This window comes from Chloroflexota bacterium (assembly GCA_016235055.1).
Lineage (GTDB): Bacteria > Chloroflexota > Anaerolineae > JACRMK01 > JACRMK01 > JACRMK01.
In genome coordinates this window covers 1-53,251 of sequence record JACRMK010000002.1, presented here as the reverse complement: position 1 = coordinate 53,251, position 53,251 = coordinate 1, and the positions used below count along the sequence as shown (strand labels likewise).

Here is a 53,251-nt window from a genome sequence, read left to right as displayed (position 1 = left end):
CACTCATAGCCATCCGCCGCCAGCGGCACGTGCGCTTCCAACAGCCGCCGGGCTTCGTCCAGCACTTTATCTGCACTGAGTTTCGGGGTATCATTCGCCATGGCTTGCTCTCCTTGGATTGTTGGGTGGTACTAACAATCATACAGGGTTTGAGCAAGCCGCTTTACTTTCTTCCGATTTCAGCCAATTCTGGATCTACTGAGACTCTCTTGGATCAGTGCAGAAGCAGTCGCATAATCCCCTCGACGCGCAGCATCGCCACTCAATTGACGCAACGCTTGAGTGCTGTATGCTGAATCCCCGATTTGTCTGAATATTTCCAGCGCTTCGTGCCGTAGTTGTTCTCCGAGGTCAAAATGCTGTTGTTCAGTGGCAATTGCAGCAAGCAGCATCTTGCCACCGCCAATCCAATATGGGCGCGGCAATGTCTTTGCAAGCTCGATACTCTGTTCGGCAAGTGCCTGTGCTTCCGCGTATCGCTTCTGGCCGAACATAACTCGCCCTAGATGTTGCAGAACCAGCGCCTTCGACCATGTGTCATGGGTGCAACTCTGTCATTGTGAGCACACGCGTTCTAGTTTACAGACCAATTTGCTTGCACTGCTTCCGTGCCACCCAGCATACTGACCAACCCGGTTGCGCAAACACGCCGCCTACAAGGGAATCGACGTTGTCGTCGCTGACGCCGAACAAATGTGCTCACAGTTTCAGAGTTGCACCCATGTGTCATTGCTTTGTTCCGCAATCTCCAATCCTCGGCGTCCCAATGTCTCTGCAACATTCAGGTCTCCAACCAGATACTCGATGACCGTAAGCCGGCCCAGTGCCCTGGCATGACTGGCAAGCGATAGATCTGCCGAACCAAGCGCAAGGGCTTGCTGGGTGCGCAGTCTCCACTCCGCCGAGTGGTTACGGGGAAAGCTGAATTGACTGGTTGCATTCAGTATTTGCAGGGCAGATTCGGCATCCCTGCGATCCATCGCCCAGTCAATGGCTGCGCGCATGTTGTCGAGTTCTTCCTCGCAGCGCTGTATCCATACAACTTGCTCGGACGTTTCTAGCCGCGGCTCCGCCGTTCTGGCAAATTCAAGGAAACACGCTTTGTGCGCCCCGTGAGTGACCCCGGCCTCGCCGGAGTCCAGCAGTCTTTCGCGCGTATACTGGCGCACGGTTTCGAGCATACGGTAGCGCGCAGCGTCTTCAGCCAGGTCGGTCGTGACAAGTGACTTGTCGACCAGATGCTCCAGCAGGTCGAGGATGTCAGCTTGGTCGAAGGAATTATTGGCGCACACGGCCTCGGCGGCGTCGAGCGTCCAGCCGCCGGCGAATACGGACAGACGCCGCAACAGCGTCTTCTCTGGCTCGGTCAGCAGGCTGTACGACCAGTCTATGGCAGCACGCAGTGTCTGCTGTCGTGGCAAAGTGGTGCGGCTGCCGCCGGTGAGCAAGCGGAAACGATCATCTAGCCGCGCGACGATCTGCTCTGGGGACAGGGCCTTGACGCGCGCGGCGGCCAGTTCGATGGCCAGCGGGACACCGTCGAGGCGGCGGCAGATCTGTGTGATGGCGGTGGCGTTGGCGGTGGTCAGCGCAAAGCGCGGCTGGGCGAAGGTCGCGCGCTCTACGAACAGGCGCACGGATTCGTACTGCGCGGCAAAATCCGAAGAGTTTTCAAGCCCCTTCGGTCTGGAGTTGCCGGCGGCAGCGACAGTGAGGGTACGCGATAGGCCAGTTCGCCGCCGATGCCGAGCGCCTCGCGGCTGGTGGCGATGATCTTGACATCTGGCGCGGCGCGCAGTAGCGAGTCGCAGACCTGTGCGGCGTCCGCAATCAGGTGCTCGCAGTTGTCGAGCATGATCAACGCGGTTTTCGCGTGGAAGTGGTCACCGAGCGTATCCAGCATCGGGCGGTTCGGCTCCTCGCGCACACCGACCGCCGAGGCGATGGTGTTGGGGATCAGTGCCGGGTCGGCCAGCGGCGCCAACTCGGCGAACCAGACGCCGTCAGAAAACGCGCCGAGTTCTTCTGTTGCAACTTGTAGGGCCAGGCGCGTCTTGCCGACGCCACCGGCGCCCATCAGGGTCAGCAGGCGCGTGCCGCCGAGCAAGCGGCGCACCTCGGCGATCTCGGCTTCGCGCCCGATAAAAGAGGTCAGTTGGGTGCGCAGATTGGTGTGGGTTGGCGCGGCGGCTGGAACGGGAACGCGAGGCGGTTCGACCCATTGTGCGCCGCGCGCTCCGGTCACAAACGCCTCGCGTTCGGTGGCGGGGATTTGCAGCGCCTGTGCGAGCAGTTCGGCCAACTGCTTCGAGGGGCGCATGTCGCCACTTTCGAGCTTGTGAATGGTGACACGCGCGCAACCGACCCGTTTGGCCAGTTCGGCCTGGGTCCGGTCGAGCCGTCGGCGCTGGGAGCGGAGCACGTCGCCGAAAGAAGGCGGCGCAGGATGATCAGTCATGCGGCACCTCCAACGCATAGGCGAGCGCTTCATCATAGGACATAGCTTGCCCGACGGTCCACTCGGCATCATATTCTGACGGTGCCATCGCGGAGTGAAGCCTAGCCAGGACCTGCTCATGTTCCAGCCGATCGAGTCTTTGTAGGCTAACGTGTGTCAATTCGGACAACTTGGCACAAGCGCCGGCCAATCGTGCGGCGCGCTTGTATTGTTGCTCGGCAGTAGCGAGCGCAGAGAAGTTGGCAAATCCTGCGGCAACCGACCACGTCAATCCAAGTTCCACTACGATCTTCATGTGCTTGCGGAAACGCATATCGGCTTGCGCTATGGCGCCGCGATGCAGTTCGAGGAAGCCAAGCCGTGAATGAAGCTGGCCCTGATTTACTAAATCCCCGGTCGTTTCACTTTGGACGAGGCTTTCAGCGTAAATTCGCTCGGCACGATCCATGTCGTTCTGCACTCGATACTGGTGGCCGAGGAATGTGCCCGACCATGCCATCAAGTCGGGACTATTGAGTGCGCGGGCAATTTGAAGCGCCTTTTCCAACTGTTCGCGCGCGTCGTCGTAGTATCCGAGATTGGATATGACCAATCCAAGATTCCGGCGCGCCTCGCATTCAAGGCGCGCATCGCCGGTCTCCATTGCGATATGAACGAGCTCCTCGAAGCGTGGACGTGCATCTGCAAAGCGCCCCTGTAGATTCCAGAGCAGGTTGCCTAAGCAAAGTAGAGCCGCTACGCGCTCGGGTGCTGTGCGCTGAAGCCGGTTTCGCTCATCAGCCGATGCGATGAGAACCGACAATCGCTCAAGGATCTCCGATTTGCCTCGTGTAAACCAGTAGCGGTGGAGGGCAGCAGCAAGCCTCAGCGTCTTCTCGATCAGGTCGCTTTCGGTTCCCCAGTCTAGCGCCGTCCGCACATTGTCGACATCTAAATCCAGACGCTGAAGCCATCGCGCCTGAGTCGCACTTCGCAAATACTTTTCCGCTTCCTGGGCCATCGAGAAGAAATACAGGAGATGCTGATTCCGAAGCCGAGCGACCTCCCCCGAGTCCATCAACTTCTCGCGCGCATACTGGCGTACAGTCTCCAGTAACTGATAGCGGTTCATGTCGCCAGCGGTTTCGGCCGCAATCAGCGATTTCTCAACCAAATGTGTCAGCAGATCAAGAATATCTTCAATTGCGAGACCATCTCCGCTGCACACGGGTTCTGCCGCTTCGAGTGTCCAGCCGCCGGCGAACACGGACAGGCGGCGCAGGAGGATACGTTCTGACTCGGTCAGCAGACTGTACGACCAATCGATGGCCGCGCGCAGCGTTTGCTGACGTGGCAAGGCGGTACGACTGCCACCGGTGAGCAAGCGGAAACGATCGTCCAGGCGTGTGACGATCTGCTCCGGTGACAAGGTCCTGATGCGCGCGGCGGCCAGTTCGATGGCGAGCGGGATGCCGTCGAGACGGCGGCAAATCTGTGCGACGGCGGTGGCGTTGGCGGTGGACAACGAGAAGTCGCCGCGCGCGGCGCGGGCGCGCTCGGTGAAGAGCTGCACTGATGCAACGTGCGAGAGCGCATCGAGCGTCATCGAATCTGTTGGGATGCCAAGGGATGGCACACGGTACGCCGTCTCGCCTGCAATGCCCAGTGCCTCGCGGCTGGTGGCGATGATCTTGAGGTGTGGCGCGGCGTGCAGGAGCGTGTCGCAAACCTGTGCGGCGTCGGCAATCAGGTGTTCGCAGTTGTCCAGCACGACGAGAGCGGTCTTTCCACGGAAATAGTCGCCCAGCTGTCCCAGAATCGGGCGATTCGGCTCCTCGCGCACACCGACCGCGGAGGCGATAGTGCTGGCAATTAGGGTTGGATCAGCCAGCGGCGCCAGTTCGGCAAACCACACGCCGTCCGGGAAGGCGGCGAGTTCTTCGGCGGCGACCTGCAAGGCCAGCCGCGTCTTGCCCACGCCACCGGCGCCCATGAGAGTCAGCAGGCGCGTGCCGCCCAGCAGTCGGCGCACCTCCGCGACTTCCGCATCGCGCCCGATGAACGACGTCAGTTGCGTCGGTAGATTGTTCGGATGATCGGCGGTCTTGAGCGGCGGGAAGTTCGTTGGAAGACCCTGCGCGACAACCTGGAATAGATGCTCTGGGGCAGTGAGGTCTTTGAGCCGGTGCGTGCCGAGGTCGAGCAAGCTAACGCCCGCTGGCAGGTCTCGCCCAACCAGATCGGCCACGTCTTGCGACATGAGCACCTGGCCACCATACGCGCCCGACATGATGCGCTGCACCCGCACCAGTGTCAGGTAGCCCTCATAGTCGCCATCGGCTCGGGCGGTTGCTGCCCCGGTATGTAAGCCCATGCGCACGCGCACGATTGCATCGCCCCACAGTTCAGCGTTCAGAGCGTGCTGGGCATCGAGCGCCGCCGCCAGCGCATCGAGCGCGGTATGGAACGCCGCGCAGAACGCGTCGCCGATGACTTGAAAGACGTACCCGCCGTGCGACTCGATAGCGTTCTGGAGGATGGCGTGGTGGCGCGCCTGGGCCGCCGGCCATGCAGCGGGGTGTTGCTGCGCGAGGCGCGTGCTGCCCTCGATGTCCGTGAAGAGAAATGTGACGGTGCCGGTCGGACGATCAAGCATCGCTGCCCTCCAGCGCGTAGGCGACCACTTCGTCGTAGGACATGGCGCGGCCACCAGACCAGGCTAGGTCGAATCTTTTCGGTTCCATCTGGGCGCGTAGCTCGGCAAAAACACGTTCCTTCAATATGCGGCTCATCGGATTCAGTTCGGCTTCCATTGTCTCGGAAAGCTGCATACATGCGCCCAGCAGCCGCGCCGACCGTTCGTATTGTCGATGAGCCAAAGCGAGTGCGGCAAAGTGTACAGCGCTGATCGGGACACGCCAGCGCATGCCGATCAGCACGATTTGCTGCAGGCAGCGTCGGAAGCGCTCCTCGGCTTGCTTGAGTTCCCCGTGCTCGAGCGCAAAGCGGCCAAGGTAGCCGTCCAGCCCGGAGCAGAGCAGAAGATCTCCCGATTCTTCCGCATAACTGACGCTTTCGGTCATTGCCTGCTCCGCAAGATGCAAATTGCCCTGCAGCAGATGCAACTCCCCAAGGAAATCTAGTGTCCATCCAATATCATATGCACTGGTCAGCACGTGCGCCAAGCGGAGGTTCTCCTCTAACTGTGCGTGTGCTTCATCGTGTTCGCCAAGAATCGCCAAAACCCTGCCCAACTGCGCGCGTGCCGAAAGGATAAGAGCGTGATCGTCCAATTTCGTCGCAATGGCCACCGCCTCAGCGAGAACCGGTCGCGCGTCTGAGTAGCGCCCCTGCAAGCCCCAGAGCAGGAGGCCTAACCAGCGGAGAGCTCTGCCTCGCGCCAGCAGGTCGGGTGGCAACGGCCCGGCAGTTTCAGCCGAGGCGATGCCTCTCCGCAACCGCTCAATTCCATCGCTGTATCCGCGTGCCAACCAGAATCTGCCCAGGGTAGTCACCAACTGTAGTGCAGTCAGTGCCTCTCCTCCCTCGCGTCCCCAGTCAATAGCGCTTCGCAAGTTGTCGACGTCCATGTCGAGGCGGCAAAGCCATGCGCCTTGCTCGGCACCGTTCAAATGCGGCTCGGCCGATTGCGCCAGCGACCGGAAATAGTTCAGATGTTGCTTGCGCAGTTGCGCGCCTTCGCCGGAATCGAACAGTTTTTCGCGCGCGTACTGGCGCACCGTCTCTAGCATGCGGTAGCGAACCGCATCTTCCGTCGTCTCGACTACCACCAACGACTTGTCCGCCAGGTGCATTAGTAGGTCGAGTACGTCGTCTGACTGAAGCCCATCATCAGCACACACCGCCTCCGCCGCCTCCAGCGTCCAGCCACCCGCAAATACCGCCAGCCGTCGCATGAGGGTGCGCTCCGGTTCGCTCAACAGGCTGTACGACCAGTCTACTGCCGCGCGCAGAGTCTGTTGGCGCGGCATCGCCGTGCGGCTACCGCCAGTCAACAGGCGAAAGCGGTCGTCCAGTCGCGCGGCGATCTGTTCGGGCGACAGTGCCTTGATGCGCGCCGCCGCGAGTTCGATGGCGAGCGGGATGCCGTCGAGACGGCGGCAGATCTGGGCGACCGCCGGCGCATTGGTGCTCGTAAGCGCGAAATCTGTTTTCGCGGCGCGCGCACGTTCGCTGAACAACTGCACCGAAGCGACGTGCGAAAGTGCATCGACTGGCATTGTCGCGGCAGGAATACCCAACGACGGTACACGGTAGGCGCGTTCGCCCGCGATCCCGAGTGCTTCGCGACTGGTGGCGATCATCGTGAGGTGCGGGGCGGCGTGCAGCAGCGTGTCGCAGACCTGCGCGGCATCCGCGATCAGATGTTCGCAGTTGTCCAGCACGATGAGGGCGGTCTTGGCGCGGAAGTGGTCGCCCAGCGTCGCGAGCATCGGGCGCCTCGGTTCCTCGCGCACACCGACCGCTGAGGCGATGGTGCTGGGTACGAGGGCGGGATCCGCCAGCGGCGCCAGTTCGACAAACCAGACGCCGTCGGGGAACGCGACAAGTTCCTCGGCGGCAACCTGCAGAGCGAGGCGCGTCTTACCGACGCCACCCGCGCCCATCAGGGTTAGCAGGCGTGTGGTGTCAAGCAAGTGGCGCACCTCCGCGACTTCGGCCTCGCGCCCGATGAACGAGGTCAGTTGCGTCGGCAAGTTGTTGGGATGGTCGGCCGTCTTGAGCGGCGGGAAGTCGGCAGGCAAGCCGGGCATGATGAGTTGGTGCAGATGCTCCGGCGCGCCGAGATCTTTGAGGCGGTGTGTGCCGAGGTCGCGCAGTCCGACTCCATCACGTTGTGCATCGCCCACCAGTTCAGCGGTAGATTGTGATAACAGCACCTGCCCGCCGTACGCGCCGGACATGATGCGCTGCACGCGCACGAGCGTCAGGTACCCCTCGTAGTCGCCGTCAGGCCGGGCTGTGGCAGCGCCGGTATGGACGCCTACCCGGATGCGGACGACCGCATCTCCCCAGGGCTCCGCGTACAGGGCACGCTGGGCGTCAAGTGCTGTCGCTATCGCGTCGGGCGCGGTGTGGAACGCGGCGCAAAAGGCGTCGCCGATAACTTGGAAGACATAGCCGCCGCGCGATTCAATGGCGCTTTTGAGGATGGCATGATGGCGCGCCCGGGCGCCGGGCCACGCAGCGGGAAACTGCTGGGCGAGGCGCGTGCTGCCCTCGATGTCGGTGAAGAGGAACGTAACGGTGCCGGTCGGCGGGATCGGCATGGCTCCCTCCTGCGGCCAGTGATGCTGCGGTTCGTCTCTTTGCCGCGGATTATACCTATTCGGCCAGCACGGTGCAACCACTGGCGGCCCGAATTGCACGGGGACCTGGCACCAAATCGGGGAGGCGAACAGAGGAACAAAAAGAGAGGGCAACCGCGATTGCGGTTGCCCTCGCCCAACATATTTGCTATTCTGTAATTGCCAATACAGTTGGGGACATGCCCGATCTTTCAAGATCCAACAAACACACGGGCAATCTCCCTCTGCACCCGTATTGTTGCGAAAACACCGGCGACAATACGGTCTCCGGAACGCTCAACTACGAGCCTTGCCGTGAGCACCAGCGGCGGTGTTACATTGTGATTACTTGATGAGGGCGATGTTTGCATTTGCACAAGCCGTTGCTTTGCCTTCAGTCATTCCGTTCGTTCCATTGTGGTATGGTATCGCGGCGAGTTTACCATGCCCTGATACGAGGTCAAAATGCCAGCGTGCCCGATCAGCAATTCTCATTTTGGAGCCAGCCGCCAGGTTGCCCCCTCATCCCCTGGCCCCTGCTCCCCCGCGCGCGGGGGAAAAGCTAACGGGGCGGTGCGCGGCGGCGCAGCCGCCGCGCACCTCCCCTTAGAATCTCGCCCCCTCCCAACGAAGTTGGGAGGGGGTCGGGGGGAGGGCAACGCCGCTTACTTGTCGAGCCAGCTTGCGTGACAAGCACCAGGGGGGCCAGTTCATAGCAAGTCGGCATTGGAAAGTACCCGCCCAAAGCCCAAATGAGAATTGCTGGCGCCCGATTGCTTGCACGTCTTCGTAGCCGTTCCGGTATGATGCGTGCCAGGACTGCTGACTGGTCGCCCGCCTTTGCATCGCTCCCTCGCTCGCGCGGGGCCTACACAATCCACGCCCGGTAACGCGCCCGCAGCGCCGCGCAGTATTTCGCGAACTGCTCCTCGCTGGCGTGTTCGTACGGCGGCAGCAGCCGCAGCGGGAACTGCGACAGACGTATTTTCGAGAAGACTTTGTCGTACGCGCCATCGATCAGCGAAGTGCCCATCGCCCCGTACAACTCGTCGAGCATGCCCATCAGTTCCTGCCGCATCGCCATCAGCTTCGGCATGTCTCCTGCGACGCCAAGCTCAAAGTAGTGGCGCGCCAGCGGCGGATTGCTCGTCGCGATCGAAACCAGCAGCCCCGGCTCGCCGAGCATGCAGCCGAGCGGGTACGAACCGTCGCCAAGGAAAAGCCGGAGCTCCGGCGCGAGCCGCAGGATGCCGCTGATGACGGTCAGGTCGGCGCCGCCGTACTTGATGGCGACGAGATTCGGGTGCAGCCTGACGAGTCTGGCGTACTCCTCCGGCATGACGAGCCGCTTCGTGCGCGGCAGGTTGTAGTGCAGGAACTGCGAATCGGGGAAGCGCCCGCACGTCTCCTTGAAGAACGTTAGCATCTCGCGCTCGTTCAGCGCCCCCCACGACGGCAGGGAGATCTGGAACTGGCGGACGCCGAGCGCGTTGGCGCGCTCGATCCGCTCGATGATCGTGCGCAGCGAGAGGCTGATCACGCCGACCATCGGCTCGGAGCCACCGGCGCGCATCTCCTCGGCGAAGATGCGCGTGATCGTGTCGAACTGCGCTTCCGTCACGGCGTAGCCTTCGCCGGCGGTGCCGAAGATGTATTGGTCGGGGATGCCGCGTGTGATCTGGTCGTGGATGCTGGCGCGGAACGTTTCCTCCGCCAGCGAGCCGTCTGCGTTCCATGGCACACAGCAGGTGCCGAGGATGGTTCGCTTGTAGGGGGCCATGAGTTCTCCTTGAAATGCTTCATGTCATGCTGAGAATGACCATACCGTGGGCGGTATGCGATGCGGCAGAAACTGGTATGCCGGGCTTCCAATCCGTCATGCCGGCGAAAGCCGGCATCCAGGCGGGCGCAACACGGGCCTGTACGCACGCCAGATGTTGACGTGGATGCCGGCTAACTTGCATCCTGTGCCGCGCCGCGCAGCGGCGCCGACGCGCCTTCGGCGGGTGGCACAGGACATTGCTGGCATGACGAGTTGGAGCGTGCAACGATGCCAGTAGTGGCGATGTTTCTAGTCAGCGCGAAGGCAAGGCACACCTGAACGGCTTGCCATGCGCGAAACATCTCGGCTACCGCGCATCACTTATTGGCTTCGGCTTCTTCCTTCGCCAACTGTTTGGCCGCCACGTCGGTCAGGATCTTCACGATCTTGGCGAGATCCGCATCGTTGGGCAGATTGCGCGTTGTCAGCTTTGCCACTTTATTCTCCAATTGTGGCAGGAGCCAGATCGGAATCTCTGATCCCTCCAGATTGGATATCGGCTGTGGCTCGGCCAGCACGATCGCCGTATCGATCCAGCGCTTGATGCCCTGGCGTTGGAGGAAGTCGTTCAAGCGTGTCGCGTTGCGGGCGACCTGGTCGGACGGATTCTCTTCGAGCGTTCTCCATCCGCGCTTGGTCTGCCGCTCCCAGCGGCGGCCATCGACGCGCAGGGTGCCGCGATACGCTTTGACTTCTAGCAGCCATACACCGCTTGGACCAACAAGAATCAGATCACAATCGCTTTGGTGGCCGGGTACGTGCAGGCTGCGGAAGATTGTCCAGCGGTTATCCAAGGCGGCTCGCAGTATTTCAAGCGCAGCTTCTTCACCTTTGCGTCCGGCGCGGAAGCTGCGAAAGGCGAGTGCGTTTCTCCGCATGCGCCTGTAGAGCTCCAACGCGACGCCGCCGAATACCACAAGTACCGCAACCAGTTCAAGGGCAAGAACTGCATTGGGCTGCCCACTTATCACGCTGATGATGAACAAGGCGATCAGTGGCAACCCAAATGCACAGCCGCCAATTGCGACAACGCCATAGCCAAACCCTGCATAGAATGCAAACTGAGTCAGGTTATCGGTCTCTTGTTCCTCAAGATAATGGCTCCCGATAATCACTTCGGGCCCGAATCGTTCCGTCTCCTTCTCAGTTGCAGGTTTTCCAATCCAGAGCGCAAGGAGCGTCCGTGCTGCCGCACGCACTTGCGGATTGTACGCGTGTCCGATTGCCCATGCGAGATCGTTACTATCGAGTTGTTTTGAGTCCAGCATCCTCCCCATCGGTTCGCGAGGGCCGCGCCCCTGCCATAGCGTTGCACGCGCCTCGGCCTCGGACATCGTCAGGTCAATGGAGACTCTCGTCGGCGTGCCTGCATCTTTTGGCTGCGTCATGCTACTTCGCCCCCACCGCCAAAAACCGCCCGTCGCCCGGCTGGCCGGTGATCTGGCCGTCGTCCATCATCGTGCGGCCACGCACCAGCGTCATCACCGGCGCGCCAGTGTACGGCATGCCCTCGAATAGCTTGGCCGTCTCGCGCCCCTTGGTCTGCATCGTCTGGCTGTCGAACTTGCCCTTGCGCTGCGGGTCAATCAGTATGATGTCTGCGTCGGCGCCAACCTGCAAGATGCCCTTGCGCGGGTAGAGGCCGTACAGTCGCGCCACATTCTCCGCGCATAGTCGCGTCACGTCGTTGTAGGTCAGCTTGCCTTCGTGCGCGGCGGTCAGCATCAGCGGCAGCGTCGTCTCCAGCCCCGGATGCCCGGCGGGCGCGGCGAAGATGTCGCCCCACGCCTTCTCCTTCGCGTCTTTCGAGTGCGGCGCGTGGTCGCTGCCGATCGTCTCCACCAGCCCCGCCTTCAGACCGCGCCAGAGCGACGCCTGCTCTTCCGCGCTGCGGATCGGTGGGTTGATCTTGCCGTATGGACCAACCACGCGCAGGCGCTCGGCGGTCAGGAACAGATACTGCGGGCAGGTCTCGGCGGTGATCTGCGTGTGACCCTGCGCGCGCGCAGCGCCGACGGCGTCCACGATTGTGCCGCCGCTGCAGTGCGGAAAGTTCAGCCGCACACCGGCGGCCAGTGCGATCTCGATGGCATGGCGCACTGCGATCAACTCGGCCTCGATCGGGCGCGACGGCTCGTGCAGTTCCGGGCCGCGGCTCGGTAGGCTCAACAGGCGCGCCATCGCGGCGTCCACGGTCGGCTTGTCCTCGGCGTGGACGTTCAGTACCTTGCCAGTCTTCGCAACCATGCCGAAGACGACCGTCATCTCGTTCGCGCCGAGCGTGGTGATGCCGTCGAACTCGTCCTTGCGATCGGGATATGGCCAGAGGAACGTCTTGAACGCGCAGACGCCCGCTTTCACCAGCGCCTCGACGTCCGCCATCTGGGGCGGCGTCCGCTCGCCGCTCTCGCGGTCGTCGAAGAAGCCGATGCCGCCGTACAGGCCGAAGTCGACACACGACTGCGCCTCCGCGACGCCCTTCTTGTACTGGAAGTGCTGGAGGTTTGTGACCGGGGGCACCGAGTTTGGATGCTCCAGCACGCACGTCACGCCGCCGGCCACCGCCGCGCGCGAGCCGTGGAACCAGTCTTCGCGCTCCGTGTGGCCGGGGTCGCGCATGTGCACGTGCGGGTCGATCAGCCCGGCCATCACGAGCAGGCCGCCGGCATCGATCGTCCGCGTGGCCGGGGGCAGGTGCGCCGGGTCGCCGATCAGCACAATGCGCCCTTTGTGAATGCCGATCGACGCGCCGAACGTGTGCGCCGAGGTGACGAGAGTGCCGTTATCGATTCGCAGATCAATGGTCATGGTGGTTTCCGGGGTAAACAGGCCAGGGTGGTCTGCGGCGCGCTCGCCGCTTTTGGCGAGTGTAGCACGCGCCAAACGGCGTGTCAACACGATTGCCTTGATGATTACCCATATCTGAGCGGATGGCGCGCATCAAGACCTCGCGGGTTTTGAAAACCCGCGAGGTCTGGTCGATCTGGGTAATCACCGTGATTGCCCCTCAAAGCGCGCACCGGAAACCTGTCGGGACTCACAAGCGCGTCATGCCGGCATGTAGCAAGCCGGCATCCACTCTGACCACGATCCCCGTTGCCGGACAGTGCATCGTCATGCGTGGATTCCGGCGCTGATCGGCGGCCGAATCGTCGTGCCGCACCCGCGCCTACTGCGGGAAAGCAGGTGATGATGCTATAATGCCGCTATGTACCTGCGCACCACCGCGCGTCCGAAGCGCCGCAAGCTGCTCGGCGTGCTTATCGCGTTAGTTGCGGCGTACGTGGCGGTCGGCACGCTCTACCTGGCCCGGGAACAGGGCGCCGCGCCCGCTCTGATGCCGCCGACGCCGACGCCGTCCGAAAGCCTGGAACAGCGCATCGCCAAAGGCGACAAGGCGTTTGCCTCCGGCAACCTGCTGCAAGCGGAGGAAGCGTTCCAGCGTGCCGTCCTGGCCGCGCCAAACAGCGACCTGGCGTTGTCGCGCTATGCGATGGTGCTCACCTACCGGCGCAAATTCGACGAGGCGGTCAAGCATGCGCGCCGCGCCGTCGACGCCGACCCGCGCAGCGCGCAGAACTACGCCGTGCTGACGCTGGCGCTCGACTGGAGCAACAAGGCGGACGAAGCGATCACGGCCGGCGAAACGGCGATCCAATTGGGCCCGGAGTACGCCGATGCCTATGCTTATCTGTCTGAAGCGTATGCTGACAAGAACCGGCCCGACCGCGCGCTGGAACTGGCACGCAAAGCGGTCGAACTCAGCGGCGAATCATGGTTGGCGCACCGGAACCTGGGCTACGCTTACGAGAGCCTGGGGCGTTATAAGAACGCGATTGAAGAGTATCGCCGCGCCATCGATCTATTCCCCAACTTCTCCCTGCTGTACCTGCGGTTGGCGCTCAACCTGCGGCTGACGCGCGCCTACGCCGAAGCGGATGCGATGCTGACGAAGGCATCCGAGCTTGACCCATACAACGCGGAGATTCACGACACGATCGGGCGGGCGTTCTATGACCAGGCGAAGTATGGCGAAGCGGCCAAACGATTCCGCCGCGCGATTGAGGTGGACCCGACGTATGCGCTCGGATACGCCCATCTCGGCTGGACGTATTACGCCCAGCGGCAGTACGAGGAAGCGATTCCCAACTTCGAAGAGGCAATCAAGCGCGGGGTAACGACAACCGAGTTCTACTACGAACTGGGGTTGTCGTATGCTTTCCTCGACCAGTGCGACAAAGCCCGGCCATGGCTGGACAAGGCGCTGGCGCAGGAGCCGGACTCGGAACCGGCGTTGCAGGGCAAGATTCTGTGCGAGGGCAAGTAGAGCGCTTTGCTCTTGATGGTCGAGCAGAATGCCCGTTTCCGCCCGCCGCGCCCCTACCGGCTTATGCCGCGTCCGTGTAGAGGCGGGCGCCTGGCGGCTTCGAGCGGCTCAACCGGCGACCATACGTCCGCACCCACGTAGCGGCGGCAGCCGATGGACTTTCGTTCGCACCCCTACGGGCCATATGTCTTGCTGGTGTCTGACCCGCGGTGCATCGGCAGCCAACGGCCTGTCCCTGTGCTGGGTAATGTTGCGGTGTCGTATTGTGCTGCGCATCCTCCGAAATAGAAACGGCCCCCGGACATATAGTGTCCGGGGGCCGTTCGTCACGCTGCGGCAGGAGGGAAAAAGGACCGCAGCGATGACAGCTGGTGAACCTACTTAGGTTGGTGGCATGTCAAGCACGCTGAGTCCACCCGGCCGGCATGGCTGGTCGGCAGCTTCTTCGCGCCCAACACACCCTCCGCGTGGCAGGCCAGACAGACCGAGCGGCCCGCATGCGAAGCCGGCAATGCCGGGAAGCCGACGTTCTTCGGCAGGTTCGGATTGAGCTTCAAGGCGTGACAGGTCAAGCAGTTGCTGTTCGTGAACTTGAAGTCCAGGTGGAACTTGGGCACCTGGGGAGTCTTCGCGCCGCCGCCGTTGTGGCAGCCGAGGCACTCGGCGCGCCCCGCCAGATCGTGCGGCACGGTCGGCGGCCCGGTAACCGTGACTTCACTGGCCGGCGGCGGGAACGACGGCTTGTGGCAGTCCAGGCACAGGGCGATATCGATCGTCGCATGCGATGTCGGCGCCGGTCGTGACGTGCTCTTCTGACCGTGGCAGATCAGACAGTCCGGCTTGCCGCCAATCGGGTGCGGGATGTTGGGCGGCGTGGCGTTCGGGTTGGCGACGCGCGGCGCGGCCGCCGGGAAGACTTTGGCCAACCCGGGCGCGTTCAGTCCGGCGTAGGTCCATTTGACGCCGTGGCAGGCCACATTCGAACAGAACGACGAATTGTCCTTGCTGCCCGGGTTGCGCGTGTCGTGACACTGCTGGCATGTCTCGTTGAACACCGCGCGGTGCTCGATCAGCCAGGTCGTCTTGGCGTGCGATTCCGGCTCCAGACCTTTCGCCAGCGTGACCGACGGCTTGCTTTCTACACTGGTGTACACCTGCGGCAAGGTGTGGCAGATGTTGCATTCCAGGCGGATCGCCTTGCTGTTGTCTTGCGTAAAGTGCTTGCCATCGTGGCAGCGGAAGCAGCCCGATGAGTTTTTGTGCCCGATGTTGTCCGGGTGCGTCGTCCAGCTAATTTCCTCCGACGGGAACACCAGCGTCTCGTAGCTCGTTTTCAGGAACGCAATGGCGTTCTGCACTGTCTTGGTGTTCCTGGCGTAGTAGTCGGCGTACTCTTTCTTGTAGAAGCCATCCAACCCTTCGATCGCCTGCTTTGCTTCGTCGGCCGACTTGTACGGCGTCGACAGGACTTCCACGCTCTTCCTGGCAATGGCCGGCATATTGACATCGAGCCGCTTGCTCGAGAGCGCCTGGTCGATGACTTGCTCGGGCGAGCGGAAGGTGTGTGAGATGCGGTTGTGACAGGTGATGCAGCTCATTTCCTTCTTTTCGGCCTTGGCGATCTGGTCCGGTGTCAGCGGCTTTTCGACATCGGCGTACACCGTGACCTTGCCCGTTTCGTCCTTCACCTGCACCCACGGGATATTTTGATCGAGCTCGTCAGTGGCGACATAGGTGATTTCGTTCTCGATGTGCCAGTGAATGCCCAACCCGCGGCCTTCGCGCGTGGTGCCGCCGCCGGTCTTCATGGTCAGCAGCGTCGTCGCCAGGCTGTTCTGCTCATCCGCCGCGTAGTGATTGATCAGCTTCACCTTGTCGTCGGCGAATTTCTGCGGCCAGTGACACTTCTCACACGACTCGCTGGCCGGCTGCATGCCCTTGGCGTAGATCGGCACCTCGTAATTCGCCGACAGCATGCGTACCACGTGCATCATGTCGCCGGCCTTGCGTGTGAACGCGTTGCCGATGAAGGTGCGCCCGATGTGACACTCCACGCACGAGACGCGCGCATGAGGCGACACCAGATAAGCGGTATACTCCGGTGGCATGGTGTGGCAGGTCGTGCCGCAGAACGGCGGGGAGTTGGTATAGTCCCAGCCGACGAGGATGCCCGCCAGCAGCACGACGGACACCACAGTGCCGATGCCGGTGAAGGCCCAGGCACGCCGGCTGATGCTCCTGAATCGATCCCACAATCTTCTGAACATCTGAGCTTTCCCTCCTGGAAAGTGAATCCGCCACGCGGGACCTGCCGCGCCGTGGGGGGCGTTGCCCTCCTACGGCCCCTTGTGGCAGTCCTTGCAGCTTGCGTCAAGCCGGCCCGCATGATCGGCCGGGTTCTTCGGCGCGCCGCCCACGCCGCTGACGTGACACGCCTGACAGATATTGCGCCCGGCATGGCTGGCCGGCAGCAATTTGGCCGCGCTGCCGGCGGGCGTCGCGCCCGGCGCGGCCGGTGTGCCGGCGGGTTTAATGGCCGGCGTCGCGGTTGGCAGCCGCGTGGGCGTGGCCGTCGGCGGGCGCGGCACGAAGACCTGGTTGCGCGAGACCGGCGGCGGCACGGTGCTGACGGCGGTCGTTTCCGCCGAGATGAACAGGTAGACCCCGTACAGCAGCGCAATCGACAGCAGAATCGACACCGGCAGGAACAGGCTGCGACGCGCGCGAATGGTCTCGGCGGGCGGCAGCAGTTCATGTTCGCCGCGATCCATGCGCTCCATCTCGTCCGCATGCTCTTCTTCCATCTCGTGCGCAGACATGCGGCTCGTGAACATCGCCTTGTTGAAGGCTTTGATGTGCACGTTGTAGAAGTGCCATGTCACCACGGCCAGCACAGCCAGGATCGCCTCGCCGCCGTGCGCGGCCTTCGCCGTCGGGATCAGGTCGCCGGAGAAGATACGCGAGGCGATGATCGGGTTCCAGAGCATGAAGCCGGTCAGCGCCATGATCAGCGTGCCCCACACCAGCGCCCAGTACTCGAACTTCTCGCCGAAGTTGTAGCGGCCGCAGCGCGGCGCCTGCCTGGTCAGGCCGATGTTGTACTTGATCGCCTGCACGGCATCCTGCGCATCCTGCAACTGCGGGAACATCGACCAGCGCACGCGCAGGACGATGATTTTGTACGCCACGACGATGACGTGATAGATCGATTCCAGCAGCATGACAATCGCAGACAGATGATGGGCGAAGCGCACCGTTTCGATGCCGCCCATCACGGCGATCAGCGCCTCGGCCCAGCCGTTGCCGGTGAACTTCTGCGGGATGCCGGTCACGGCCAGCACGGTGAACGACGCCACCATGAACCAGTGCTCGATCAGCTGGATCGCCGCGAAGCGCTTGTATTCTTTGATCGTGATCACTTGAACGGCCATACGATCTCCCGGATTAAACGATGAATGCGCGGGTTAGTGCGCCAGCCGCCCGCGAACGCGCCGGTAAACATCCAGCGCGATATACAGCAGCATCGCGCCAATCGTGCCGGGCACCAGAATGATGTAGAACAGATTGACGTAATACACGAGCGGGTATTTGTCGGCGCTGGCGTTGTAGTGGCTCATCCACGCCGCGGTGAACGAATCGGCCGTCGCATCCGGATGACAGCGCTGGCAGGTCTTGAGCAGGTTGCCCTTGCGGAAGACCGTCGATTCCGGGTCGTCCACCTTCTTGATGTTGTGGATGCCATGGCAGTCGAAACAGACCGGCTTGTTGGTGGCGGCATCGGGCGACTGCTTCTCGAATAGCTCGACGGTCGTGCCGTGAAAGTCGGCGACGTAGGTGTTCAGCACGTTCGTCGAAATTTTGTACTTCCACATGATCTTGTCGTCGGTATGGCACCGGGCGCATAACTCCGGCGACTTCAAGCGAAACGCCACCGTGGTCGGGTCGTTGATGTTGTGAATGCCGTGGCAGTCCACGCAGGTCGGCACGTCCGGGTTGCTGTCGTCCAGCAGCGCCGCGCCATGCACGGTCTTGGCGTAGTCGTCGTAGATCGTGCTGTGGCACTGCGCGCACGTCTGCGGGATGCGCGCGCGCGGCTGGTTCGGCTTCGTCACTTCGTGCGCGCCGTGGCAGTCGGTACAGACGGCCGCCTGCTGGTCGCCGGCCGCGATCGCCTTGGAGTGCACGCCGTCCAGCGATTTGCTGTAGTTCCCTTCGTGGCATTTGCGACACTGCGTGTATTTGAGCAGCGTCACATCGCGGCGGGTGCGCGAGTACATCGGTGGATGCGGAAACGAGGTGATGTCGGTGTGGCAGTCCACGCATTTGACGGACTTCTGGCCGTGCACCGACTGCGCGAACTTCGGGCCGTTGACGAACAGCGAGAGCGGCTCGCCGCTGGGCAGCGTAACAGAGGCATCCTGGTTGCCGTGACAACCCAGGCACTCCGTGTCGGTCAAGGGCTTCGGCCCCTGCGCCTCCACGCCGAACGGAGCCGCAAGGGTGATGACGAAGCCGATCACCAGCAATGACACGGATACTACAATAGCTTTGACGAGCGATTGTGCACGCACTTATCACCTCAAACAACATAAGGTAGTCGATCGCACAGCGCTCGTCACTGTACATGTCGTTCACGCGCCATCGTCAGCACGCAGACATTTTCTCCCACTAAGGAATATAGATGTACCAAGTCAAAATTGAGTTAGTGTCACGTCCAAAGGTGGTCAAAACCTTCAGGCAGATGAGTTATGTCAAGTGAATTGTGAAACTTGAAACTAATATGGCACCTAAAAAGGACTGATTTTTGACTATGCGGGGGTACCCTGAGACCATGAGAGGCCTTGCCTATGGCAGACGAGTGCTTCGCGGTGCTAATTAACACCAGGATGTTCGTGATGAAAGCGGACACGACGGTTCGATCGGCTATCGAGCTGATGATGTGGTTTGCCTAGCATATGCCGCCCAAGGAGGTGAATTTTTCCAAGGGCTCTAGCGAGCCCGGCGCGGCGTGCACTTGAACTTCTCTTTCCTTGTAAGGAGGAGGTAAACCACAATGAGTGTCAAGCGAATGCTGTTTGTGCTGTTGGTCGTTGCCTTGTTTGTCGTGGCTTGCGATGCCTCGACACCGGCCCCAACGACCGCTCCCGTCCAACCGCCTGCAGCGGCAACCAATACACCGGTCCCGCCGCCGCCCACTGCGGTTCCGCCGGCCCCGACTGCGACGCCGGTGCCGCCCACACCCACGCTCGTACCGCCTACAGTCACTCCATCGGCGAGCGCGCAGTGTCTAGCCTGCCACGGCAACAAAGACCTGGCAATGAAAGTGGGCACCGAGAGTGTTCCGCTCTTCGTTGACGCGACCGCGTTTGCGGCAGGCAAGCACGTCAAAGTCGAATGTACCGCGTGTCACACCGGCATGAATCCGACGACGCCGCACAATGCAAAGCGCACCTATGGCAGTTGGGCGCGCTTTAGCGCCAAGGACACTGACACGACCAAGACACGCAACTACTACGTCGTGGACGGCAACGCGTGTCTCGCGTGTCACAAGGACGCGCGCTATACGGCGTTCATGAAGAGCGAGCATGCGACGATCAAGGACATGAAGTTCGAGGCAGACGGCAAGCCGCGCGTCGAGGTCAAAGTCAAAGGGACGGACGGCAAAGAGTACGCCATCGACGAAGACTTTGTCGCGAACGATTGCGAGCGCTGCCACGTCAACACCAACTGCGGCACCTGCCACTGGAAGGCGCAGATCAAGCAAAAACTGGCGGGCAACGTGCTCGACTTGTGGACCAAGTACGACACGGACAGCGATACCGCCAAGGGCGCGATGACCGAGTACTCGATGGACTGGACGCTCAACGTCGCCTCGCATGAATTCGTCGGCAAGGCGACGCTGACCAAGTCGAACGACGTCTGCAGTGCGTGCCATGTCGGCTACTACCAGGGCGACAAGTCGGTGCCAGCCATCGGCGTTCTTGGCATTGGCGTCCGCCGCCATCCGGAGGTGCAGGAACTGCTCCTATCCGCCAAACGCGGGGTGCACGAGACCAAGCAACTCTGCACGGATTGCCACACCGAACTGCACGACCTTGCGCTCCAGAACACCGAGCACGGCGCGCGGCTCGGCGGCAAGACGCAGTGTGTGAATTGCCATGCTGACAAAGCGCTCAAGGCGGTCCACGCCGACATCACCTGCACGGCGTGCCACGACGCTGAACTCAACGTCCAGCGCGACGCCGAGGCGAAGATGGTTGTCGCCATGGCGGTCAAGCACAGTCTGGCCGAATCGTGGCCCTCGCACAATTTGACGAAAGAGGTCAAGTGCGAAAAATGCCACGTTGCCGGCAACAAGGTTGGAGCGACGGAGAAAGTCGCGCCGGGCAAGATTCACTAACTGAGGCTGCACAAGCGTTCTGAGCGGAGCGCCGCCGGGGTCGAAGAACAATGGCACGGCACACAACAAGCCCAAAGGGCCCTAGAGAGTGCGCGTGCGGCGTCCTTCGACTCCGTTCCGCTCAGGATGCCTTGACTGTGCGCAGTCACTAAAGCATATAGTTACAATCGGGCGGGGATTTCGATTCTCATGAGGTAGTACCGGATCCGATAGTCTGAAGCGTGGAGAGTTACGGCTGATGACGGCCGTATCGCTCGGATGCGTTTCTGCACCCACTTGTCCGTCACGATCGCGGACACGACGGCCCGATCGGCTATCGGGCTGATGATGTGGTTTGCCAAACCGTTATGCCGCGCAAGGAGGTGATTGGTTGAGCCGGGTTCTCTGAACTCGGTGCGGCGTGATCTTGCTCATCTCGCTCCCTAAGGAGGAGGTAAACCACAATGAGTTTCACGAGAATACTGTTTACGCTGTTGGTCGTTGCCCTGTTCGTCGTGGCTTGCGATGCCTCGACACCCGCCCCAACGACCGCTCCCGTTCAACCGCCTGCAGCGGCAACCAATACACCAGTTCCGCCGCCGCCTACCGCAGTTCCGCCGGCGCCGACGCCGGTACCGTCCACCCCAACTCCGGCCCCCAAGCCGCTGCCGCCCACGGCCGTCCTGAAGATCGTGCCGGTGGCCGCCAACAAGGGTAGTGGCATTGACAAGGGCGACCCGAATGTCATGACCACGACGATCAAGATGATGACGGACACGGTCGCCGGTCCGTACAACACCGTGATCGCACTGGGCGACAGCGGGTTGACCAATCACTCGCTAGGCGTACCGGTACATCTGTCGGCCGCGCCAGCCGTGATTGATGCCAAGTTCCCAGTAACCAAAACGGCCTGGACGCTGACCGCGCCTCCAGGCTCCAAGGCCGCACTGAAGGATCCGGCGGCGGCGAACACCGAGTTCACACCGGACGTGGTTGGCATATACCGCGTCAACGTCACACTGACGAACGCGGGCGGCGCCAGCCCGGTCGCGTCGGTGCAGATTCACGCGGATATGTACATCGGTGTCGAGAAGGGCAACTGCAAGCAGTGCCACCCGGACAAGGTCGCCGAGTGGGCGAAGACGGGCCATGCCAAGATCCTGACCGAGGAAATCGATTTGAAGCCGACCCACTATTCCGAGTCGTGCATTCGCTGCCATTCGACCGGCTATTTCCCGGGCGTGAACAACGGCGGCTTCGCCGATGTGCAGGCGAAACTCGGCTACCAGTTCCCGACTTTCAAGCAGATCGAAGCGGGTGGCAACTGGGCGAAGATGCCCGCCGACTTGAAGAACGTCAGCAATATCCAGTGCGAGGCGTGCCACGGCCCGGCCGCCGAACACGCCACCAAGGGCGTTGCCCGGATGGAAGCCACGCAGGATGAGGGCGTTTGCAACGTCTGCCACAACGGCGGCGGCAACCATCTGAAGGGCACCGACCTCAAGTCGGCCAAGCATTCCGAAGAAGCGTCCGCGGCGTGGAACGAGCCGACCGGCCCGAGCCGCCAGGACTGCGTACGCTGCCACTCCGGCGACGGCTACGCGTCGTTCCTGAAGAACCCAACGAACCCGGCCGCGTGGGACACCAACAAGCAGACCGTCGTCTGCGCGACCTGCCATGATAGCCACAGCGATGCCAACGCGTTCCAGTTGCGCATCGTGGGCAAGGCGATCGCCCTGCCGTACGAGAGCAAGAAGGACTGGGGCCTGGCGGCAACGTGTATCGAGTGTCATAACTCGCGCACCCTGCCGGCCAACGCGATCAAGGGCACGTTCCCGCATTACAGCAGCATCGCCGAGATGATGGACGGCGTGGCGGGCGTGGACTACGGCCAGAAGGTCGCCAACTCGCCGCACGGCGATCTGGTCGGCGCGGCGCCGGTTCTGAACCCGGCGTATGCGAAGGATCCGACCGTCAACAAGTATATGTTTAGCGCGATTGGCGATGAGAAGGGCAACACGCCAGGCCCGTGCGTGGTTTGCCACATGTGGCCGACGATCACCGACCAGAAGGATCCCAACTGGCACAAGGTTGGCAGCCACTCGTTCAACACCGTCAGCCCGGATGGCAAGTTCGCCTACACCGAGTCGTGCAAGGCGTGCCATCCGAACGTCAAAGACAGCTTCAACATCACGGCGAAGGCCGACTATGACGGCAACGGCAAGGTCGAAGGCGTGCAGACCGAGGTCAAGGGCTTGCTGGACGTGCTGTACAAGGAAATCCTGGCCAAGGGCGTGACGAAAAACCAGGCCGGCTATCCGTACTTCAACGTGCCGGCGACGGCCGACGACAAGGTCAAGAACGCGATCTACAACTTCCGCACCGTCTATGGCGTCATGTGGGGCGCCGCAACCGGTGAGGGCAACCAAGGCAAGGCGCAGGCCATGCACAACTTCAAGCGCGCGGTCCAGCTCCTGCAGATGTCGTACAAGGATCTGACCGGCAAGGACGTGCCCGGCGCGACGCTGATGACGCCATAAGGCAACGTCCACTTCATAAGTTCAACGATGCCGAACGCCGGCTGGAGAGCATCCAGCCGGCGTTCTGATTTCTTCCGAAAGACCCTTCGGGTTTGTGAAACCCAAAGGGTTCGCTGCGTTCAGCCGTTGTGATCTTCGATGTCGATCAAACCTTTGCGGATGGCGTATTTCACCAGATCGGTGCGGCTGTGGAGGTTGAGCTTGGCGAAGATGTTGGCGCGGTGCCGCTCCACGGTCTTCACGCTGATCGTCAGCCGCTGGCCGACCTCGGCATTGGACAGCCCGTCGGCGATCAGTTTCACCACCTCAAGCTCGCGCTCCGTCAGACCGTCGGATGGCGGCTTCGATTCGCCGCTGTCGGCGTGCTTCAGGTAGTCCTGCACCAGCGTGCGCGCCAGCGACGGGTACAGGTACATGCCGCCCTGCGCGACAGCGCGAATCGCGTTCAGCAATTCATCGGGCGCGGCGCGCTTGGGCACATAGCCGGACGCCCCGGCGTTCACCATCTCGAAGAAGTACTGCTCGCTCTCGTGCATGGTCAGCGCCAGGATCGCCGCTTGCGGCGCCAGCTTGCGGATCGCGCGCGTCGCTTCGAAGCCGAGCATATCCGGCAGCGTGATGTCCATCAATACCACGTCGGGCTGCAGTTCCTGCGCGCGACGGATGGCCTCGCCGCCGTTCTCGCATTCGCCGACAATCGCGAAGTCGCTCTGCGATTCCAGCAGCATGCGCAGGCCGGCGCGCATCAGCGCGTGGTCGTCAACGATCAGCAATCGGGTTGTCATCGTCGTCGGTGATGATTGTCTCATACGGCACACAGGCGGTCAAGCGGGCGCCGACGCCCGGCGCCGCCTGCACCGCGAGCGTGCCGTTCACTAACTGGGCGCGCTCCTGCATGCCAAGCAGGCCCCAGGCGCGGCGCTTGCCGGTTGCGGTCATCAGCGCGGCCGGCGCGAAGCCGACGCCGTCATCGCTGACCGTTAGTGTGACGGCGCTAGTCTGGAAGTCCAGTGTCAATGATGCGTGCGCCGCCTGTGCATGCCGTACGGTATTATTCAGCGCTTCCTGTGCAATGCGGTACAGCACCGTCTCCGCCTCGGGCCGCAGCCGCCGCCGCGCGCCGTTGATCTGCACGCTGACTGCCAGGCCGTGGCGCACTTCGATCTGTCGCGCCATTTCGCGCAGCGCGGCGGCCAGGCCGAGGTCGTCCAGCAGCGCCGGCCGCAGGTCGGCAATGAACTGCCGCAGATCCGTCACCGCGCTCGTGCTCATCGCTTTCAGGTTGTCGAGCCGGCGAAGCGCGGCCGGCGGATCGACCTCGATCAGGTTGGACAGCGACGTCAGACCCAGCCCCAGCGCGGTGAGCGTCTGCCCGGTCTGGTCGTGCAGATCGCGCGCCAGACGCTTGCGCTCCGCTTCTTGCGCGGTGACCACCCGCTCCAGCAACTGCCCGCGCAGCCTCTCCTTGTCCTGCACCTGGGCGTACAGTCGCGCATTGTCAATCGCAATAACCAGTTGGCCAGCCAATGTTTGCATGATCGCCAGATTGTCGAATGAGCCGGCATGCACAAGACAGAGCGCGCCGATATTGCCGTTCTGCGAGCGCAGCGGCAGGGCGACCACACCGAGCCCGCCGTCGATGTTACGGTAAGCGATCTCGCCCGACTCCACGGCGGTCTGGGCCGCAATCGTCTCTTGCGCGACATGGTCGGCGGTGTCGGCATCGCCGCGCCAGTGTGCAGCGCGCAGGACGAGCGTGCCGGCCTGCGGGTCGCGCAGAAAGATCGCGCCGGCGCGCACCGGATCGACGAGCATGACGATCCGCGCGATCGCTTCGTTCAGCAGGCGATTGAGGTCCAGCGTCGTGCCGAAAATGCGCGTCGTCTCGTATAGCACACTCAACTCGCGCGCTGCCTCCTGCTGCGTATCGAAGCGCGCGCGGTCCAGCTCGTCGAGCCGGCGGCCGTATTCGATTTCGAAGACGCGCATGACGCGGATGATGAAGACCGCCAGCATCACGACGACGCCGGCCTGCACAAACTGCGCCGGCACGCCGGTCAGGGCCAGAAACGTGCCGGTATTGAGTACCGAAGCGGGGAAGTACGGCGCCGGCGGCACGATAAACATGAGGAACGCATACCAGGCGAAGCCGAGCGCCGCGCCCAGCAGGTCGCCGCCCAACTGGGCGTAACCCTCGCGTTGGAACGCCCGCCGCTGCGCGAACATCGCAGCGCAGGCCAGCGCCGCGCCGAACACGCCGAGCAGGTAACGCGCCACAATGTCGGCCACAGTCCAGAAGAGCGGCTCGTCGCCGCTGAACGCGAACAGGCGGTAGAACGCCACGGCTACGGCGTAGCCGGCGAGGAAGACCGGCGTAACGCGCGCCCACGCCGAGCCCCGATCGGGCTCCAGCAGACCGACCAACTGCGCCGCAAACTCCAGCAGACAGGCCAGCGATCCAACCAGCAGAGCGATGCTGATGGCTTCGATGGCCGTGTATAACGGTGCTGACGGTCCCGCGCCGCCGATGAGCTGGAACATCTCGATCCACTCGTGCAGGCCGTGGGTCAGGCCGAAGGCAGCCAGAAACGGCAGCGCGCGCGACAGGGCGAGGTTGCTAGCGCGGCCGCTTTCCAGCGCGACGACGACGCCCGTGACGACGAACGCCAACCCGTAGATGCCGAAGATCAGCGGCAGGTTAGACTGGCAGAATGCGTTAAGGCCTTCCATTTTGCTCGCTGTGCAGAGACAGCTTTCCTTATTACATCATTACATATGAAGGTATCCGTCAGGTCAGATGAAGGTATCCGTCAGGTCAGAATTAACACTGTTTCAATTTGATCATGTCCCCATACCTGGTGGTAGGTGCGGTTGTCACCCCCTCATCCCCTGGCCCCTTCTCCCCCGCGCGCGGGGGAGAAGGGGAAAAGCTGATTGGGGATTGGTGCGGCGGCTTTGCCGCCGCGCCAATCCCCTTTGGCTCACTCCCCCTCCCAGCTTGGCTGGGAGGGGGCCGGGGGGAGGGCGGCGATTGCTATACAGTGCTGGCACATACAACAATCGCTTGGGGACATACTCATCACAAAATAGTATAAATCAAAAAGCGGTTGCAGACAGAAAAGCCGTGGAGGGCGGCTCTGTCGCTCTCCACGGCGCAAGGCGCTGCGTGCCTGCGGCGGCTTGTCGGCGAGCTATGCGTGTATCCCCTCATGCTCGCTCGGCAGCACCGGCAGGAACTTGATGGCCGCGACGTACACCGCGACGCCGAAGGTCACAATCGCCAGCGTCACGATCCACTCGGCCAGCGACGGCCAGTACACCACGCCCAGGGTCATTGTGTACTCGTAGAACCCGAAGACCGCCACGTTCATCCGGTTCAGCATGACACCGGCCACCACCAGCACCGCCGTCCAGAAGCGGGCGTCGGAGTTGACGCGGGTCAGCCGGCTGGCGAACAGCGCCAGCGGCACGGCAATGCCCGCGATCAATTCGAGCCAGACCAGCACGCTCGAGAAGTCGGGCGTCAGCAGGCGGGCGAGTTGGCCGCGCGCGCCCAGATCGCCGATCTTCAGCACGAGGTAAATGCCGAGCACGATCGCGGCCGGCTTCGTCAGCGCCGCCAGCAGATCGCTCTCCGGCTTGTGTCCGAACGCCTTGGCGCTCAACGAGCTTTCCACGATCACCATCGCGATGCCGACCGCCAGCGCCGACACGAAGAACAGGATCGGTAGGATCGGCGTGTACCAGAGCGCGCTCAACTTGGTCGGGAAGATCAGGTACAGCGAGCCGAGCGACGACTGGTGCAGGGTCGAGAGAATCACACCCAGCACGACCAGCGGGATGATGATGCGGTGCAGCAATTTCTGCGCCCAGACGATGTGCAGGCGCTCCCAGATGGCGGGGCTGAACTCCAGGAACAGCACGGTCAGGTAGAGGATGACGCACCACGCGACCTCGAACATGATCGAGTGCGGGTTCCACATGATGAACACGTGCCAGATGTTGTACCAGCGCCCGAGGTCCACCAGCAGCGCGAGCACGACGATCGTGTAGCCGAGCAGCGCGGTCAGGATCGCCGGTCGCAGGATCGGGCGGAAGCGCTCCAGGCGGAAGACATACACGGTCGCGGCGATTGAGAAGCCGCCGGCAGCCAGCGCGACGCCGGTCATCACGTCGAAGCCGATCCACAGACCCCAGGGTACCGTGTCGCTCAGAGCCGTGACCGTGCCGAGGCCCCAAAAGAAGCGCGCCAGCATGATGCCCGCCGCGGTGATCCACAGCAAGAGCGTGACGAGCGTCGTCATCGTCATGCGCGCCGAGAGTTCCGGCACGCGCAACCCAACGGGCACGCGCAGATGCAGGGCGAACTGCCGGAACGAGATGCGGCGGCGCACCGCTTCAGACGGCGCGAACCAGTGCCAGAGCGCCCAGCCCACGACATACAGGCCAGCCATCGGCAGCACAACGCGCAAGAGCAGCAGCAGCAGCAAAGCGGGGAAGTCGTTCCACAGTGAGTTGATATCCATAGGGCCTCCTCAAAGGCAGGTCTGCGCAGGCGTTGTGCGGCCTACGCCTCGGTTTCTGCGTTGTCGTGAGTTTCAGCGGGTGCTGCACCGCGCCGGTGGGTCAGCCACGAGATTGAGCCCATCAGCAGGCCGACGCCGACGGCAACCGCCGGGATCTTCTCCATGACCTGCCAGGTCAGATCGGGCAGGGCGGACTTGGGCAGCCTGGTGTTGAAGCCGAGCTTCTCAAACGGCACGCTGGACAGGTACATCACCGAGGTGCCGCCCACCTCGTCCAAGCCATAAATAGTCGGCACGTACTTGTCCGGCGCGTCCTTCACGCGCTTCTGTGCCTCGGCCACCAGCTCGGCGCGCGTGCCGAACATCAGCGCCCCGGTCGGGCACGCTTCGACGCACGCCGGCTGCTTGCCCTGCTCGACCCGGTCGTTGCACATCTCGCACTTGCGGATACGCGGGTTGGCCGAGTCCCACTCAAACTTCGGGATGCCGAACGGGCAGGCCGCCATGCAGTAGCGGCAGCCCATGCACTTGTCGGCATCATACAGCACCGGGCCGCGCGTCGTTTTCGTGATCGCGCCAACCGGGCAGACCGATGCGCACGCCGGCTCCAGGCAGTGCATGCACTGCTTCTTGACCGTGGCGAAGACCGGTTTCGCCTCGCTGCCGCCGGTACGGTGGAACTCGACCAGCGTGAACGTCGTATCCGAGAGCGCCTCCGGGAAAGTACGGTTGGCGGGCAATTTGGCGGCGTCGGGCGGCAGGCCGTTCTTCTGCTTGCAGGCCAACTGGCAGGCGCGACAGCCGACGCAGCGGGTGACGTCGATCAGGATGCCGACCTGCGCGGCGCCGACGCTGTCCAGGCTGCGTGCGATGGCCGCCTTATCAAACAGCGGCGTCGCCGAGAGCGCCAGCACACCGGCGCCGGCAGCTTTGAGAAACGTTCGTCGCGAGATATTCATATCATGGCCTCCGGTCTTCAGTGTTGGCTCGCCTGCCGCACCACCGCCGGCACGCCGTGCAGGTGCCGGCCTGTGTTCGTGTATAGCGGACAGGTGTAACATTCATGTTTCAGACCGTGCCCGCTGATCTGGAGGGCCAGCCAGCACGGCACGGCGGGTTGATGGCTATCGACGGCTCCCATGCCGAGCGCGCAGTTCGGATCGGTCAGCGCTGCGGCCGCGGAGTCGGCCGATCGGGATTCGGATTCACGCAGAACCTTTTGCAGCCACTGGCCCAGCATCCAGGTGAGCAGAATCGGCACGCCGACGCGCACGAAGAGCATGTAGCCAATGACCAGCACGTCCCGCGCTGTGCCCAGCCAGTCGAACATAGGCTTTGCCTCCGGGATAGCATCTGGTGCGGGCATTACGCCTGCGGCTGATGGGCGACCGGCGGGACGGTACGCGGCTCAGTCGCCGGCTTCGGCTCCAACACCTTGCGCAGCCATGCACCGCCCAACGTGGTGATCAACAGCGGGACGCCGATCCGCAATATAACCAGATAAGCGAGCACCAGCAGATCACGCAGAATGGCGATCAAGTCGAATGTCATAGGATTTGCCTCCTCGTTCCACGCCTGCCCCGGCGGATGGTCTGGCCGGTTCGTTTACTTCTACTATCTTTATATCGTACATGGCACTACAGGTTCAATCGAGTGTTTACTGCATCTTCGGGGAATGGAAAGGGCGCTGATGGGGTGCCGAGTGGGGTAAACGCTGTAGGGACGCCTACATGATCATGGTCATCAATTGCCCCAGCGAGGGACCGGCCGGGCGCCCGCAACCCCCCAAAGGGGGCGAGCAAGTCGGGGGCGCCTGCGCGATGAGCGCGTTGACCGCCTGCCTGATCTGATCGGCGGAACCGGGAAGGTGCGCTCATACTGAATCTTCACGAAGTCCATGCCGATCGCGCGGAAGTGCTCGATGTGCTTGTCGACCGCAGTCTGCCCGGCGTGAAACTGCGTGGGGAAGTGCAGGAAGAAGGCGACGGGTATGTACGGCTGCGGCCCGCGCGCGCCGGCGAAGTTTCTGGACAACTCCGCACGAAACCAGTGACATAGACTGTTTATTTCTCAAAATAAATACAATATATTCCTTGACAAGAATATTCCTATTGTGGTATACTAGCATCAATGAACGTAACGACATTAACTGCCCTAGCCGAGCCTAACAGGCTACGCATTATTGAACTGTTGCGCGACAAGCCCTGTTCTGTGGGTGAAATCGCCAACCGGCTTTCGCTTCGCCAGCCACAAGCGTCCAAGCATCTCCGGGTGTTGAGCAACGCCGGACTCGTCAAGGCCCGGCCAGTCACCCAACAGCGCATTTATCAACTGCAGCCCAAGCCGTTTGAGGAACTGGACGGCTGGCTGGAAACGTTCAGACGCATCTGGGATACGCGCTTCAACAAACTGGACGAGATTCTGCAGGATCTGCAGGAAGAGCAGAAACGGGATAGCAGCCAGGTCGACCAACGGCCATAGCACGCATGCCGATACTATTCACTCTAACCAAAATTGCTTTACAACCAATAATCAACAAGACGTAGAATTGTGACAAAACCGAAAGGGGACATCAATGCAAATGCCGACACCAGATTCTGCACTCAAGCGTCTAGATATACTAGTTGGAACATGGAAAATATCCGGTGACGCAAAGGGACAGATAGAATATAGATGGGCCGATGGCGGTTTTTTCCTTATCCAAGATGTTGACCTGGAGTACAATGGAAAACAGATAAGTGGTATTGAGATGATTGGACACCTTCAGAAAATAGGAGAGGAACCAAGTCGAGACATATGGTCCCGATTTTATCATTTCAAGGAAGGTTTGACACTTGATTACGTCTACGAGTTGGTTGATAACACGCTTACCATCTGGTTTGGTAAGAAAGGTTCAAACAACTTTTATAGTGGAACATTTAATGAAGACGGCAGCTCATTTAAGGGTGCCTGGCAATGGCCTGGTGGTGGATATAACATGGTCGCCAAAAAAGTAAAATGGGATAAGGCGGCAAAACACAACCAGTTGGTGAAGTAGCATTCTGAAGTGAGAGAATTTTCCGCGCCCGCCTGCACCCTCCGCAGTGGAACTCCCCGCCGCTTGCGGCGGGTTTTCATGACTGTTTCCAAGAGCGCTATGTAGAAGCGGGACCTCGCGGTTACCCGCGTTTTCGACGCGCCGGTCGAGTTGGTATCGAAAGCCTGGATCGATCCCCAGCTCGTGATGCGCTGGTGGGGGCCCAAGGGCTGTACGTCGCCCAGCGCCGTGATCGATTTTCGTGAGGGCAGCACATCGCTGGTCTGCATGCGTGCGTCCAGGGAGTTCGGCGGCCAGGACAGGTACAACACCTGGTCTTACAAGAAGATCGTACCAATGCAGCGCATCGAATTCATCCAGAACCTGGCCGACCAGGACGGCCATCTGGCTGTCCCTGTTAAGCTGGGTCTGCGCGCGGACTTCCCGCGGGACACACGCACGGTCGTGACCTTCAAGGCCATGGGCGACAAGACGGAAATGACCGTCACGGAATGCGACTGGACGCCGAGCCAGATGTTCGAGTACGCCGAGATCGGCTTGTACCAGTCGCTCGACAAGATGGTTGCGAGTCCAACCCCACGAGGAGGGGAAAGCATGAAACAGACCAAGATTACCGCAGCGCCAGACCAACTCACGGTCTTTATCACGCGGGAGTTTGCTGCACCGCGCGAGCTCGTGTTTCGGGCCTTCACCGAACCGCAGCTTTACACCCAGTGGCTCGGACCGCGCGGGTTCACGATGACTCTCGAGACATTCGAACCGAGAAACGGCGGCCGCTGGCGATACACCCACAAAGATGGTGACGGCCGCGAGCACGGTTTTCACGGGGTCTACCATGAGGTCACAGCGCCCGAGCGCATCATCCAGACATTCGAGTATGAAGGGTTGCCCGAACGAGGACATGCCGTGCTCGATGTGGCGCGATTTGAAGCGCTGCCGGGCAGCCGGACGAGGGTCACGATGCAGTCGGTCTTCCAGTCCATGGCGGACCGTGACGGCATGCTCCAATCCGGCATGGAGCGGGGCGTCAACGAGGGATTCGAGCGGCTCGACGAACTGCTCGCGAAGACCAAGCCGTAGTCTATCCGGCGACGGGATCGGTCACTTCGCGCCACCGCTGTCATAGCGATCCGGCGTCGGCTGGATCCGGGTGCTGATGCAAGCCACGGGCCGGATGATCACTCATCCGGCCCGTGGCTCTGTACCTGACATCGTGGATGACGGGCGGGTTCCGCAATCGCCGGCCAGCAACTCGCGACTAGCAGCTAGTGCATCTTTAACGAGGGCCTTGTGTGACAAATCGTCGTGCAGCGGCACATTTTCGTCGCGAATTAGCGCAAGCGGTCACACGACCAGGCCGCTAACGATGCACTAGCGACTAGCTGAATGCGCGGCATCAATCGCTGTCTTGAGATTCTCCCATGGCGTGTGATCAAGCACGGTGCAGTCGGCGCCCAGGATGAAGCGCTCCGGGGCTTGTGCGATAACGGCGTTGACCGCCTGCCGGATCTGATCGGGCGTGCCGTTCAGGATCACGCCTTTGCGCTCCAACCCGCCCATGTACGGGCGCTTGAACAACTCCGACACATCCTTCGGCGACAACTCGCGCCCACCCGCCTTGAGCGGCGTGTTGACGACGGTGCCCGGGTAGTCCAGGAACGGCGCAAAGTCGGCGTAGTCGAGGTGATAGTCGCAGACGTGCAGGATGTTGAACGGGCAGGTGCGGTCGATCTCGTTCATCATCGCCAGGTCGTACGGCCGGATCGTGCTGATGAACGTGCCGGGATTGGTCAGCCGCCCGGTCTCGCCGCCCTGCGTCGAGGTGTAGAAGCCGTCCACGCCGAGCCGCACGCACTCGCGCACGAAGCCGAGCAGGCTGTCGGCAATGATCTCCAGGCCCTTGCGCACCTGCGCCGGCTCGCGATTCAGATGGTCCACCAGGCGCGCTGGGGTCGCCGTCTGCCCGGCCAGCATGAACGGCGAGTAGAGCGTCATCACGACGGCCGCTTCACCATGCAGCGCCTGCACGATGCCTTTCACCGCTTCAAGCTGTCCGGCGTAGAAGTCGAGCCCGTAGCGCGGCATCTGCGCCCAGTCGGACGGCGACTCGATCTGCGGCAGAACCGGGAATGTGCGCTCGTACTGGATCTTCACGAAGTCCATGCCGGTCGCGCGGAAGTACTCGACGTGCTTGTCGACCGCGGCCTGCCCGGCGTGAAACTGCGCGGGGAAGTGCAGGAAGAAGGCGGCGGGGATGTACGGCTGCGGCCCGCGCGCGCCGGCGAAGTTCAGGATCGTTTCGCGTTTGTTCATTGGGTGTCCTTTGTTGTGGGTTACGTCGCGCCGGTTTGCATTAACTGTTGTACCGCCCGTGGTCGTCGCGCCGTTCCAGCGCCGGCGGCTCCTCGCGCCGCAGGTACGACGTCTTCTTCGGAGCGTGCGCAATGAACACGTTGATCTTCGGGCTTTCGGTCATATTGCCCGCCGCGTCGAACGCCTTGACGTACACCTGGTGCGTCTCAGTGTAGCCGAACGTGTCGGAGATGACCGTCATGCCGGTATTGAAGCGCTTGAGGTAGCGGCCGTTGGCCTGCGTGATCGTCTCGCTGACGGTCACTTCCACCTCGCTGCGCGTGCCGTCCGTGTTCGTGATCGTGTCGACGCGCTTCACGACCGGCTCGCCGGGCACCGGCCGTTTGTCCTGCATGGTGATTATCCAGCGGCGCGTGAACGGCGCGACGGTGCTGAAGCCGACTTGCTGGTCGTCGATGTAGAACTCGACGCGCTCCATGCTCAGGTTGTCGCGCGCGTCGGCCTGCAAGTTGATCCACTCTTTGTCTTCCATCAAGTAGATTTCATTGTTATTCGGGTTGAGCATGCGCACGGTCGGCGGCTTGTTGTCCACCTGCACCTGCACGCTGCTCTGCCTGCGCGTACCGTTGCCGTCCACCACGATCAGGTTCAGCGTGTACAGGCCGTCCAGATTGGACGTATCCCATGACTCCAATTGGCCGTTGTTGACCAGGTTGTTGTGGTTGCCGCCGATCTGGATCCACGACGTCGGGTCGAGCCCCGCGCCATATTCCAGGCGGTACAACTGGAACTCGCCGGACTTGGCGTTGCCCATGATCGGCACCATGCCGTGCACGTAGCCGTACGTCTTCGGCGCGATGATCGCGACGTCGCCGACCGTCTGGCCGGGGCCGTAGGTCGTATCGTAATCGGTGGGCGGCTGCGCGATGTTGTTCTCGCGCACCCAGTCGGCCGCTTCGGGCGGGTAGATCGCGAAGACCTTGGTTTCGACCTGGTCGGCCGGGCAGTAGACCGTCGCCAGCTTGCCGGTCGGCTTGCAGACGCGGTACGCCTGCCAGATATTGTCGGGCGTCTTGGGCTCGGTGCCCTGGATGAACAACTCCTTGACCTTGTTCGGGCAGTATGGCGTCGGCAGCAGGCCCGAGGTGGCGCACACTTCCACCGGCGCAATGCCTTGCGGCTGCTTGAACTGCTCGACCGGCATGTCCTTGAGCGCAAACTCCATGAAATCGTGCCAGATCGGCCCCGCGCCGGTCAGGCCGGTGGAGCGCTCCATCGACGAGTTGTCGCTGTTGCCGGCCCAGACGCCGATCACCAGTTGCGGGGTGAACCCGAGCGTCCAGTTGTCCTTGAAGTCGTTGGTCGTGCCGGTCTTGGCCGCCGCCGGGCGCGATAGCTTCAGCGCCGAGTTGGCCCCGAATGCCGCCGTGCGCGCCTGGTTATCCGACAGGATATCGCTCATCAGGTAGGTGATGCGCGGGTCAAGCACCTCTTTGATTTCCGGCTTCTTGTACTCGTACAGCAGTTCGCCGTTCGGGTCTTCGACGCGCAGGATCGACACCGGGTTGACTTCGCGATAGCCGGGCCGGCGGTCGGTCGACGGCACGGGCTGGCCCGCCATCGCGCCGGAGTTCGCCACCACGCCGTAAGCGTACGTCAGGTCGAGCAGAGACACCTCGCCGCCGCCCAGCGTCAGCGCCAGGCCGTACTGCTGTTTGTCGGTATCCAGCGTGTTGATGCCCATGCTGTGCGCCAGCGTGACGACCGGCTTGACGCCGACCAGCGAAAGCGTTTTGACGGCCGGCACATTGTATGAGCGCGCGATCGCCTGGCGCAGGCTCTGCGGGCCGTGGAACGTGCGGTCGTAGTTTTCCGGGACGTAGGGCGGGTTCGGCGGGTCGGGGAACGACTGCCGCACATCCATCAGCAGGGTCGCCGGCGTGTAGCCCTTTTGCAGCGCGGCGAGGTAGGTGAACAGCTTGAACGACGAGCCGGGCTGGCGGTTGGCCAGCGCAATGTTGACCTGCCCGTCGATCTGCCGATTGAAGTAGTCGATGCTGCCGACCATGGTCTTGATTTCGCCGGTGCGCGGGTCGATCGCGACGACGGCGGCGTTGGTGACGTTCTTCTTCTCCGCGGTCAGCTTGACGACCTGCTCGCGCGCCAGGCGCTCGGCCTCGTTCTGCCAATCCATGTCGAGCGTCGTCGTAACCTTGAGGCCGCCCTGGTACACGCGCTGCGCCCCGAACTGCTCTTCCAACTGCTTGCGCACGTAGAAGACGAAGTGCGGCGCGCTGATGTCGAAGACCTGCTCGTAGCACTTGATCGGCGTGAACTTGGCCTCGACCGCCTGCGTCTCGCTGATGTACCCCTCGCGCAGCATGGCGTCGACCGCCAGTTCGCGTTTGCGCTGCGCGTCGGCGCGCTGGGGGTTGTCGTCGCACGGGCTATTGGCCGCCGGGAACTGCGGCACGAGCGCCAGAGACACCGACTCCGCCAGCGTCAACTCCTCAACATGCTTGCCAAAATACGCCTGCGCCGCCGCTTCGACGCCGAAGGCCAGTCGCCCGTACGGAATCGTGTTCAGGTACATCTCCAGGATTTCGTCTTTGCTGAAGCGGCGGTTGGTCTCGATTGCCAGCACGGCTTCCTTGAGCTTGCGCTCGATGCTGACCTGGTAGCGCTCATCCGGCGCCATGACGACGTTGCGCACCAGTTGCTGGGTAATGCCGGACGCGCCCTGCACCTGCTCCCCGGTGAGCGTGCTGCGCGCGGCGCGCGCCAGGCCGATCGGGTCGATGCCGAAGAACGTGCCGCTGTCGTCGTAGAAACGCCGGTCCTCGTTGGCGACGACGGCATCGCGGAAATACTTGGGGATGCGGTTGAGCGGCACCCAGGTGCGGTTGCCGCCCTGCGGGTCGAACACTTCGTAGAGCAGCACCGTTCCGGTACGGTCATAAATGCGCGTGGTCTTGAATGCCTGCTGCGCCTGCCGGCCGATTTCGGATGCTGGCGGCAGCGTCGCGGCGTAGTTGGTGTACACGGCAAGCGTGGTGGTCACGCCCGCGCCGAGCAGCCCGAGGAAACTGACCAACAGGGCCACGGCCAGGATGAGAAACACGCGCACCCAGATCATGTTGCGGCCGGCCGGGCGGTGGCGCCGGCGCTGGCGCGACTGAATAAAGCGGATCTTGTTCGAATCCAAACGCAATTCCTTCCCGCGCACAGCGCGTGGATACGCGGCATGACCACAGCCGCGCAACAACTTCCGATTCTAGCACCGTAACCTGAGCCGGAGAAATATGCTGCCGATGCGGCGCAGGACTGTTTATCGGAGCGCGCCAACCTGCCGGGAATATGTATCCAGCCGGTGTAACGTTACCGCAATTTGAGACGTTATCTATTCTGAGCGCGGTGTCGTTGTTCTGCCTCGTCTGCCGTCTCCGCCGATTGATGTCTCCAAGCATGGGTGGCGCGTGCACTGTGCTCACAGGCGCCGGCAGCGCGCGTCTCTTGCAAGACCAGCGCGGCCGCGACAGCCAGTCTCCGCTCGGCCATCGCGCCGGGACTCGGTCTGGCGCCCATTCTTCCCGGAGGTATGTGTCATAGTGAAACACCATTTTGGTTTTGCCGTGTTAGTGGCTGCCGTCGCGGCGGTGATTCTGGTGATCACGCAGCCGGCGCCGGCCGTCCAGGCGCTGCCCGGCTACCAGTCGGACTGTTCATCGTGCCACGGCAGCGCCGGCAGCTACCCCGATACCGTCGGTGCGGTGCCCAGCGCCGCCGTCGTAGCGCCCGGCGCTCCATACAATGTCGCCATTTCCATGAGCCCGGCGATCAACGGCGCGAGCGGCACCGGTTACTGGATCGCCAACTCCACGGCGGGCGGCTCGGTGGGCGCGTCGACCGGCACGTTCGCCGGCGGCATGAATATGGGCGCGACGGGCAAGTGGAATGCGGCGATGACGGCGCCCACGACACCCGGTACCTATTACTACATCGTCTTCGGTCAGAGCGGCCCGTTCGGCGCTAGCGGTTCGACCGGCTACGCGCTGTACAGCATCGTCGTCGGCGCGGCAGCGACCAGCACGCCGACCAACACTCCGCTGCCGCCGACCGCAACGAGCACAAACACCCCGCTGCCGCCGACCGCAACGAGCACAAACACCCCGCTGCCGCCCAACTCGACGGCCACGGCCACCAACACGCCCGTCCCGCCGAGCGCGACGAGCACAAACACAGCGGTGCCGCCCAACTCGACAGCCACGGCGACCAACACGAGCGTGCCACCCAGCGCAACGCCGACGGCCACGGCGACCCGCGGAACGGCGACTGCTCAGCCGACCAAAACGCCGACCCCTGCTAAGACCCCGCCTCCACCAATCGGCGGCCGTGCGCTCTTCAGCACGCTTTGCGCGGCGTGCCACCTGCCGTCGTCGCCTGCCTATGTGGGCAAGGAAGTGTGTGACGCCTCGGCTTCCGATATCCGGGAGGCGATCAACGAGGTGCCGACGATGCAATTCCTAAAGGGCAAGTTATCGAAGGCCGGATTGAGCGCGCTCGCGTCGTATCTGAAGACGCTGCCATGCGGCGATGACGACACGCCGGAAACCCATCCGACCAAGACGCCGACGCCTGTCAAGCGCGTGGAGCCGACCAGGACGCCGACGCCTGTCAAGCGCGCAGAGCCGACCAAGACGCCGACGCCTGTCAAGCGCGCAGAGCCGACCAGGACGCCGACGTCCGTTAAGCCCGCGGAGCCAACCAGGACACCGGTTCCGTCCAGGACCGCGGTCCCGACGAGCACGCCGCCTCCGACCATCGGCGGCCGCGCGCTCTTCGACACCTTCTGCGCCACCTGCCACACGCCGGGATCGCCCGCCTTTGTGGGCAAGACGGTGTGCGGCGATTCGGCTTCCGACATTCAGGAAGCGATCAACGAAGTGCCGACGATGCAGTTCCTTAAGGGCAAGTTGTCAAGCGCCGGCATCTACGCCATCGCGTCGTATCTGAAGACGCAGACATGCGCGTCGTCGACCCGGTAATCATGCTGTAGTTTTGCCCGGCCGTTGCGGGCGCTGAAACAGAAAACCGACCAATCCCCACGGATGGCCGGTTTTCTGTGTTCCGCTATACGCGGCAAGCGCGACAGATCAGGCCGCCAGTTTCTCCAGGACGAGAAGGTGCGAGAGGCCGAAGATGCGCAGCGGGGTCGCCTCGAGCGCGTAGGTCACGTCGCGCAACGCGCGCCCGAGCGCGGGCCGCCGCGCCGCCAGGTTGTCGTAGCCGGGATAGACCTGCGTATGGGCGGCGACGCGCGCCGGCAACCCGTCCGCCAGCCGGCGAATCGAGCGGACGGTGTAGGTACGCACGTGCGGGGCCAGCCGGCTGCGCAGCAGATCCGGCAGATAGGGCACGAGCGGGATGTTGCCGAAGTGGTAGCGCCCGCGCCAGAAGATGCCGTGTGTCTCGAACGGCCAGCCGCGATTCGGCGCGAAGATGATGACGCGCCCGCCCGGCCGGACGACGCGCAGCGCCTCGGAGACCGTCAGCCGGTCGTCCTGCACGTGCTCGATCACCTCGTGCAGGAGCGCCATGTCGAATGTGCCGGATGCGAACGGCAGCGCTTCCGAGACGGACTGCGCCAGGGCGGGTGCGAGGCCCGCCCCGATGGGATGGCGTACGCGGTCGAACTCCACATCCACGCCGAACGCGCGCGCGCCGCGCGACGCAAACTGTGTGACATAGGCGCCAATGCCGCAGCCGATATCCAGCACGCGCGCGCCCGTCAGCGGCGCGTGGCGCTGGATCATCGCCAGCCGGCGGTCCTGCCCGGCGCGCCAGACGTAGCTGGGGTGGCCGCGCCGGATTGCGGGATCGTCGTTCATCAAGCGGGCTCGCGGGCGGGCCGCGTTACGCGACGGGCGCCAGCGCGTCGGCGGACGGCGGAAAGAGCTTGCGGCAGATCTGCCCGAGCAGATGCGCCTGCATAAACATTAGCCACGGCGCACCCACGAGAAAGCCGAGGCCGCAGGTGATGATGCCGATCAGCACCACGGCGAGATTCGCGACGAGCGTCGCCAGCCAGACCATAATGAAGTCACCCAGATGCTGCCGCACCAGCGCCCAGACTTCGCGCACGCGGAATGCACTGCTCAACTCGCCGGTGTTCAGATAGATCAGCGTCGCGGCGTTGGACAGCAGCCCGGCGATAACGCCGTACGCGGCCGCCACGCAGCCGAGGCAAATGAAGATGACCGGCAGCAGCGCCACGAACCCGGTTGCCGCGCCCGGGTCGCCTTTGGGCGACGACGCCGCGCTGGCGCCCGCGCCGATCGCCGTCGCGAACGCAAAGCCGCCCGCGCAGGCAGCCATCACGGCCACCGGCAGCATGTAGACGAAGCCGATCACCAGGGCGATGGCGCCGTGCTTGAGCTTGGTTTCCATGTCGTCCCAGCGCGGCAGTGGCAGCGCCTCGCCGCGCGCGACGTTGCGCGTCAACTCCAGCGTGTAGCCCATGACCAGCAGCAGCGGCAAGATCGGGATGATGCCGCTGGCGAACACCAGCAGCGCCGCAATCGCCAGCTTGGTGACCCACTCGGTGTCCTCGGTCAGGAATGTGAACGCCTTGCCGTATTCCATGCGGCCTCCATGATGATGAGGGTAAAAACAGACCGGAGCCGGCAAGGGTGCGCGCCGCTTGCCGGCTCCGGCATTCATGCGCTACGGCTTACTTCTTAACGACGAGGCTATAGATTGCACCGCCAATCGCTGCCAGGATGGCGCTAACGATCGCGGAGACGATGCCACCGATTACAATTCCAATAGCGGTTGCCACCAGAGCTCCGCCGACATCGCCGTTGATCGCCGTGGAGAGGCCGGTCATTATAGCGCTAACGACCGCAGAGACTGCGCCTGTAATCGCTCCTGCAATGGCACCATCGACGGCATCTTGTGCTGTGTTACCTGCTGGACGGCCTGCCTGACGGCCCAGCATCACCGAGTAGGCGCCAATGGCGAATGGCAGCAAGAACCCCACCAATCCAGTGATCGGGCCCACCAGACAGATCAATGGCGCCAGAAGTAGGAGTATAAGCCCGTTGACGAACCCCAAAATCGCCCCAACAACGGCACCTGTTATGCCGGCCTTGGTCGTTGAGGGAACTAGCTCGAATTTCATCGAATTCATCGTGTCCTCCATGCTGAACTTGAGATAGGATGGTATCCAACCGCACGGCAGATGGCCGCCACCGCGAACCCGGGCGCGCGCGGGGCCGAACGGCAACCATACGCAATGCGGCACAGCAGGGACCGCCGGCAGGCCGCCCGTCGCGGGGCAATCCTGTCGAAACGCGCGGAACTAATTAGGAGACGCCGCGCAAACTGTCGCCATTATACCGCAAGCGCGAACGCGCTTCAATCGCCCGATTCTGGTGATTACCCACAGCGACCAGACCTCGCGGGTTTTCAAAACCCGCGAGGTCTACCCGAAACGGGTAATCATCAGCCCGCCTGCGCCGGGGCGCGCATTCGCGCCTGGCAATCGGGAAACTGCCCGGCGCACAGGTCAGAGACCTGTCCCTACGGCATGGGGCCACAGGCGCACAACCTTGACCGGTGGAAGCGCGTGGTCGACTGGTTTGTGAAGCGGCTGATCGAGAGCCAGAAAAAGCGATCCGCGAATAACACGAATCTTCGCGAATAGGGCATCTATTCGTGTCGATTCGCGTTATTCGCGGATTTGTCCTTTGCAGTTCCGCCCGATTGTGGCGCGTCCCTACCTTCCCACCTCCGACACCAGCACCGCTTTGGCCCCCGCCGCCGTGAGCGCCGCCTGCACGGCGGCCTGCGTCGCCGCATCGACCAGCGCGATCATGCAGCCGCCGCGCCCGCCGCCGGACAGCTTCGCGCCGGACGCGCCTGCGCCTTTCGCCGCCGCGATCAACCGCTCCAGTTCCGGCGATGAAACGCCGATCTCCCGCAGGTGCGCCTGGTTGGCGTCCATCAGCGGTCCGAGGCGTTCGAGGCGCCCGTACTCGATCGCGTCGCGTGCCTGCTCGACCAGTTTGCCAATCGCGTCGAAGATCGCCTCATAGCGCGCCGGTTCGGCCTGCCACGCCGCGCGCACATCGCCCACCGCCACCTTCGTCTCGCTCGGCACGCCGGTATCGACGATGACCAGTCTGAACGGCCGCGCCACCCGCAGCCGCTGCGGCGGCTGCCCGCGCACGAAGTAGACCGGCGCTTCGTACGCGATGATCGTGTTATCCACGCCGCTCGGCGTGCCGTGATACAGCTTCTCCGTCTCGAACACCAGCGCCGATACCTGGGCCGCGTTCAGCGTGTGCCCGTAGTGCGCGGCCAGCGCGCGCACGATCGCCGTTGACACGGCTGTGCCGCTGCCAAGCCCGCGCGCAATCGGGATCGTCGAGCGGATCGTCAGCAGGAAGTTCGGCGGCGCCTCTTCGCCGAGCTTCGCCAGCGTCGTGTGGACGATGTGTGCGATGGCGTGGCCGTCGCCCAGCTCGTCGAGCGTCCAGACGGCGTCGAGATCTTCCGCGACGATCGTCGCGCCGCCGGTGCCTTCGCGGATTTCGGCTGTAGCCGCGATCTGCGCCAGCGGCACGCCGAGCGCCGGACGCCCGTAGACGACGGCATGTTCGCCGGCGAGGATCGCCTTGCCGCACGCGCGGCCAGTGTGGAATCGCATAGCGCAAGTATAGCACAGCGGCGCGCCGCCGAATGGCAGCGGCCAGACCCGAAGGGTCTTATACGTTTCATCCACGATTGCTGCTAACCCATCCAAAACCCTTCGGGTCTATGCCGCTCTGGTATAATTCGTTCTGTGGATACTGTCATCGTACGCCTGCTTGGCGTGCTCTTCTTGCTGCTGATGAACGGATTCTTCGTCGCCGTCGAGTTTGCGGCGGTCAGCGCGCGCCGCTCGCGCATCGATCAACAGGCGGAATCCGGCGCGGTCGGCGCCAGGCGCGCCCAGCGCATGTTGGGCGACACCGACCGGGTGCTGGCGGCCTCACAGCTTGGCATCACGATGGCCAGCCTGGCGCTCGGCTGGGTGGGCGAGCCGTTCGTCGCCGATCTGATCGAGCCGCCCCTGAGCGGATTGCCGATTGGCCAGTGGGTCAGCGTCAAGGACGTGGCGCACGCCGCCAGCGCGGTGATCGCGTTTACGGCGATTACGGCGCTGCACATTGTCATCGGTGAGCAGGCGCCGAAGGTCTGGGCGATCCGCAACGCCGAGCGCGTCATCACGATGGCCTCCGTGCCGATGATCGCCTTCGACCGGCTGTTCCGCCCGTTCATCTATGTGCTCGATCACGCGACGGAGTGGGTGCTCAAGCTGTTCGGCACGCAACCGATCAGCGGCCACCGCGTCTATCACTCGGTCGAGGAGTTGAAGCAACTGGTCAGCGACAGCCAGGAAGGCGGCGTGCTCGAAGCGAGCGAAGAAGAGATGATTCACAACGTCTTCGAGTTCGCCGACCGCCAGGTGAGCGAGGCGATGGTGCCGCGCCCGGACATCGCCGGGCTGGAGGCGACGGCGACGCTCAATGAATTCCTGACCCTGTTCTCGGAGTCGCACTTCAGCCGCTACCCGCTCTACGAGGGCGACCTCGACAACATCATCGGCTTCGTCACGATCAAGGACGTGCTGAACTTCCTCGCCTCGGAAGGCCCGGCCGCGCGCCAGCAGCCGGCTGTGCAGTTGATGCGCCCGGCCATGCATGTGCCGGAGTTCAAGCAGGTCGGCGACCTGTTTGAGGAAATGAAGACGCAAGGCATCTCGCTGGCGGTCATCGTGGACGAGTACGGCGGCACAGCCGGCATCGTGACACAGGGCGGCATCCTCGAAGTGCTGGTCGGGCGGCTGCGCGACGAAGCGGAGGACGACGAGCCGGAGGTCAGCCAACTCGACGAGTTGACCGCCGAGGTGGACGCCCAGTTGCGCATCGAGGAAGTCAACGAGGAACTCAAGACCGACCTGCCGGAGCACGACGCCTACGAAACACTGGCCGGGCTGATCCTGTTTCAGCTGCAGCGCATCCCCGCCAGCGGCGAGCGGCTAACCATCGGCGCTGTGCAGTTGACGATCAAAGAGATGCAGGGCGCCAAGATCGAAAAGGTCGAGGTCAAGCGCACTGACCCGGCGCCGGCGGCGAAGACAGGCGACGAGCAGGTCGTGGCCAGCCGTCTGACGCGGGAGTCATAGCTAGGCATGCCAAGACCCTCCCTGAAGGTCGGCACAGCCTGGAACCTTGTGGTCATCGGTTCGGCGCTCGTTTCGTACTGGGCTATCACAGCGCTGATCGTCGCTCGTGCCATGGACGCCACGGGGGGTCGCCTTGTATACCCCCTGGACGACACCTACACTCACATGGCAATCGCCCGGCACGCCGCCGAAAATGGTGTATGGGGCGTGACCGTGCATGAGTTCTCGTCGTCATCGTCATCGCCGCTTTGGGTTTTTCTGCTCTTTGGCATATACCGGGTTGCTGGTACGGGCGATGTCTGGCCTCTTGCGCTCAACCTGGTGTTCGGAACGTCGTTGCTGGTGTCTGTTGGGTGGGCGTTGGGTCACAGTTGCCCCGTTGTTGGCCGTGCCGTAACCTTGGGCGCTGTGCTGCTGGCCGTTCCACTGCCGCTCCTCACCTTCGAGGCGATGGAGCACGTCCTGCATGCGTTTCTCTTGCTTCTGTTTGTATACCTGGTTTCAGGACGGCTGGTGAGCGATGCCATGCCGGAGTTCAAAACGGACATCGCCATTCTGGTGATTGCCGCACTGTCTTCTGCCGCGCGCTATGAAAGCCTCTTCGCCATCGGCATCGCGGTCGTCTTGCTGGTTGCCCGTGGCCGCTGGCGCTATGCCATGGCGCTTGCCGCGTCTGCGGTGACCTTGATCGGCATTTATGGCCTATGGTCTGTTTCAAATGGATGGCCCCTGCTCCCGACTTCGGCTTTGCTGAAGGGGTATCGGCCGGAGCTATCCATAACGGGGATCTCAACAACACTCCTGGGCTCGCGCGCGCTGATCAATCTGGCCAACAACCCGGTGGCATGGACTGTGCTTTTGGCCGGCATCATCGTGCTGGTTTGCTCCCGTCATCCCCGGCCATGGAAGCGGGGCCGCTATGCATTGGTGCTGGCGTGCGGCACGGTCATTCTCCACGCTGAGTTCGCTATCCTCGGATGGTTTTTCCGCTACGAGGCCTATCTCGTCTGTCTGGTCATCATAGGCATTGCGCTGGTGCTCAGAGAAGAGCCCCGGCTGGCATTTTCCTTCCCGGCTACGCGGCAGGCGCGGCTGCGTGCCGGTATCATCATGGCGGTCGTGCTGGTGCTGTCTGTTCCGTTTGGATATCGTGTGCGCAACGCGCTGCGCGACGGCCCGCCGGCCTCCCGCGAGATCTACCAGCAGCAATGGCAGATGAGCGCCTTCCTTGACGAGTATTATCGTGACCAGACGGTGGCCATCAACGACATTGGCGTCATTGGATACAGAACCCCGGTGAAGTACATTGACCTGTTCGGTCTGGCCAGCCGGGATGTGGCGCTGTTGAAATTGGCCGAGCGCTATGATCGCCAGAACATGGCGGAGATCGTCGCGCGCGAGCATGTTTCCGTCGCGCTAATCTATGACCCGTGGTTTGCAAGTCTGAACTCCGGGGGTACGGTGCTCGGCTGGGCGCGCGTGGGGCAGTGGCGTTTGCCGACGCAGGTTGTCGTCGGCAATAGTACTGTCTCGATATATGCCGTGGATCCGACGCGGCGGCAGGAACTCGTTCGAAACCTGCGCGCGTTTATGTTCAGGTTGCCGCCCGAAGTCGCCCAGAGCGGCGAGTACACGCTGGCGTCATCCAATTGATTGCTCTGGGTCGGCAAATGGCGCCCGGTCTTCTCTGCATCATCGCCACGCGCAGTTCAACACTCCACCTATGAACGTGTTTCGCAAAGACTGGCTCGACTCGGTCCCGCCCGACGCATTGCGGCTCTGCCTGTCGACCTTCCTGACCTCGCTGCCGATCGGCTATTTGACGATTGTCTTGCCGATCTACTTTAACAAGATTGGCATCAATCCTGCTGACATCGGCGGGCTGTATACTGTCAGCAGTATCGTCAGCGCGATCCTGCTGATCGTATTCGGTGTTGTCGCCGACCGCCTGGGCCGCAAGCCGTTTGTCATCATCGGGCTGGCGCTGCCTATGATCTCGTATGTGCTGTTCCTGGTGACAACCGATGTGACCGTTCTGACATTGGCGGCCGGCATCGGTGGCGTCGGGCTGGCGAACGGCGTGGCTGGCGCGCTTTCCGGCGCGGGCTTTAACGCGTTGCTGGCCGAGAAGACGACCGAGGCCAACCGCACCTACGTCTTCAGTCTGGGCAGCGCCGCGTGGACGGTTGCGTTGATGGTCGGGTCGCTGCTGGCGGGACTGCCGGAGTTCTTGCAGGCCAACTTCGGCTGGGCGGTCGCCGCCTCGTACCATCCGCTGTTCTGGATATCGCTCGGCGTGACCGCATTCGGCGTGCTTGCCGTCGCGCCGGTCAGCGAGGCGCACAAGCCGAGCGCCGGGCAAGGCTGGCGCGCATTGGCGCCGCACCGCTCGGCCGGTAACATCGCTAAATTGTCGCTATTCATGGGGCTGATCGGTCTTGGCCTCGGATTCAGCATCCAGCTCATGTCGCTCTGGTTCTACCTGCGCTTCGGCGTCAGCGGCGACTTCCTCGGCCCGTTCTATGCACTGGGCGAGGGGCTGTCGGTCACGGCGGTGTATATTGTCCCGCGCCTCACGCGCGCGCTCGGCACGGCGAAGACGCTGATCCTGACGCAGGGCATCGCCTCGTTGGTGCTGGCCGGCATGGTCATCGCGCCGACGCCGGCGTTTGCCGCCCTCCTGTACCTCATGCGACAGTACTTGATGAATCTCGCATGGCCGGCGCAGCAGTCGTACATCATGGGCGCGGTCGATCCGGCCGAACGCGCCACCGCCAGCAGCCTGACGTTCGGCGCATGGAGCTTCGCGAACGCGGCCAGCCCGCGCCTGGCCGGTGAATGGCTCAGCCAGGGGCGGCTCGAGTTGCCGATCCTGGCGGGTGTGGCGTCGTATCTGCTGTCCGTCGGCAGCTTCTGGCTGTTCTTCCGCCGCACGCACCTGCCGGTTGACGCAGAACCCGCGCCGGTATCCTGATCTGGAGACTCCGCATGACTGAACGCTCCCACAACCTCGACCGGTCGCGCGCGCAGATCGACCCGTCGTGCTTCATCGCGCCGAACGCCATCGTCATCGGCGATGTGACCATGGGGGCGGACGCGTCGGTCTGGTATGCGTGTGTGCTGCGCGGCGATGTCGCGCCGATCCGTATTGGTGAGCGCACCAACATCCAGGACGGCACCGTCATCCATGCCGACCCCGGCTATCCGACCACGGTCGGCAACGATGTCACGGTGGGCCATGGAGCGATCGTACACGGCGCGACGGTCGAGGATGGCGCGCTGATCGGCATTCGCGCGACGTTGCTGAACGGCTGCGTCATCGGCGCGGGCTCGGTCATCGGTGCGGGCGCGCTCGTGCCGGAAGGCATGGTCGTGCCGCCCAACTCGGTCGTGCTCGGCGTGCCGGGTAAGGTCGTGCGCCCGGTCGACGAGAAACTAGCCGAGCGCAACCGGCGCGGCGCGGCGGGCTATGTGCGTAACGCGCAGGCGCACCGCGCGGTGTGGGAGAGACAACGGACGCTGGTCGGCGGCCTCACGCCGCCGACCGATGAGCGCAGCGGGGCATGAGGCCCCGCTGCATCGAACGGACAAACGGACGAAGGTCGCACGGCGGGATGACAGGGTTACGCGGCGCGCGCGCCAACTGTCGTATAATAACGGATAGGTAGCCGTTTCATGCCACGGATAAGCCAGTTCTTTGGCATTGTAATTGCCATGTATCATAGCGATCATGCGCCGCCGCACTTCCATGTGAAGTATGCGGAGTTCATGGCTGTGGTGGAAATCGACACATTGGACATCCGCGAGGGGCAAATACCACGCCGGGCGCTGAATATGGTGTTAGAATGGGCTGCGCTTCATAGGGCAGCACTGCGTTTGGATTGGGAAAAGGCACAAGCAGGTCTGCCGTTGGACTGGATAGAGCCGCTTGATTGAAAGGGTGTTATGGCCATAGTGGTGGCGGTGAAGGCGCTGGAGCTCTACCGGGTATGGCTGAAGTTCTCGACGGGCGAAGAACGGGTCGTGGATTTGCTCCCATTGATGCGAGGGCCGATCTTTGAGCCGATGCGATCCAACGCCGATTATTTCCGCACCGTGCGCGTTGACTCGGAATTAGGCACGATCGTATGGGAGAATGGCGCCGATTTGGATCCGGACGTGTTGTACGGTAGCCATCAACCGGCATGGATGGATGCCGAGCGGACACCGGTGTAATGCGCGGGTGAACGGCCCGACAACCTGTCTGGTCTGAACGAGTAGAACGCAGCACGATTACATCTCAAAATCACAAGGATGCACAACCTCATGTCCACCAAGAACTCGTTTTCCGCCCAGGCCAAACTGGGCGACCTGACGTACTACCGGCTCGACGCCCTGCAGAAGTCCGGCGTCGCGCCCAACCTCGACCGCCTGCCGTTCTCGATCCGGGTGATGCTCGAGAACGTCCTGCGCAACGAAGACGGCTACATCGTCAGCGCCGACGACGTGCGCACGATGGCCGGCTGGGACGCGCGCAACCCGCAGCAGGTCGAGGTCCCGTTCCTGCCGGCGCGCGTCGTCATGCAGGACTTCACGGGCGTGCCGGCGGTCGTCGACCTCGCCGCGATGCGCGACGCCATGCGCCGCCTCGGCAAAGACCCGCGCAAGATCAACCCGCTCGTGCCGGTTGATCTGATCATCGACCACTCCGTACAGATCGACTTCTTCGGCTCGACGCTCTCGCTGCAGCGCAATGCCGACCTCGAGTTCGAGCGCAACGCCGAGCGCTACGAGTTCCTGGCCTGGGCGCGCCAGGCGTTCGACAACTTCCGCGTCGTGCCGCCCTCGACTGGCATCATCCACCAGGTCAATCTGGAATACCTGTCGCAGGGCATCTTCGTGCGCGATGGCGTCATCTGCCCCGACACGCTCGTCGGCACCGACTCGCACACGACGATGATCAACGGGCTCGGCGTCGTCGGCTGGGGCGTCGGCGGCATCGAGGCCGAGGCCGTCATGCTCGGCCAGCCGATCTACACGCTGACGCCGCGCGTGGTCGGTTTCAAGCTGTCCGGCAAGCTGCGCGACGGCATCACCGCCACCGATCTGGTGCTGACCTGCACGCAGATGCTGCGCAAGAAGAACGTGGTCGACCAGTTCGTCGAGTTCTACGGCCCCGGCATCAGCGCGCTCAGCCTGCCCGACCGCGCGACGATCGGCAATATGGCGCCCGACTACGGCGCGACGATGGGCTTCTTCCCGGTCGACGCCGAGACCGTCAGCTTCCTGCGCCGCACGAACCGCGCCAAGTCGGCTGACCTGCTCGAGGCGTATGCCAAGGCGAACCACCTGTTCCGCACCGACAGCACGCCCGACCCCGAATTCACCGATACGCTCGCGCTCGACCTGGCGTCCGTCGAGCCGTCGCTGGCCGGTCCCAAGAACCCCGAAGCGCGCGTCGCGCTCGCCGACATGAAGAAGTCGTTCGCGGCGTCGCTCACCGCGCCGATCAAGAACAGCGGCTATGCCCTGCCCGCCGACAAGCTCGCCAACAAGGCGGTCATCAAGGACAATGGCAAGTCGTACGAGTTGAAGCACGGCGCGGTCATCATCGCGGCGATCACGTCGTGCACGAACACCTCGAACCCGAGCGTCATGCTCGGCGCGGGGCTGGTCGCCAAGAAGGCGGTCGAGAAGGGGCTGACGGTCGCGCCGCAAGTCAAGACGAGCCTCGCACCCGGCTCCAAAGTCGTCGCCGAGTACCTGAACGAATCCGGCCTGCAGCCGTACCTTGACCAGTTGGGCTTCAACGTCGCGGCGTTCGGCTGCACGACCTGCATCGGCAACAGCGGCCCGCTGCCGGAAGCGATCGCGCAAGCGATCACCGACAGCCAGTTGGTCGCCGCGGCAGTGCTGTCCGGCAACCGCAACTTCGAAGGGCGCGTCAACCCGTTCGCGCAGGCCAACTACCTCGCCTCGCCGCCGCTGGTCGTGGCGTACGCGCTGGCCGGCCGCGTCGATATCGACCTGACGACCGAGCCGCTCGGCGCCGGCAAGGACGGCCAGCCGGTCTACCTGAAGGATATCTGGCCGAGCACGCAGGAAGTCAACGCGACGATGGCGCGCTCGCTCAAGCCGGAGCATTTTGCCACTCAGTACGGCAACGTGTTCGACGGCAACGAGCGCTGGAACGCCATCAGCGGCATCACCGGCGACCTGTTCAAGTGGAACGACTGGTCGACCTACATCCAGAACCCGCCGTACTTCGAGCACACGGCGCTCTCCGTCGGCACGATCGCACCGATCAAGGGCGCGCGCGTGCTCGGCCTGTTCGGCGACAAGGTGACGACCGACCACATCTCGCCGGCCGGCAACATCGCCAAGGGCGGCCCGGCGGCGAAGTATCTGGAAGATCACGACGTGGCGCCGCGCGATTTCAACCAGTACGGCACGCGGCGCGGAAACCACGAAGTCATGATGCGCGGCACGTTCGCCAACATCCGCATCAAGAACCTGATGCTGGGCGGCAAAGAAGGCGGTCTGACGGTCTTCGACGGCCAGGAGCTGTCGATCTACGACGCCGCCATGAAGTACAAGGCGGCCGGCACGCCCGTGATCGTGCTGGGCGGCAAAGAGTACGGCACCGGCTCCAGCCGCGACTGGGCGGCCAAAGGCCCGTACCTGCTCGGCGTGCGCGCCGTGATCGCGGAGTCGTTCGAGCGCATCCACCGCAGCAACCTGGTCGGCATGGGCGTCCTGCCGCTCGTCTTCACCGGCGGGCAGAACGCCGCGTCGCTCGGACTCGACGGTTCGGAGCAGTTCGACATCGAGGTGCCGGCCGACCTGAAGCCGCGCCAATCGATCGCGGTCACCGCGACGAAGAAGGACGGCGCGCCGGTGAAGTTCGCGACGATGGCGCGTGTCGACACGCCGGTCGAAGTGGACTACTACCGCAACGGCGGCATCCTGCAGACGGTCCTGCGCCGGCTGGCGAGCGAGTAGGCAACCAGGCAGATGAAGCGGGGATGGGTACAATCCATCCCCGCTTTTTTGTTGTCTGCCGGGCTTCATGCATCGGCAATATGCTACAATCAGCCTATCCTGGACACCGGATCAGAACCGCATGACGCGACTGCGACAAATCTCCCTGCCGGCGCTGCTGGCATTCCTCCTGCCGCCGTTCTTTTATCCCGAGCAACTGCTGTTCGGGCAGTCGTTCTACTTCATGGACCTCGCGTGGTTCCATTACCCGCTCCGCGCGTACATCGCCGACCTGTGGCGCTCCGGCACGCTGCCGCTCTGGAATCCGTATTCGTGGATGGGCTTTCCGCTGCTCGCGGAATCCGAAGCGGGCGCGCTGGGCATCGTCAATGCCGTGTTTCTGCTGCCGATCGAGACCTGGCAGGCGCTGAACCTGCTCGTATTACTGCACGCAGCGGTCGCGGGTCTCTGCGCGTATGCGCTGGCGCGCCAGTGCGGCGCCAGCCCGTGGGCGTCGCTGCTCGCCGCGCTATCGTATGCCGGCGGCGGCTGGCTGACGGCCGAACTGACGAACCTGAACATCATGATCGGCGCGGCGTGGGCGCCACTGATCGGCGCGCTGCTCCTGCACGCCATCGAACGACGCAGCGCGCGGACCGCCATCCTCGCGGGCATCGTATTTGCATTGCAGATCACGTCGGCGCACCCGCAGATGCCGTACTATACCATCATCCTGTTCGGGGCATTCACGGCCTGGGGGCTATACCAGCGCCGGCAATCCGAGCGCAGCCGTGGCGTGCCGCTCTGGCGTATCGCCGGCGAGAGCGGCGCACTGGCGGCTCTGGCAGGCGCGATTGGGATCGGCTTAAGCGCGCCGCAGTGGCTGACCGGCCTCGAATTACTCTCGCTCTCGCGCCGCGCGCAGGGCTTGCCGGAGCAGGCACAGCAGATGCTCTCGCTGCCGCCCGTGAATGTGCTGGCGCTGATCTTCCCGCGTCTGTTCCTGCTCCCTACGGCAACCTGGCGCACAACCGGCATCTTCGACGAGTTTCACTTCTACCTCGGCCTCATCCCGCTCGTGTGCCTCGCGGCGGCCGCGCTGCGCCGCGACCGCCCCGTCGTGCTGTTCGCTTTCCTTCTCGCGGCCCTGTCGGCGGTGCTGGCGCTCGGTCACTTCACGCCGGTGTACGCGATCGCCTCGGGCCTGCCGTTGCTATCGTCGTTCCGCATCCCCGCGCGCTGGTTGTTCATTACGTCCGTCGCCGCCATCATCCTCATCGGTCACGGCGCCGACGGCCTGCTGGCGCTGGCACGCGATCCGTCAGCCCGGCCACAACTGCTGCGCCTGCGGCGCATGTTGACGATACTCTATCTGGCACTGGCGCTGACCGTGCCGTTCGCGCTCGTCGCGCGGCCGCCAGATGACGCGGCACTCAAGCAGGAAGATGTGTTCAGTATCGAGCGTGTGACCACGCGCGAGCAGGTTGTCGCGCGACTGCCCGGCGAGGCGATTGCGTTTGCGCTCCTTGGCGGCGCGGCGCTGGCGGCGTTCTGGGCGCTCACTCTGCGTCCGGCGGCGCGCGGCCCGGCCGCCGCATTGCTCGTCATTGCCGGAATCGACCTGTGTGGCGCGAGCGGCGCGGTGGGGATCGCGCCGTCGTACTGGGACGGCGCGCGCCCGCTCGCCGAGTTTGTGAAGCAGAACGATCCCTGTGCGCGCATCTTCTCGACCGGCGGCTACCTCGACGTGGTGCCGCGCCTCGGCGACGCCGAGCCGGCCGGTTGGCGCGTCCTGGCCAGTTCGGGCGAAAATGATCTGCCACTGGGCTTGCAGCGCACCGAAGACCTGCTCACGGCCGGAACGTTCCTCCAGTACCTGCGCCTGACGAGCACGCACTGGCTTGTCATACCGCGCGAACTGCCCAAAGTCGTGAACCGCCATGCCAGGATCGGGCAGGCAACGGCGGCCGGATTGTCGCGCGTGTGGCAATCGGACGCGCTGAACGTGTACGAAGTGCCCGACCCGTTGCCGCGCGTGTTTGTCGTGTACGACGTCACAGCAGCCGATACGCGCGAGGCGGCGCTGGCCTGGCTGGCCAATCCGCAGAGCGATGTGCAGAATGCGGCCGTGGTCGAGGACGCTTTGTCGCTATTGAAGCCGCGCACCGGTTTGCGCGCGACGCCGGCACGCTTGCGCTCGTACGGGGCGCTGGACGTGCAGGTCGAGGCTGACGCGCAGGCGCCCGGTTTGCTCGTGCTGACCGACGTATTGTATCCCGGCTGGCGCGTGTGGGTGGATGGCGTCGAGCAGCCGATCGTGCGCGCAGACTACCTGTTCCGGGGCGTGTGGATTGGGGCCGGCTCGCACCAGGTGGCGTTCCGCTTTGAGTCCGGCGTCTTTTTGCTCGGTGCGCTGGTGAGCGGCATCACGGCGGCAACGGCGTTGGTCGGCTGGGCCATTGCACCGCGTATGGCGCGGAGATAGCGGACGCCATGCCGATCGAGATCCTGCCGGCCGGAATGGGCGACGTCGAGGGCATCGCGCGCCTGCACCGCACCGTGCTCGGCTACACGCTCAACGGCGAACTGGGTGAGGCGCACCTGCGGCGGTTGTACCGCGGACTGCTCATCTCGCCGCACGGCGTCCTCTTTCGCGCGCACGATACGGACGCGGATGGGCAGCCGGTCGTCGGGTTTGTCAGCGGCGCCGACGATGCGGCCGCGTTGCAGGTTGACCTGATCCGCACGCCGGGCACCCGCATCGCGCTGAGCCTCGCGTGGGGTTTGGTGCGGCGGCCGTGGCTGGTCGGCAAGCTGATTACGCAGACGTTGATCAACCGGCCGGTGCTGCACCAGGGGAGTATCGTGACGGCGACGCTGACGACGGTCGGCGTGCGACCCGACTACGGGCGTCGCGGCATCGGGCACCAGCTTGTGCAGGCCCTGCAAGCCGCCTTCCGCGCGCGCGGTGTGCGCGCCTTCCACCTGAACACGCTTAACACCAACACCTATGCGCGCGCGTTCTACCGCGAACTGGGCGGGCGGTTGGTGCGTACCTTCCGCGGCAACGATATCTACCTGTTTGAGCTGTAGCCCCGCACAAACGGCCACTGGTTGGCGGCCGAAGGGCATACCGGCGAGCCGACGGATCTCGTGACCCTGTCATGCCGGCGTGTCGTAAGCCGGCATCCAGATCGGCATGCGGCAAGCGTGCAGGCCATGGGAACCGCGCCTGGATTCCGGCTCCCATGGAAATAGGCAACTCCAGGCGTAGGGCCAGGTCTTTGACCTGGCTAACTGGACGGGTCAAAGACCCGTCCCTACAACGACACGCCCATTTCCATGCGCGAGTGTGCGTCCCTGGCGCATC

The 53,251-nt window shown here is 63.3% G+C and carries 39 protein-coding genes; 16 read left to right on the top strand and 23 right to left on the bottom strand.

The window, feature by feature from the left end; genetic code table 11:
• Nucleotides 1-179: 179 nt before the first annotated feature.
• The 8 genes from HZB53_00505 to HZB53_00470 form a co-directional block, all read right to left on the bottom strand.
• Nucleotides 180-494: a hypothetical protein gene (locus HZB53_00505; protein MBI5876102.1), complete on the bottom strand. Its 315-nt coding sequence runs from the start codon at nucleotides 492-494 to the stop codon at nucleotides 180-182.
• Between the two features lie 213 nt (nucleotides 495-707).
• Complete coding sequence (locus HZB53_00500) at nucleotides 708-1,637, bottom strand: hypothetical protein (GenBank protein MBI5876101.1); 930 nt, start codon at nucleotides 1,635-1,637, stop codon at nucleotides 708-710.
• Nucleotides 1,622-2,458 carry an XRE family transcriptional regulator gene (locus HZB53_00495; protein ID MBI5876100.1) on the bottom strand — a complete coding sequence of 279 codons (837 nt, stop codon included), beginning with the start codon at nucleotides 2,456-2,458 and terminating at the stop codon, nucleotides 1,622-1,624. Before HZB53_00495 ends, HZB53_00500 begins: the two co-directional genes overlap by 16 nt.
• Entirely contained in the window at nucleotides 2,451-5,093 is a 2,643-nt protein-coding gene (locus tag HZB53_00490; protein MBI5876099.1) for a tetratricopeptide repeat protein, read from the bottom strand. The genes HZB53_00495 and HZB53_00490 overlap by 8 nt, the downstream gene beginning before the upstream one ends.
• The gene (locus HZB53_00485; protein ID MBI5876098.1) at nucleotides 5,086-7,728 is read right to left on the bottom strand and encodes a tetratricopeptide repeat protein; all 2,643 of its coding nucleotides are present in this window, start codon (nucleotides 7,726-7,728) and stop codon (nucleotides 5,086-5,088) included. The genes HZB53_00490 and HZB53_00485 overlap by 8 nt, the downstream gene beginning before the upstream one ends.
• Before the next feature lie 886 nt (nucleotides 7,729-8,614).
• Complete coding sequence (locus tag HZB53_00480) at nucleotides 8,615-9,526, bottom strand: dihydrodipicolinate synthase family protein (protein ID MBI5876097.1); 912 nt, start codon at nucleotides 9,524-9,526, stop codon at nucleotides 8,615-8,617.
• A gap of 359 nt (nucleotides 9,527-9,885) precedes the next feature.
• Entirely contained in the window at nucleotides 9,886-10,956 is a 1,071-nt protein-coding gene (locus tag HZB53_00475; protein ID MBI5876096.1) for an NERD domain-containing protein, read from the bottom strand.
• Nucleotide 10,957: 1 nt separating this feature from the next.
• Nucleotides 10,958-12,376 carry an amidohydrolase family protein gene (locus tag HZB53_00470; GenBank protein MBI5876095.1) on the bottom strand — a complete coding sequence of 473 codons (1,419 nt, stop codon included), beginning with the start codon at nucleotides 12,374-12,376 and terminating at the stop codon, nucleotides 10,958-10,960.
• A 400-nt stretch (nucleotides 12,377-12,776) separates the two neighbouring features.
• Here HZB53_00470 and HZB53_00465 point away from each other — a divergent pair, with 400 nt between their 5' ends.
• Entirely contained in the window at nucleotides 12,777-13,895 is a 1,119-nt protein-coding gene (locus HZB53_00465) for a tetratricopeptide repeat protein (protein ID MBI5876094.1), read from the top strand.
• A gap of 377 nt (nucleotides 13,896-14,272) precedes the next feature.
• On the opposite strand, the gene HZB53_00460 is transcribed toward HZB53_00465, so the two are convergent.
• The 3 genes from HZB53_00460 to HZB53_00450 form a co-directional block, all read right to left on the bottom strand.
• Entirely contained in the window at nucleotides 14,273-16,162 is a 1,890-nt protein-coding gene (locus tag HZB53_00460) for a NapC/NirT family cytochrome c (protein ID MBI5876093.1), read from the bottom strand.
• Between the two features lie 69 nt (nucleotides 16,163-16,231).
• Entirely contained in the window at nucleotides 16,232-17,326 is a 1,095-nt protein-coding gene (locus HZB53_00455; protein MBI5876092.1) for a cytochrome b/b6 domain-containing protein, read from the bottom strand.
• Nucleotides 17,327-17,359: 33 nt separating this feature from the next.
• The gene (locus tag HZB53_00450) at nucleotides 17,360-18,427 is read right to left on the bottom strand and encodes a cytochrome c3 family protein (GenBank protein ID MBI5876091.1); all 1,068 of its coding nucleotides are present in this window, start codon (nucleotides 18,425-18,427) and stop codon (nucleotides 17,360-17,362) included.
• Nucleotides 18,428-18,948: 521 nt separating this feature from the next.
• Between HZB53_00450 and HZB53_00445 the strand changes: the two genes are divergently transcribed.
• A complete protein-coding gene (locus HZB53_00445; GenBank protein ID MBI5876090.1) occupies nucleotides 18,949-20,295 on the top strand; it encodes a cytochrome c3 family protein in 1,347 nt (448 codons plus the stop codon).
• A 443-nt stretch (nucleotides 20,296-20,738) separates the two neighbouring features.
• Nucleotides 20,739-22,814 carry a hypothetical protein gene (locus tag HZB53_00440; protein ID MBI5876089.1) on the top strand — a complete coding sequence of 692 codons (2,076 nt, stop codon included), beginning with the start codon at nucleotides 20,739-20,741 and terminating at the stop codon, nucleotides 22,812-22,814.
• Between the two features lie 119 nt (nucleotides 22,815-22,933).
• Here the strand turns inward: HZB53_00440 and HZB53_00435 are convergent, their stop codons facing one another.
• The 6 genes from HZB53_00435 to HZB53_00410 all read right to left on the bottom strand — a co-directional run bounded on the left by HZB53_00435 (nucleotide 22,934) and on the right by HZB53_00410 (nucleotide 28,891).
• On the bottom strand, nucleotides 22,934-23,599 hold the full coding sequence (locus tag HZB53_00435; GenBank protein MBI5876088.1) for a response regulator transcription factor: 666 nt from the start codon (nucleotides 23,597-23,599) through the stop codon (nucleotides 22,934-22,936).
• Entirely contained in the window at nucleotides 23,574-25,544 is a 1,971-nt protein-coding gene (locus HZB53_00430; GenBank protein ID MBI5876087.1) for a GAF domain-containing sensor histidine kinase, read from the bottom strand. Before HZB53_00430 ends, HZB53_00435 begins: the two co-directional genes overlap by 26 nt.
• A gap of 461 nt (nucleotides 25,545-26,005) precedes the next feature.
• Nucleotides 26,006-27,340: a Ni/Fe-hydrogenase cytochrome b subunit gene (gene hybB, locus HZB53_00425; GenBank protein MBI5876086.1), complete on the bottom strand. Its 1,335-nt coding sequence runs from the start codon at nucleotides 27,338-27,340 to the stop codon at nucleotides 26,006-26,008.
• A 41-nt stretch (nucleotides 27,341-27,381) separates the two neighbouring features.
• Nucleotides 27,382-28,299, bottom strand: a complete 918-nt coding sequence (gene hybA / locus HZB53_00420) for a hydrogenase 2 operon protein HybA (protein MBI5876085.1) — start codon at nucleotides 28,297-28,299, stop codon at nucleotides 27,382-27,384.
• A 17-nt stretch (nucleotides 28,300-28,316) separates the two neighbouring features.
• A complete protein-coding gene (locus tag HZB53_00415; GenBank protein MBI5876084.1) occupies nucleotides 28,317-28,670 on the bottom strand; it encodes a hypothetical protein in 354 nt (117 codons plus the stop codon).
• 35 nt (nucleotides 28,671-28,705) lie between these two features.
• A complete protein-coding gene (locus tag HZB53_00410) occupies nucleotides 28,706-28,891 on the bottom strand; it encodes a hypothetical protein (protein ID MBI5876083.1) in 186 nt (61 codons plus the stop codon).
• Nucleotides 28,892-29,470: 579 nt separating this feature from the next.
• On the opposite strand from HZB53_00410, the gene HZB53_00405 reads away from it, so the two are divergent.
• From HZB53_00405 to HZB53_00395, 3 genes are all read left to right on the top strand, one after another.
• Nucleotides 29,471-29,821: a winged helix-turn-helix transcriptional regulator gene (locus HZB53_00405; GenBank protein MBI5876082.1), complete on the top strand. Its 351-nt coding sequence runs from the start codon at nucleotides 29,471-29,473 to the stop codon at nucleotides 29,819-29,821.
• A gap of 94 nt (nucleotides 29,822-29,915) precedes the next feature.
• Nucleotides 29,916-30,377: a hypothetical protein gene (locus HZB53_00400; GenBank protein ID MBI5876081.1), complete on the top strand. Its 462-nt coding sequence runs from the start codon at nucleotides 29,916-29,918 to the stop codon at nucleotides 30,375-30,377.
• A gap of 150 nt (nucleotides 30,378-30,527) precedes the next feature.
• The gene (locus tag HZB53_00395) at nucleotides 30,528-31,457 is read left to right on the top strand and encodes an SRPBCC domain-containing protein (GenBank protein MBI5876080.1); all 930 of its coding nucleotides are present in this window, start codon (nucleotides 30,528-30,530) and stop codon (nucleotides 31,455-31,457) included.
• A 291-nt stretch (nucleotides 31,458-31,748) separates the two neighbouring features.
• Here HZB53_00395 and HZB53_00390 read toward each other — a convergent pair whose 3' ends face one another.
• The gene (locus HZB53_00390; GenBank protein ID MBI5876079.1) at nucleotides 31,749-32,690 is read right to left on the bottom strand and encodes a hypothetical protein; all 942 of its coding nucleotides are present in this window, start codon (nucleotides 32,688-32,690) and stop codon (nucleotides 31,749-31,751) included.
• A gap of 40 nt (nucleotides 32,691-32,730) precedes the next feature.
• A complete protein-coding gene (locus HZB53_00385; GenBank protein ID MBI5876078.1) occupies nucleotides 32,731-35,895 on the bottom strand; it encodes a transglycosylase domain-containing protein in 3,165 nt (1,054 codons plus the stop codon).
• A 403-nt stretch (nucleotides 35,896-36,298) separates the two neighbouring features.
• Here HZB53_00385 and HZB53_00380 point away from each other — a divergent pair, with 403 nt between their 5' ends.
• Nucleotides 36,299-37,735: a hypothetical protein gene (locus HZB53_00380; GenBank protein ID MBI5876077.1), complete on the top strand. Its 1,437-nt coding sequence runs from the start codon at nucleotides 36,299-36,301 to the stop codon at nucleotides 37,733-37,735.
• Between the two features lie 108 nt (nucleotides 37,736-37,843).
• Here HZB53_00380 and HZB53_00375 read toward each other — a convergent pair whose 3' ends face one another.
• The 4 genes from HZB53_00375 to mvk form a co-directional block, all read right to left on the bottom strand.
• Entirely contained in the window at nucleotides 37,844-38,578 is a 735-nt protein-coding gene (locus HZB53_00375) for a methyltransferase domain-containing protein (GenBank protein MBI5876076.1), read from the bottom strand.
• Nucleotides 38,579-38,603: 25 nt separating this feature from the next.
• The gene (locus HZB53_00370; GenBank protein ID MBI5876075.1) at nucleotides 38,604-39,332 is read right to left on the bottom strand and encodes a DUF4013 domain-containing protein; all 729 of its coding nucleotides are present in this window, start codon (nucleotides 39,330-39,332) and stop codon (nucleotides 38,604-38,606) included.
• 88 nt (nucleotides 39,333-39,420) lie between these two features.
• Nucleotides 39,421-39,879, bottom strand: coding sequence for a hypothetical protein (locus tag HZB53_00365; protein MBI5876074.1), 459 nt, complete (start codon nucleotides 39,877-39,879; stop codon nucleotides 39,421-39,423).
• A 588-nt stretch (nucleotides 39,880-40,467) separates the two neighbouring features.
• The gene (mvk, locus tag HZB53_00360) at nucleotides 40,468-41,400 is read right to left on the bottom strand and encodes a mevalonate kinase (GenBank protein ID MBI5876073.1); all 933 of its coding nucleotides are present in this window, start codon (nucleotides 41,398-41,400) and stop codon (nucleotides 40,468-40,470) included.
• A gap of 135 nt (nucleotides 41,401-41,535) precedes the next feature.
• Between mvk and HZB53_00355 the strand changes: the two genes are divergently transcribed.
• From HZB53_00355 to HZB53_00315, 9 genes are all read left to right on the top strand, one after another.
• Nucleotides 41,536-42,921, top strand: a complete 1,386-nt coding sequence (locus tag HZB53_00355) for an HlyC/CorC family transporter (GenBank protein MBI5876072.1) — start codon at nucleotides 41,536-41,538, stop codon at nucleotides 42,919-42,921.
• Nucleotides 42,922-42,927: 6 nt separating this feature from the next.
• A complete protein-coding gene (locus HZB53_00350; protein MBI5876071.1) occupies nucleotides 42,928-44,574 on the top strand; it encodes a hypothetical protein in 1,647 nt (548 codons plus the stop codon).
• A 70-nt stretch (nucleotides 44,575-44,644) separates the two neighbouring features.
• Complete coding sequence (locus HZB53_00345) at nucleotides 44,645-45,895, top strand: MFS transporter (protein MBI5876070.1); 1,251 nt, start codon at nucleotides 44,645-44,647, stop codon at nucleotides 45,893-45,895.
• 14 nt (nucleotides 45,896-45,909) lie between these two features.
• Entirely contained in the window at nucleotides 45,910-46,488 is a 579-nt protein-coding gene (locus HZB53_00340; GenBank protein ID MBI5876069.1) for a gamma carbonic anhydrase family protein, read from the top strand.
• Nucleotides 46,489-46,596: 108 nt separating this feature from the next.
• A complete protein-coding gene (locus HZB53_00335; protein MBI5876068.1) occupies nucleotides 46,597-46,857 on the top strand; it encodes a DUF4160 domain-containing protein in 261 nt (86 codons plus the stop codon).
• A gap of 9 nt (nucleotides 46,858-46,866) precedes the next feature.
• Nucleotides 46,867-47,136, top strand: a complete 270-nt coding sequence (locus HZB53_00330) for a DUF2442 domain-containing protein (protein ID MBI5876067.1) — start codon at nucleotides 46,867-46,869, stop codon at nucleotides 47,134-47,136.
• Nucleotides 47,137-47,226: 90 nt separating this feature from the next.
• Entirely contained in the window at nucleotides 47,227-49,902 is a 2,676-nt protein-coding gene (acnA, locus tag HZB53_00325) for an aconitate hydratase AcnA (protein MBI5876066.1), read from the top strand.
• 121 nt (nucleotides 49,903-50,023) lie between these two features.
• Entirely contained in the window at nucleotides 50,024-52,366 is a 2,343-nt protein-coding gene (locus tag HZB53_00320) for a YfhO family protein (GenBank protein MBI5876065.1), read from the top strand.
• Between the two features lie 8 nt (nucleotides 52,367-52,374).
• Nucleotides 52,375-52,974, top strand: coding sequence for a GNAT family N-acetyltransferase (locus tag HZB53_00315; GenBank protein MBI5876064.1), 600 nt, complete (start codon nucleotides 52,375-52,377; stop codon nucleotides 52,972-52,974).
• Nucleotides 52,975-53,251 lie beyond the last annotated feature (277 nt).

What these genes read in the sequence shown, in the direction of transcription:
- HZB53_00505 (MBI5876102.1), bottom strand. Translation starts at nt 494, where the DNA reads ATGTTCGGCCAGAAGCGATACGCGGAAGCACAGGCACTTGCCGAACAG.
- HZB53_00495 (MBI5876100.1), bottom strand. Translation starts at nt 2,458, where the DNA reads ATGACTGATCATCCTGCGCCGCCTTCTTTCGGCGACGTGCTCCGCTCC.
- HZB53_00490 (MBI5876099.1), bottom strand. Translation starts at nt 5,093, where the DNA reads ATGCTTGATCGTCCGACCGGCACCGTCACATTTCTCTTCACGGACATC.
- HZB53_00485 (MBI5876098.1), bottom strand. Translation starts at nt 7,728, where the DNA reads ATGCCGATCCCGCCGACCGGCACCGTTACGTTCCTCTTCACCGACATC.
- HZB53_00480 (MBI5876097.1), bottom strand. Translation starts at nt 9,526, where the DNA reads ATGGCCCCCTACAAGCGAACCATCCTCGGCACCTGCTGTGTGCCATGG.
- HZB53_00475 (MBI5876096.1), bottom strand. Translation starts at nt 10,956, where the DNA reads ATGACGCAGCCAAAAGATGCAGGCACGCCGACGAGAGTCTCCATTGAC.
- HZB53_00470 (MBI5876095.1), bottom strand. Translation starts at nt 12,376, where the DNA reads ATGACCATTGATCTGCGAATCGATAACGGCACTCTCGTCACCTCGGCG.
- HZB53_00465 (MBI5876094.1), top strand. Translation starts at nt 12,777, where the DNA reads ATGTACCTGCGCACCACCGCGCGTCCGAAGCGCCGCAAGCTGCTCGGC.
- HZB53_00460 (MBI5876093.1), bottom strand. Translation starts at nt 16,162, where the DNA reads ATGTTCAGAAGATTGTGGGATCGATTCAGGAGCATCAGCCGGCGTGCC.
- HZB53_00455 (MBI5876092.1), bottom strand. Translation starts at nt 17,326, where the DNA reads ATGGCCGTTCAAGTGATCACGATCAAAGAATACAAGCGCTTCGCGGCG.
- HZB53_00445 (MBI5876090.1), top strand. Translation starts at nt 18,949, where the DNA reads ATGAGTGTCAAGCGAATGCTGTTTGTGCTGTTGGTCGTTGCCTTGTTT.
- HZB53_00440 (MBI5876089.1), top strand. Translation starts at nt 20,739, where the DNA reads ATGAGTTTCACGAGAATACTGTTTACGCTGTTGGTCGTTGCCCTGTTC.
- HZB53_00435 (MBI5876088.1), bottom strand. Translation starts at nt 23,599, where the DNA reads ATGACAACCCGATTGCTGATCGTTGACGACCACGCGCTGATGCGCGCC.
- HZB53_00430 (MBI5876087.1), bottom strand. Translation starts at nt 25,544, where the DNA reads ATGGAAGGCCTTAACGCATTCTGCCAGTCTAACCTGCCGCTGATCTTC.
- hybB (MBI5876086.1), bottom strand. Translation starts at nt 27,340, where the DNA reads ATGGATATCAACTCACTGTGGAACGACTTCCCCGCTTTGCTGCTGCTG.
- hybA (MBI5876085.1), bottom strand. Translation starts at nt 28,299, where the DNA reads ATGAATATCTCGCGACGAACGTTTCTCAAAGCTGCCGGCGCCGGTGTG.
- HZB53_00415 (MBI5876084.1), bottom strand. Translation starts at nt 28,670, where the DNA reads ATGTTCGACTGGCTGGGCACAGCGCGGGACGTGCTGGTCATTGGCTAC.
- HZB53_00410 (MBI5876083.1), bottom strand. Translation starts at nt 28,891, where the DNA reads ATGACATTCGACTTGATCGCCATTCTGCGTGATCTGCTGGTGCTCGCT.
- HZB53_00405 (MBI5876082.1), top strand. Translation starts at nt 29,471, where the DNA reads ATGAACGTAACGACATTAACTGCCCTAGCCGAGCCTAACAGGCTACGC.
- HZB53_00400 (MBI5876081.1), top strand. Translation starts at nt 29,916, where the DNA reads ATGCAAATGCCGACACCAGATTCTGCACTCAAGCGTCTAGATATACTA.
- HZB53_00390 (MBI5876079.1), bottom strand. Translation starts at nt 32,690, where the DNA reads ATGAACAAACGCGAAACGATCCTGAACTTCGCCGGCGCGCGCGGGCCG.
- HZB53_00375 (MBI5876076.1), bottom strand. Translation starts at nt 38,578, where the DNA reads ATGAACGACGATCCCGCAATCCGGCGCGGCCACCCCAGCTACGTCTGG.
- HZB53_00370 (MBI5876075.1), bottom strand. Translation starts at nt 39,332, where the DNA reads ATGGAATACGGCAAGGCGTTCACATTCCTGACCGAGGACACCGAGTGG.
- HZB53_00365 (MBI5876074.1), bottom strand. Translation starts at nt 39,879, where the DNA reads ATGAATTCGATGAAATTCGAGCTAGTTCCCTCAACGACCAAGGCCGGC.
- mvk (MBI5876073.1), bottom strand. Translation starts at nt 41,400, where the DNA reads ATGCGATTCCACACTGGCCGCGCGTGCGGCAAGGCGATCCTCGCCGGC.
- HZB53_00350 (MBI5876071.1), top strand. Translation starts at nt 42,928, where the DNA reads ATGCCAAGACCCTCCCTGAAGGTCGGCACAGCCTGGAACCTTGTGGTC.
- HZB53_00345 (MBI5876070.1), top strand. Translation starts at nt 44,645, where the DNA reads ATGAACGTGTTTCGCAAAGACTGGCTCGACTCGGTCCCGCCCGACGCA.
- HZB53_00340 (MBI5876069.1), top strand. Translation starts at nt 45,910, where the DNA reads ATGACTGAACGCTCCCACAACCTCGACCGGTCGCGCGCGCAGATCGAC.
- HZB53_00335 (MBI5876068.1), top strand. Translation starts at nt 46,597, where the DNA reads ATGCCACGGATAAGCCAGTTCTTTGGCATTGTAATTGCCATGTATCAT.
- HZB53_00330 (MBI5876067.1), top strand. Translation starts at nt 46,867, where the DNA reads ATGGCCATAGTGGTGGCGGTGAAGGCGCTGGAGCTCTACCGGGTATGG.
- acnA (MBI5876066.1), top strand. Translation starts at nt 47,227, where the DNA reads ATGTCCACCAAGAACTCGTTTTCCGCCCAGGCCAAACTGGGCGACCTG.
- HZB53_00320 (MBI5876065.1), top strand. Translation starts at nt 50,024, where the DNA reads ATGACGCGACTGCGACAAATCTCCCTGCCGGCGCTGCTGGCATTCCTC.
- HZB53_00315 (MBI5876064.1), top strand. Translation starts at nt 52,375, where the DNA reads ATGCCGATCGAGATCCTGCCGGCCGGAATGGGCGACGTCGAGGGCATC.